Genomic DNA, 57,671 nt, shown 5'->3' on the forward strand with positions numbered 1-57,671 from the left:
CCTCTTCGTGTCTCCTGGTGCCTCTGACGCGCGCCTGAGGGCACCCCCGCGGCGCCCTCAGGCGGGCTTGCGGGTGTCCTTGTAGATACCGGCGGTCACCTTGGCGAAGGCTTCCAGGTCCACATCGGACGCGTCCTCGCTCTCACCGTCGACGTCCAGCACCATCGCGGCGTCCGTCTTCTCCGCCCAGGCGCAGGCCGGGGCGTAGAGCCGGTCGTAGATCTTGACGACCTCGCATTCGATGGCGGGGCCGTCCGCGCCGCCGGGCGTGAACTTCTTGCGCTTCTGCTCCACGCTCGGAGAGCTGTCGCCGCCCTTGAAGCCCTTGAACATCGAGTCCTGGACCTTCCCGGGATCGCTGATCTCGCCGTACATTCCGGAGAAGACCAGCCCCGAGTTCTCGTCGTCGGACTGGGTGTAGCGGGCCATGACGGAGGTCGCGCCCTTGGGCATGCTGTCCTGCACGGTCGTGCCCTCGTTCTTGAGGTCCGACGTGCCCTTGTCCAGCTTGTAGTTGCCCTCGTCGAGCTCCTTGGGGGTGACCAGCTTCATCGCCTCGGGCTTGTCCTCGCCACCGGTGAGCACCACGGCTCCGGTGACGACCGCAGCCGCCACCACGACCGCGGCGGCCGTAATGGCGATGATCTTGGTCTTGTTGCGGCCGCCGCCGGTTCCGGGAGCTCCGGTATAGGCGGGCTGGCCGTAGGGGCCCGGCTGCTGGGGGTAGCCGTAGCCCTGCTGGGGTGCCTGCGGCTGCTGGGGGTAGCCGTAGGACGGGGACTGGGCGTACGGGTTGGGCTCGCCCTGCGGCTGCTGCTGACCCCCGCCGTACGGATTGGGCTGACCGCCACCGAACGGTCCGGGCGGCGGACCGGGCGGCGGCGGTGGCTGGTTGTAGCTCATGGGTGCTGGGGATTCCCCTTTCCGGTTCGGTTACTTGATCTCGACGCGCGCGTCCTTGCGGACGTTGGCGGTGATGTCGGCGGCCTGGTCCAGGGTCAGACCCCGGCCGGACACCGCGGACGCCGTGTCGGAGACCACCACGTAGCCGACGGTGCTGTGGTCACCCCACATGCAGATCGGGATGGTGAACGACTTGGCCCCGCTGGTGGCGGACGACCCCGGGTTGAACTTGGCGTTCTGGCACTTCATCACGGCGTCGTCGAGCCCGCTGGGGGACTTCTCCTCCGGGCTGCCGACCAGTTCGGCCGTGGCGCCGCTGGACCCGGCGGACGGGTCGTCCGTGGCGGCCTTGGCCATCTTGTCGAAGGCGCCGTCGACGACCTTCGCGGGATCCTTCACCTCGCCCCAGACGCCCTTGAACTCCAGGGCCTTGAGGTCCATGCCCGAGCCCGACTTGTAGCGGGCGCCGGTGCCCTCCGGGTCGGTCACGCCGAAGGCGGCGAAGTCGCGCTTGTCGCTCTCGGACAGGGCGGAGCCCGAGTCCTGACCGGGCTCCTTCTGGTACTCCGAGGCAACCGTCTCGGGCGTCGTGAGCTTGTAGCGCTTGCCGTCGTCGGGGACCGAGCCGCCGACCTTGTCGCCGCCCTTGGCCTTGGATCCGCCCTTCTCGTCGTCACCGCCGCCCATGAGCACGATGCCGCCGATCACCGCGGCCACCACGACCACCGCGCCGATGGCGATGGCTATGCCCTTCTTCTTGTTGCCGCCCGGCTCTGGCTGGTACGGGCCCGGCCCGCCCGGCTGCCCGTAGGGCGGCTGCTGGCCGTACGGCTGCTGGGGCTGGCCGTACGGCGGGGCGGGCTGCTGGGGCTGCTGCGGGTAGCCGTAGCCCGCCTGCGGCTGGCCCTGCGGCTGCGCGTAGGGGTTCGGCGGCGGGGGCTGCTGCCCGTAGCCACCCTGCTGCGGGTAGCCGTAGCCGGGCTGGCCGGCGGCACCGCCCTGCCCGTAGGGACCCGGCTGCTGCGGCTGCTGGCCGTAGGGGCCCGGCTGGTTGTAGCTCATCTCAGTCCTTCGTTCGAACTCGGGTGTTGCTAGCTGTCCCGTGCGACGCGCGCGTCCTTGCGCACCTTGGCCGTCAGGTCGGCGGCGTCCTTCAAGGACATGCTGTCGCCCAGAACCGCGGCAGCCGGGTCCGCCATCACGGCCACGCCCAGGGTGTTCTCATCGCCCCAGACGCACGCGGGTGCCTCCATGGATCCCTGTTGCGATGTGAACTTCATCGACTGGCACTTCAGGACGTCCCCGTCGAAGTCCTTCGGGGTGAACTCCTGGGCCGAGCCGTTGGCCTCGGCGGTGCCGTTGTCCTGGAGGGTCTTGACGATGACCGCCAGGACGAGGTCGGCACCCCGCCGGGGGTCGGTCACCTCGCCCCAGACGCCGGTGAACTTCATCATCTTCTTGCCGGCCGTCTGGTAGTCGGCGGCCACCAGGTGCGGGTCCTTGACGACCGGGACGCTCCGGAGGTCCTTGCGGCCTGCCGCCGACAGATCGCTGTCGTCGGTGCCGGACCCCTGGCGCTGGTACTCCGCCGCGACCGTCTTGGGCGTCGTCAGCTTGTACGGACCGCTCTCGCCGCCGAGCAGCGCGAAGCCCCCCACCACCAGACCGCCCACGACCACCAGGGCGCCCACCGTGAGACCGATGGTCCGCCCCTTGCCGCGGCCACCGGACGCGGGAGCGGGTGGCGGTCCGCCGTAGTAGCCCGCCCCCTGCTGCGGCGCCCCCTGCTGCGGAGGCCCGCCGTAGGGCGTCTGGGGCGGTGCCGCGTACGGCCCCGGCGCGCCGTAGCCGCCCGGCTGTCCGTAGCCTCCCTGCGGGGGCTGGGCGTATCCGCCGGGCTGCTGGGCATACGGATTGGGCACAGGCGGCTGACCGGCGCCGTACGGCCCTGGCTGACCCCCATAGGGGCCGGGCTGCGGCGGCGGCTGCTGATAGCTCATCGTGCCTCTCTCCTTGATGCGCATGACAGGTGCGGAACATCCTTCCCGACGCGCTGCCGTGGCTCGGCGCCGGGGCCACAACGGGTTCGTAACGGACTGCCCCCGCCCTTTAGACTGCCGTCGTGACCGAGAACTCTTCGCAGCGCCCCGACGGGCCGAACAGCCACCCCGAACTGCCGACCCAGTACGCGCCGGCCGATGTAGAGGGGCAGTTGTACGAGCGCTGGGTAGAGCGAGGTTATTTCGAGGCCAGCGCGAAGAGCGACAAAGAGCCGTACACCGTCGTCATCCCGCCCCCGAACGTGACCGGATCGCTGCACCTCGGTCATGCCTTCGAGCACACCCTTATCGACGCGCTCACCCGGCGCAAGCGCATGCAGGGCTACGAGACGCTGTGGCAGCCCGGTATGGACCACGCCGGTATCGCCACGCAGAACGTGGTCGAGCGCGAACTGGCCAAGGAGGGCGTCTCCCGCCACGACCTGGGCCGGGAGGCGTTCGTCGAGCGGGTCTGGCGCTGGAAGGGCGAGTCCGGCGGGCAGATCTCCGGCCAGATGCGGCGCCTGGGCGACGGTGTCGCCTGGAACCGTGAGCGGTTCACGATGGACGAGGGCCTGTCCAAGTCCGTCCAGACCATCTTCAAGAAGCTCTACGACGATGAGCTGATCTACCGCGCCGAGCGCATCATCAACTGGTGCCCCCGCTGTCTCACGGCCATCTCCGACATCGAGGTCGAGTACGACGACGAGGACGGCGAGCTCGTCTCGATCCGCTATGGCGAGGGGGATACGTCGATCGTCGTCGCGACCACCCGCGCGGAGACGATGCTGGGCGACACCGCGGTCGCGGTCCACCCGGAGGACGAGCGCTACCGCCACCTGGTCGGTACCGAGATCGAACTGCCGCTCACCGGCCGTCGTATCCCGGTCGTCGCCGACGCCCACGTCGACCCGGAGTTCGGCACCGGCGCGGTCAAGGTCACCCCGGCCCACGACCCGAACGACTTCGAGATCGGCCAGCGCCACGGGCTGCCGAACCTCTCCGTCATGGACGAGCACGCGGTGATCACCGCCCACGGTCCCTTCCAGGGCCTGGACCGGCTGGAGGCCCGCAGCGCCATCGTCGGCGCGCTGCGCGCCGAGGGCCGCATCGTCGCCGAGAAGCGGCCGTACACCCACTCCGTCGGCCACTGCTCGCGCTGCAAGACCACCATCGAGCCGCGGCTGTCCATGCAGTGGTGGGTCAAGGTCGGTCCGCTCGCCAAGGCCGCGGGCGACGCGGTCCGCGACGGCCGGGTGAAGATCCACCCGGAGGACATGTCGAAGCGCTACTTCGACTGGGTCGACAATCTCCACGACTGGTGCATCTCGCGCCAGCTGTGGTGGGGCCACCGGATCCCGGTCTGGTACGGGCCGGAGGGCGAGGTCGTCTGCGTCGGACCGGACGAGGAGCCGCCGAGCGGCGCGGGCTGGCACCAGGACAACGACGTCCTGGACACCTGGTTCTCCTCCGGGCTGTGGCCGTTCTCCACGATGGGCTGGCCGGAGCGGACCGAGAGCCTGGAGAAGTTCTATCCGAACTCCGTCCTGGTCACCGGCTACGACATCCTCTTCTTCTGGGTCGCCCGGATGATGATGTTCGGCCTCTACGCGATGGACGGCACCCCGCCGTTCCACACCATCGCCCTGCACGGGATGGTCCGCGACCAGTTCGGCAAGAAGATGTCCAAGTCCTTCGGGAACGCGGTCAATCCGCTGGACTGGATGGACCAGTACGGCTCCGACGCGGTCCGCTTCACCCTGGCCCGCGGCGCCAACCCCGGTGTGGACGTCCCGATCGGCGAGGACTGGGTCCAGGCGTCCCGGAACTTCGCCAACAAGATCTGGAACGCGACCCGGTTCGCCCTGATGAACGGCGCCACGGTCGAGGGCGAACTCCCCGCCCCCGAGCGGCTCTCGGCCACCGACCGCTGGATCCTGTCCCGGCTGAACGAGGTCGTCGCCGAGGTCGACGCGTTCTACGAGGACTACCAGTTCGCCAAGCTCTCCGACGTCCTCTACCACTTCGCGTGGGACGAGGTCTTCGACTGGTACGTCGAGCTGTCCAAGACCACCTTCGCCAAGGGCGGTCCGGAGGCCGACGCCTCGCGCCGCGTCCTCGGTGAGGTCCTGGACGTCACCCTGCGGCTGCTGCACCCGGTCGTCCCGTTCGTCACCGAGAAGCTGTGGACCTCGCTGACCGGTCAGGAGTCGGTGGTCATCGCCGACTGGCCGAAGGACAGCGGCTTCCGGGACGAGGCGGCGGAGCGGGAGATCGAGAACCTCCAGCAGGTGGTCACCGAGGTCCGCCGGTTCCGTGCCGACCAGGGTCTCCAGCCCGGCCAGCGGGTCCCCGCGCGGCTCGACCTGTCCGGCACGCCGCTGGCGCCCCATGAGGACGCCATGCGGTCGCTGCTGCGTCTCCAGCCCGCCGGTGAGGAGTTCACCGCGACCGCCTCGCTGCCGGTCGCGGGCGCGACGGTGGCGCTGGACCTGTCCGGCGCGATCGACGTCGAGGCCGAGCGCAAGCGGCTGGCCAAGGACCTCGCCGCGGCCGAGAAGGACAAGGCGCAGACCACGGCGAAGCTGGCCAACGAGGGCTTCCTCGCCAAGGCGCCGGACCATGTGGTGGAGAAGATCCGCACCCGGCAGGCGACGGCCGAGGCCGATATCGCCCGCATCACCGCCCAGCTGGCGGCCCTGCCCAAGGGCTGATCCACCGCGTATCCACCAGCAGCGCCCCCGCCGTCCTACGGCGGGGGCGCTGACGCGTTCCGGCCCACTCCGGTCCGGGGCACACCGCTCCGGCACACCGATCTCACAGCGGATGCACAGGTATGCCCCATCGGGAACCACAACGGGCCTTCCGGGAGTCTTTCTCCGTGTACGTCCCGGAAGGAGATCTGGCCGAATGAACAAGCCCCTGCGGAACGCCTCGGTGTTCTCCCTGCTGCTGGTGCTGACCCTGATCGCCTGGGTCACCTACGTCCAGGTGGCGCGGGGCAGCAGCCTCCGGGACAACCCGCACAACAGCCGCAGGGCCATCTCCCGGTACGCCAGCCCCCTCGGTGACATCGTGGTCGGCGGCAAGCCGGTCACCGGCTCCCGGGCCACCGAGGGCAGTCTGCGCTACAAGCGCACCTACACCGACGGCGAGCTGTACGCGCCGGTCACCGGCTACGCCTCCCAGTCGTACGGCAGCAACCAGCTGGAAGCCCTGGAGCGCCCGGTCCTCGACGGCTCCGACAGCAGGCTGAAGAACCCCCTCCAGGCGGTCACCCGGGAGCGCTCCGAGCCCGGTGACGTGATCACCACGATCGACCCGGCCGCCCAGAAGGCCGCCTTCGAGGGGCTGGGGGACAAGACCGGCGCCGCCGTGGCGATCGATCCGGACACCGGCCGCGTCCTCGCCCTGGTGAGCACGCCCTCCTACGACCCCGGAACCTTCGCGGGCTCCTCCGCCGACGACCAGAAGGCATGGCAGGCGCTCCAGAAGGACGAGAACCAGCCGATGCTGAACCGGGCGCTGCGCCAGACGTACCCGCCGGGTTCGGCCTTCAAGCTGGTGGTGGCCGCCGCCGCGCTGGAGGACGGGCTGTACGACTCGGTGGACGTGCCGACCAAGAGCCCCGATCCGTATCTGCTGCCGGGCACCGCCACCCGGATGCGCAACGAGAACCCGTCCGCGCCCTGTGAGGACGCGACGATCCGTACCGCCCTCCAGTACTCGTGCAACACGGTCTTCGCGAAGATGGCCGTGGACCTGGGCCAGAAGAAGGTGGCGGCGCAGGCCGAGAAGCTGGGCTTCGGCGACTCCGAGCTGGACATCCCGGTGCGTGCCGCGAAGAGCGTCTATCCGGACGGGATGAACGACGCGCAGACCGGACTGAGCGGTATCGGCCAGTTCGACGTCACCGCGACCCCGCTCCAGATGGCCATGGTGACCTCGGCCATCGCCGGGGACGGCAAGCTGATGACGCCGCACCTGGTGGACCGTACGACCGACGGCGGCGCGTCCGCCCTGGACCGCACCGGGCCGGAGGAGTACGGCCGGGCGATGTCCGAGGACACCGCGGCCCAGCTGCGCTCGGCGATGCGGACCGTGGTGGACGAGGGCACCGGCACCAACGCCCGGATCCCCGGGACGGAGGTGGGCGGCAAGACCGGTACCGCGCAGCACGGGGAGAACAACAGCGGTAAGCCGTACGCGTGGTTCGTCAGTTACGCGGATGACGGCAAGGGGCACAAGGTGGCGGTGGCGGTGGTGGTCGAGGACAGCGACGCCGCGCGCGCCGACGTCTCCGGCGGGGGCCTGGCCGGTCCGATCGCCCGGTCGGTGATGCGGGCCACGCTGGACTGACGGTACGAGGCCCTGTCCTGTCGGTCTTCGTGGATCAGCCCGTCAGCGCGGCGAGGTGCGGTGCCAGGCGTCGCGGGCCCGCGAAGACCGGCAGGACAGGGTCTGGGCGCGCGAAGGACCCGCGGGTTCTGACTCGTAGACTGGACCGCGTGAGCGAGCGCCCCCAGAACGAAGCCGACGAACCGGACGAATTCGAAGAGATCGTCGAAGCCGAGACCGACCGTGATCCCGACCTGGCGGTGATCGAGGCAGGCAGCCGGACCCTGCGTACCCAGTCCGGGCCGCCGCAGGGTGACGGCATCCCGGCCCGGCCCACCGATCCCGAGGTGGACCGCGCGCTGCGCGAGGTGGAGGCGGAGCTGGCCGCGCGCTGGCCGGAGACCAAGCTGGACCCGTCGCTCGCGCGTGTCGAGGCGCTGATGGACATCCTCGGCTCCCCGCAGCGCGCCTACCCCTCGATCCACATCACCGGGACCAACGGCAAGACCAGTACCGCGCGCATGATCGAGTCGCTGCTGGGCGCCTTCGAGCTGCGCACCGGCCGCTACACCAGCCCGCATGTGCAGTCCATCACCGAGCGGATCAGCCTGGACGGCGCGCCCATCTCCGCCGAGCGGTTCATCGAGACATACCAGGACATCAAGCCGTATGTGGACATGGTGGACGGGCAGCAGGAGCACCGGCTGTCCTTCTTCGAGGTACTCACCGGGATGGCCTACGCGGCCTTCGCCGACGCGCCGGTGGACATCGCGGTCGTCGAGGTCGGCATGGGCGGCTCCTGGGACGCCACCAATGTGATCGACGCGGGGGTCTCGGTGATCATGCCGATCTCCCTGGACCACACCGCCCGGCTCGGCACCACGCCCGAGCAGATCGCCGTGGAGAAGTCCGGGATAGTCAAGCAGGACGCCACCGTGGTGCTGGCGCAGCAGCCGGTGGAGGCCGCGTCCGTGATCCTCAAGCGCGCGGTCGAGGTGGACGCCACGGTCGCCCGTGAGGGCATGGAGTTCGGAGTGCTCTCCCGCGAGGTGGCGGTCGGCGGTCAGCTGCTGACCCTGCGCGGCCTCGGCGGTGAGTACCCGGAGGTCTTCCTCCCGCTGTACGGCGCCCACCAGGCGCACAACGCCGCGGTGGCCCTGGCCGCCGTCGAGGCGTTCTTCGGCGTCGGCACCCAGCACGCCCGCACGCTCGACATGGACACCGTCCGCACCGCCTTCGCCTCGGTCACCTCGCCCGGCCGGATGGAGGTCGTCCGCCGCAGCCCCACCGTGGTGCTGGACGCCGCCCACAACCCGGCGGGCGCGCGCGCCGCGGCCGAGGCCGTCACCGAGGCGTTCGGCTTCAGCCGGCTGATCGGAGTGGTCGGGGCCAGCGACGACAAGGACGTGCGCGGGCTGCTGGAGGCGTTCGAGCCGGTTTTCGCCGAGGTCGTGGTGACCCGCAACTCCACCCATCGCGCGATGGACGCGGACGAGCTGGCGGCCATCGCGGTCGAGGTGTTCGGCGCCGACCGGGTGCAGGTCGAGCCCCGGCTGGACGACGCGCTGGAGCAGGCTGTCACCCTGGCGGAGGAAGAGAGCGAATACTCCGGCGCAGGGGTCCTGGTCACCGGATCCGTGATCACGGTCGGCGAGGCCCGGCTGCTTCTGGGAAAGGGCTGAAATGCGAACGCTGTGCGCCTCCACCCTGATCGGTGAGTTCTTCGTCATCGGCTTCGGGGGGCTGGTCGCGATGAAGACGGCCGATCTGTCGGCCGGAGTCGTCTGGACGGTCTGCGGTGTCGGCATGGCGCTGTGCGTGCTGCTGTGCGGGATGCTCAGCCGTCCCGGGGCGGTGCAGATCGGCTGGGCCCTCCAGCTGGGCCTGGTGCTGAGCGGGCTGGTCGTCCCCGTGATGTTCTTCCTCGGCGCGGTCTTCGCCGGGCTGTGGTGGGCCTCGGTCCACTTCGGCCGGAAGGTCGACGCGGCCAAGGCCCGGTACGCCGGAGCCGGTGCCACTCCGTCCGCTGACGCTGCGTAACGTGACCGCTGTTCACCCATGTAGCCTCTGCGGCACAGCTTCACCCGCATGCCATTTCTCAAAGGAGCCCGCACCGTGAGCCAGCGCACCCTCGTCCTTCTCAAGCCCGACGCCGTACGCCGCGGTCTGGTGGGCGAGGTCCTGGGGCGGATCGAGAAGAAGGCGGGCTGGCGGATCACCGCCCTGGAGCTGCGTGAGCTGGGCCGTGACCTTCTGGAGCAGCACTACGCCGAGCACGTCGGCAAGCCGTTCTACGAGCCGCTGGTGGAGTTCATGTCCTCCGGCCCGGTCGTGGCCCTGGTCGTCGAGGGCGAGCGCGTGATCGAGGGCGTACGGGCGCTGGCCGGTCCGACCGACCCGATCGCCGCCGCCCCGGGCTCCATCCGCGGGGATTTCGGCACCATCGTTCGGGAGAATCTCATCCACGCCTCGGACTCGGAGGAGTCCGCACAGCGGGAAATCAAGATTTTCTTTCCCGGTCTCGCCTGATTCCGGCCGGATCCCATCCGGCCTGGGCTAAATGATCATCAACTCGTCACACCCCTGCTGACCTGGGGGCGGCCGAATTCATCGGCCGCCCCTCCGCATATGCGGCCCGATCGGGGGAACGCATCTCCGCGACACGACGTCACCATTAGAGGGGGCGGGCTCGTGTTCTGCTGACAATGGCGGAGGACCCCCGCAGCGTGTTCGAGCGGGCGTGACTACGATGAAGCCTCCGCGCCTCGCAGCGCACCCATCCTGCCGAACCTCAAGCAAGCAATCGCTCCAGTAGGGAAGGCCTGACGTATCCTCATGGGGAACAATATGTCGTTCATCGGCCGTGACATGGCTGTCGACCTCGGCACCGCCAACACGCTGGTGTACGTCAGGGGCCGCGGGATCGTTCTCAACGAGCCGTCCGTCGTCGCCATCAACACCAACACCGGCGGAATTCTCGCCGTGGGCGCCGAGGCGAAGAAGATGATCGGCCGGACCCCTGGCAACATCGTCGCCGTGCGTCCGCTCAAGGACGGCGTCATCGCCGACTTCGAGATCACCGAGCGGATGCTGCGGTACTTCATCCTGAAGATCCACAAGCGCCGCTATCTCGCCCGGCCCCGTGTGGTGGTGTGTGTGCCGTCCGGTATCACCGGTGTGGAGCGCCGTGCCGTCATCGAGGCGTCCACCCAGGCGGGTGCCCGCCAGGTGCACATCATCGAGGAGCCCATGGCCGCCGCCATCGGTTCCGGTCTGCCGGTGCACGAGGCCACCGGCAACATGGTCGTGGACATCGGCGGCGGCACCACCGAGGTCGCCGTGATCTCGCTCGGCGGCATCGTCACCGCGCAGTCCATCCGGGTGGCGGGCGATGAGCTGGACAACGCGATCATCCAGCACATCAAGAAGGAGTACAGCCTCCTGCTCGGCGAGCGCACCGCCGAGAACATCAAGATCACCATCGGCTCCGCGTTCGAGAGCGACCAGGAGGAGCACACCGAGATCCGTGGCCGTGACCTGGTCAGCGGACTCCCCAAGACCGTCGTCATCTCCGCCGCCGAGGTCCGCAAGGCGATGGAGGAGCCGGTCAACTCGATCGTCGACGCGGTCAAGACGACCCTCGACAAGTGCCCCCCGGAGCTCTCCGGTGACGTGATGGACCGCGGCATCGTGCTCACCGGCGGTGGCGCCCTGCTGCGCGGCCTGGACGAGCGGCTGCGCCGTGAGACCGGGATGCCGATCCACATCGCCGAGGACCCGCTGGACTCCGTCGCGCTCGGCTCCGGCAAGTGCGTCGAGGAGTTCGAGGCGCTCCAGCAGGTGCTGGACGCCCAGCCCCGCAGATGACAACCCGGCGAATCCGCCGCACGGGTCGACAGCCGCTGGCTGTCCGTGCGGCGGATCGCTGATATACAGGCATAAGGCTCCTTAAGGACCGGCCGCAGAGCACATATCGCCGGGACCGGTCCGACTCCGACGAGGAAGGCACGTCGCCGCACGTGAGGGACACACGAGAGAGCCGGCTGCTCCTGGTGCTGCTGGTCGCCATCGCGTTCGCGCTGATCACGGTGGACATCCGCGGCGGCGAGGATTCACCCCTCGACGGCGCGCGCCAGGCCGCCGCTTCGGTTTTCGGCCCGGTGGAGGACGGCGTCGCGTCCGCCGTCGACCCGGTCGGCAACGCGGTGGCGGCCGTCCGGGACTCCGACGACCGGCACAACCGCATCAAGGCGCTGGAGCAGGAGAACGCCAAGCTCAAGGCGCGGCTCGGCAGCAACGACCGCAACCGCGCGCGGGTGGTCGAACTCGACAGGCTGCGGAAGGTCGCCAGCCGCGGCCAGTACGGCATCAAGGGCGCCGAGGTCATCGGTATCGGCGCCGCCCAGGGCTTCTCCTGGACCGTCACCATCGACATCGGCAGCGACGACGGCATCCGCCGCGATATGACCGTCCTCAACGGTGACGGACTGGTCGGCCGGGTCACCACCGTCGGCCCCTCCACCTCCACCGTGCTGCTCGCCATCGACCCGGACTTCACCGTCGGCACCCGGATGGAGAAGTCCGGTGAGCTCGGCTTCGCGGGCGGTCGCGGTGACCGCTCGCTCCACGTCCAGCTGTTGAACGGGAAGGCGAAGATCAAGAAGGGTGACCGCATGGTCACCTTCGGCTCCCAGGCGGACAAGCCCTTCGTGCCCGGCGTTCCGGTCGGCAAGGTCGTCCGGGTGGACCCCACCGGCGGCGACCTCACCCGCACCCTCCAGGTGCGCCCCTACGTGTCGTTCAGCAAGCTGGACATCGTCGGCGTCGTGGTCGAGCCGCCGCCCTCCAACCCGCGGGACACCGTGCTGCCGCCCAAGCCGGCCAAGCCCAAGCCGACTCCGACGGTCACCGTGACGGCGACCCCCTCCGGCAACGCCGACCGGCGGGGCAACACGGCCGCCGGGACCGACACGACGGGGAACGGCACGACCGGGAACGGCACCGCCGCCAACGGGGACAACGACGCCGCCAACAGCGACAACGGGGACTGACCGATGCTGCACCTCAACCGGATCCTCCTGTCGACCCTCCTCGTCCTCTTCGCCCTGCTCACCCAGATCTGCGTACTGGCCCGGCTGCAACTGCCCGGCGCCGTCCCGGATCTGCTGCTGCTCGTCGTCCTCGGTCTCGCCCTGGTCTACGGCCACACCGGTGGCGCCCTCATCGGCTTCGGCGCCGGGCTGCTGGCCGACCTCGCGCCGCCCGCCGACCACGCGGTCGGCCGCTACGCCCTGGTGCTGTGTGTCATCGGCTATCTGGCCGGGCTCGCCAAACCGGAGAGCGGCCAGCTCCGGTCGGCCACCGGCCCCATGCTGGTGGTCGTCGGGGCGGCCATCGGCGCCACCCTGCTGTACGCGGGAGTCGGCGAGCTCGTGGGTGATGACGCGGCCCGCCATGTGGGCCTGGGCAAGCTGCTGTTCACCGCGGCCCTCTACGACCTGCTGCTGGCCCCCTTCGCGGTACCACTGATCATGGCGCTCGCCCGGAAGGCCGAGAACGATCCGATGGCGGACAGCGCGGGCGGCCCCGGCGGTGACAGCGCGTCCCGCTGGATCAGCGCCGCGGGCGGGGTCCGCACCGCGCGGGCGGGCCGGATGAGCCGGCTGAAGCGCATCGGCCGCCCGGCCCGGATCGGCGGCCAGCGCGGCGGCGGTCTCCTCGCCAAGGCGGGCAAGGGCCGGACCGGACGTATCAAGGGGGTCAAGCGCCTGTGAGCAACATTCCCGAGACCGGGCGGACCCCGCGGGTCACCGTCCGGCTGGTCGCCATCCAGATCCTCGTCTTCTCCCTGCTGCTCACCCTCGGCGGACGGCTGTGGTACCTCCAGATCCGCAACGGCGACGAGTACACCAGGAAGGCCGCCAACAACCACGTCCAGCAGGTCGTCCACCCCGCGGTGCGCGGCTCGATACTGGACGCGCGGGGCGTGCCGCTGGCCGACAACGAGACCCGGCTCGTGGTCTCCGCCAGCCGGACCGCGCTCATGAAGGAGCCGGACGACGGCAAGGCCGTGCTCACCCGGCTCGCGGGCGTGCTGAAGATGAAGCCCGAGGACGTGCAGGACAAGGTCCGGCTGTGTGACGCCAAGACGCCGCAGCCGTGCTGGAACGGCTCCCCCTACCAGCCCATCCCGATCACCGACGAGGCCAGCCCGCAACAGGCCCTGCAGATCCGGGAGCGCGAGGAGGACTTCCCCGGGATCAGCGCCGAGCCCACCGCCGTGCGCCGGTACGCCGCGCCCGCCGGGTCCAACGCCGCGCAGGTCCTCGGCTATCTCTCCCCGGTCACCGACGAGCAGATCAAGAAGGCCGAGAAGACCAAGTCGCCGCTGCTCCGCTCGGACCAGGTGGGCAGCAACGGCCTGGAGCACCAGTACGACAGCCGGCTGCGCGGCAAGGCCGGGGTCACCCGCTACGAGGTCGACAACCTCGGCCGGGTGATCGGGCAGAAGGAGAGCCAGAAGGCCCGCCCCGGGGACAACGTCGTCACCAGCATCGACTCCCGCGTCCAGGCGGTCGCGGAGAAGGAGCTGGCGCAGGCGATGAAGGACGCCCGCAAGGTGCACGACCGGAACACCGGCATCAACTACAAGGCCGACTCCGGCGCGGTCGTGGTGATGGAGGCGAAGACGGGCCGGGTGGTGGCCATGGCCTCCAACCCGACCTACGACCCCAATGCCTGGGTCGGTGGTATCTCCGGCAAGGACTACAAGCAGCTCACCGGCAAGAACTCCAACTACCCGCTGCTGAACCGGGCCATCCAGGGCCAGGCGGCCCCCGGCTCGATCTTCAAGGTGATCCCGACGACCGCCGCGGTCAACGCCGGGTACGACTTCGACGGCCGCTTCCCCTGCACCAGCTCCTTCAGCATCGGCAACCAGGTCTTCAAGAACTTCGAGTCGGCCAACTACGGCTCCATCAACCTCGGCCGGGCCCTCGAGGTCTCCTGCGACACGGTCTTCTACAACCTCGCCTACGAGCAGTGGAAGAAGGACGGCGGCAACAAGCCCAAGAAGAAGCCCGCGGACTGGTTCTACAAGACCGCCCACCAGTTCGGCCTGGGCAAGGAGACCGGGATCGACCTGCCCAACGAGGTCACCGGCCGGGTCCCGGACCGCCAGTGGAAGAAGGACTACTGGAAGGCCAACAAGGACGGCTGGTGCAAGAGCGCCAAGAAGGACGGCGACTACGGCCAGCGGCTCTCCTACGAGAACTGCCTCGAGGGCATGAAGATGCGCGCCGGTGACTCGGTGAACTTCTCCATCGGCCAGGGTGACACCCTCGTCACGCCGATCCAGATGGCCACCGTCTACGCGGCCATCTCCAACGGCGGCACGCTGTACGACCCGAGCATCGGCAAGGCGATCATCAGCCCCGACGGCAAGAAGATCACCAAGATCAAGCCCACCCCGCACGGCAAGCTGCCGATGAACGCCGCCACCCGCGACAAGATCGACAGCGCGCTCGCCGGTGTGGCCACCCGGGGCACCGCCGCCTGGCGGTTCGGCGGCTGGCCGCAGGACAAGATCCCGATGCACGCCAAGACCGGTACCGCCGAGGTCTACGGCAAGCAGACCACCTCGTGGTTCGCGACGTACACCAAGGACTACTCGGTCGTCATGACGATCTCCCAGGGCGGTACCGGCTCCGGGGCCTCGGGCCCGGCCGTTCGCAAGATCTACAACGCCCTCTACGGCATCGGCGGCAAGGGCGGTATCGACAAGAAGAAGGCGCTGCTGCCCGAGCCGCAGGCCGATCTCCCCAAGATCGAGTCCGATGGCTCCATCGAGGCCCAGCCCCTGGGCAAGCAGTTCGCCGTCACGGCGAACGACCGGCGCAGGGGGGCACAGCGATGAGCGCGTCCACCCGCGACTACTCCGTCCGCCGCTTCACCCCGGAGCGCGGCACCTGGAGCAAGCTGACCGCCCGTGACTCGCTGGTGCGCCGGCTGGACTGGGTGCTGCTGGTCTGCGCGCTCGCACTGTCCGCCATCGGCGCGGCGCTGGTGTACTCCGCGACCCGCAACCGCACCGAGCTCAACCAGGGCGATCCGTACTACTTCCTGGTCCGGCACGCCCTCAACACCGGTATCGGGCTGCTGCTGGCCATCGGCACCATCTGGCTGGGCCACCGCACCCTGCGCGGGGCGGTGCCGATCCTCTACGGGCTCTCCGTGGTGCTGGTGCTGGCCGTGCTCACCCCGCTGGGCTCGACCGTCAACGGTGCCCACGCCTGGATCCAGGTCGGCGGCGGGTTCTCCCTCCAGCCCTCCGAGTTCGCCAAGATCACGATCATCCTGGGGATGGCCATACTGCTGGCGACCCGGGTGGACGCGGGCGACCGGGTGCACCCCGACCACCGCACCGTGGTCCAGTCCCTCGGGCTGGCCGCGCTGCCCATCGCCATCGTGCTGCTGATGCCGGACCTCGGTTCGGTGATGGTGATGGCGGTGATCGTGCTCGCCGTACTGCTGGCCTCCGGTGCCTCCAACCGGTGGGTCGCCGGGCTGATCCTCACCGCGGTGACGGGCGCGGTGCTCATCTGGCAGCTCGGCGTGCTGGACCAGTACCAGATCGACCGCTTCGCGGCCTTCGCCAACCCCGCCCTGGACCCGGCCGGTGTCGGCTACAACACCAACCAGGCGCGGATCGCGATCGGTTCGGGCGGGCTCACCGGCAAGGGGCTGTTCCACGGCACCCAGACCACCGGCCAGTTCGTGCCCGAGCAGCAGACCGACTTCGTCTTCACGGTGGCGGGGGAGGAGCTGGGCTTCCTCGGCGCGGGCCTGATCATCGTGCTGCTGGGGATCGTGCTGTGGCGGGCCTGCCGCATCGCCCGGGACACCAGTGAACTGTACGGGACGGTCGTCGCCGCCGGGATCATCGCCTGGTTCGCCTTCCAGGCGTTCGAGAACATCGGGATGACACTCGGCATCATGCCGGTGGCGGGACTGCCGCTGCCGTTCGTCTCCTACGGCGGCTCCTCGATGTTCGCCGTCTGGATCGCGGTCGGGCTGCTCCAGTCCATCCGGGTGCAGCGGCCGGTTTCCGCCTGACACCGTCGTCAGTCGCTCCGGGGGCTCCGGGGGGCTCCCCGCACCGGCCCCGGAGCGACTAAATTCGGTTCATGGTGGACACGATGCGGGAGATCGAGCGCAAGTACGAGGCGAACGGGACCACCAAGGACGGCGGACTGCCGGACCTGACCGGCGTCGACGCGGTCGCGGGTATGACGGACCGCGGTGTGGTCACGCTGGACGCCACCTACTACGACACCCCCGGCCGCAGACTGGCGGCCGACGGTGTCACCCTGCGCCGCCGCACCGGCGGCGGCGACGAGGGCTGGCACCTCAAACTGCCCGTGGGCGAGGACACCCGGGACGAGGTCCGCGCCCCGCTCTCGGACACCCTGCCCGGTACGCTCGCCGCGCTGGTCCGCTCCCGGGTCCGTGCCACCGAGCTGGTACCCCTGGTCCACCTGCTGTCCGAACGGGACGTCAAGCACCTGGTGGACGCCGACGGCGCGCTGCTCGCCGAGATCTCCGCCGACCGTGTCACGGCCCGGCGGCTGGCGCCGGAGACCGGTGAGCCGGTCCGCTGGACCGAGTACGAGGTGGAGCTGGCCGAGGGCGGGGACCCGGCGCTGCTGGACGCGCTGGAGCCGCGGCTGACCGCGGCGGGGCTGCGCCGCTCGGCGGCGCCCTCCAAGCTGGCGCGGGCGCTGGCCGAGACCGATCCGGCGCGGTCCGCGCAGGGGCCCGCCCTGAAGAAGTCCGCCCTGAAGAAGTCCGCGAAGAAATCGGCGAAGAAGTCGGCGAAGAAGGCGGCCGGGGACACCGCGGGCGATGTCGTCCTCGCCTACGTACGCCGCCAGATCACCGCCATCGTGGCCCTCGACCCCGCCGTACGCCTGGACACCCCCGACTCCGTCCACCGCATGCGCGTCGCCACCCGCAGGCTGCGCTCCGTCTTCCGCTCCTACCGGAAGGTGCTGGACCGCGCCGTCACCGACCCCATCGGCGCCGAGCTGAAGTGGCTCGCCGCCGAACTGGGCGTCGACCGCGACCGCGAGGTGCTCACCGCGCGGCTGGCGGAACGGCTCGCGGAGGTCCCGGTCGAGCTGCGGCTCGGCCCGGTCGCCGCCCGGCTGCGGATCTGGTCCGGGGCGCGCCGCCAGGGCTCGCGCGGCCGGCTGCTGGAGGTCCTGGACGGTGAGCGCCACCTCGCGCTCCTCGACCGGCTCGACGGGCTGCTCGCCGACCCGCCGCTGCGCCCGGCCGCCGCCCGCCCCGCCGCGGAGGTGATCCTCGAAGCGGTGCTGCGCGACTACGGGCGGCTCGCCGAACGCGTCGAGGCGGCCCTGCACGCCCCCGCGGGCCATGAGCGCGACCTCACCCTCCACGAGGCGCGCAAGGCCGCCAAACGGGCCCGCTACGCCGCCGAGGCGGCCCGTCCCGCCCTGGGCAAGCCCGCCAAGCGGTTCAAGAAGCTGATGACCGGGGTGCAGGAGCTGCTCGGCGACCACCAGGACGGTGTGGTGGCCCGGGAGGCGCTGCGCGAGCTGGGCGTCCAGTCCCACGCGGCGGGGGAGAGCGCCTTCACCTACGGGCTGCTGTACGGCCGCGAGGAGGCCCTGGCCGCAGCCCGCGAGCGTGAGCTGCCGGAGCTGTGGGCCGAGGTCTCCCGCCCCGCGCACCGGGCGGCGCTGCGGCGCTGACCGGCCCGGGGGCGGCTCCGCCGCGGTGTGGCGAGAGGGTGCCCGCGGGACCGGTACGCTTGAGGGTCACCCCTGTCAGCTCACGAAGGTATCTCCCACACGATGTCTGTCGAGTCGGTCTTCCCACAGCTCGAGGCCCTGCTCCCGCACGTGCAGAAGCCGATCCAGTACGTAGGCGGGGAGCTCAACTCCACGGTCAAGCCGTGGGACGACTGTGACGTCCGCTGGGCGCTCATGTACCCCGACGCCTACGAGGTCGGTCTGCCCAACCAGGGCGTCATGATCCTCTACGAGGTCCTCAACGAGCGCGAGGGCGTGCTCGCCGAGCGCACCTACAGCGTCTGGCCGGACCTCGAGGAGCTGATGCGCAAGCACGAGGTGCCGCAGTTCACCGTGGACGCGCACCGCCCGGTCGCGGCCTTCGATCTGTTCGGCGTCTCGTTCTCCACCGAGCTGGGCTACACCAACCTGCTCACCGCGCTCGACCTGGCCGGGATCCCGCTGGACGCCGCCGACCGCACCGAGGACCACCCCATCGTGGTCACGGGCGGTCACGCCGCGTTCAACCCCGAGCCGATCGCGGACTTCATCGACTGCGCGGTGATCGGCGACGGTGAGCAGGCCGTGCTGGAGATGACCGAGATCACCCGGGCGTGGAAGGCCGAGGGCCGCCCCGGTGGCCGCGAGGAGCTGCTCTTCCGGCTCGCCCGCACCGGCGGGGTCTACGTACCGCGGTTCTACGACGTGGAGTACCTGGCCGACGGCCGGATCTCCCGGGTGGTGCCCAACCGTTCGGGCGTGCCGTGGCGGGTCTCCAAGCACACCGTGATGGACCTCGACGAGTGGCCGTACCCCAAGCAGCCCCTGGTGCCGCTGGCCGAGACGGTCCACGAGCGGATGTCGGTGGAGATCTTCCGCGGGTGCACCCGCGGCTGCCGCTTCTGCCAGGCGGGCATGATCACCCGCCCGGTGCGCGAGCGCTCCATCACCGGTATCGGCGAGATGGTCGAGAAGGGGCTGAAGAACACCGGCTTCGAGGAGGTCGGCCTGCTGTCGCTGTCCTCCGCCGACCACACCGAGATCGGCGATGTCGCCAAGGGGCTGGCGGACCGGTACGAAGAGGACAAGATCGGTCTGTCCCTGCCCTCGACCCGGGTGGACGCGTTCAACATCGACCTGGCCAATGAGCTGACCCGCAACGGGCGCCGGTCGGGCCTGACCTTCGCCCCCGAGGGCGGTTCGGAGCGCATCCGCAAGGTCATCAACAAGATGGTCTCCGAAGAGGACCTCATCCGGACCGTCTCCACCGCGTACGGCAACGGCTGGCGCCAGGTGAAGCTGTACTTCATGTGCGGTCTGCCCACCGAGACCGACGACGATGTCCTCCAGATCGCCGACATGGCGACGAAGGTCATCGCCAAGGGCCGTGAGGTGTCCGGCAAGAACGACATCCGCTGCACCGTCTCGATCGGCGGTTTCGTCCCCAAGCCGCACACCCCGTTCCAGTGGGCGCCGCAGCTCAGCGCCGAGGAGACGGACGCGCGGCTGGAGAAGCTGCGCGACCGGATCCGCGGCGACAAGAAGTACGGCCGCTCCATCGGCTTCCGCTACCACGACGGCAAGCCGGGCATCGTCGAGGGCCTGCTCTCCCGCGGCGACCGCCGGGTGGGCGCCGTGATCCGTGCCGTCTACGAGGACGGCGGCCGTTTCGACGGCTGGCGCGAACACTTCTCCTACGACCGCTGGATGGCGTGCGCCGAGCGGACCCTGCCCGACTTCGGGCTGGACGTCGCCTGGTACACCACCCGCGAGCGCTCCTACGAGGAGGTCCTGCCCTGGGACCACCTGGACTCCGGGCTCGACAAGGACTGGCTCTGGGAGGACTGGCAGGACTCGCTCGACGAGACCGAGGTCGAGGACTGCCGCTGGACCCCCTGCTTCGACTGCGGCGTCTGCCCGCAGATGCAGACCGAGATCCAGATCGGCCCCACGGGCCGCAAGCTGCTGCCGCTGTCGGTCGTGAAGTAGCCGAACCGTCGACGGACAGCCCACAAAGTAGGCTGGAAGGTGCCGGGCCGAGCTGGTCCGGCACGGAAAAGCCAGGAACACAAGGAGACACTCCCCTGGGCAAGCGACAGCCCGAAGGCCCGCCGCCCGCACCGGCGGTGCAGCGCATCCGTTTGCGCTACACCAAGCGCGGCCGCCTCCGGTTCACCAGCCACCGCGACTTCCAGCGCGCCTTCGAGCGGGCGCTGCGCCGCGCCGAGGTGCCCATGGCGTACTCGGCGGGTTTCACCCCGCACCCCAAGGTGTCGTACGCCAATGCCGCACCCACCGGCACCGGCAGTGAGGCCGAGTACCTGGAGATCCAGCTCACCGAGGCGCGTGACCCCGACACGCTGCGCGCCCTCCTCAACGAGTCGCTGCCCCCCGGCCTGGACGTCATCGACGCCGTCGAGGCCAGGACTTCCGGTCTGGCGGACCGGCTGGAGGCGTCCGTATGGGAGATCCGGCTGGACCGGGTCGCCCCCGCGGACGCCGAACGGGCCGTCACCGCCTTCCTCGCGGCCGACACGGTCGAGGTGGAGCGCCGCACCAAAAACGGGTTGCGGACCTTCGACGCGCGTGCCGCCGTGGTCCGGCTGGAAGCGACCGGCGCCCCGGCCGATAGGCCGGTGGACGGTGGCTGTGCGATACTGCGGCTGGTGGTACGGCATCTGACACCTGCCGTACGACCCGACGACGTCCTGTCCGGTCTCCGCGCTACGGCCGACCTGGCGCCGCCGGTCCCCGCAGCGGTGACCAGGCTGGCGCAGGGGCTGCTCGATGAGGAGTCCGGCACGGTGACCGACCCGCTCGCGCCCGATCGCGAGGCAGTCACGGCCGCCCCACCCACGGCCGCCGAGCTGACCGCCGCGATGGCGCCGGAAGGTTCCGCGTAAGGACCGCCGTCGATGCGCCGCCGATGCACTTGGGAGCCACCCGGGTCCGGCTGGCGCACTGACCAGGAGACTTTCGCCGGTCCCGGCCATGTCCGGTCCCGGCGAGCGAGACGACAGCTCCCGTGCGGCGCCCACGCCCCGGACGGCGGCACCCGCGCACCGCGCGGCTGCGGCCGGAAGCAGGCGCGGCGCCCGGGAGCGTGACGGGAGAACCGCCCGCATGCTCGAGCCGATTGAGCCGATCGAACCTGTCCAGCCTGTGCAGCCCCTGGGACAGAGCGCGCCCCGCGTCGGCGCCGCTCCCGGGGACGTCCAGGACAGCACCCCCAGCGACACCCTGCCGCCACGCCGCCGCCGCGCGGCGTCCCGGCCCGCCGGACCTCCGGCGGGCGTGGTGGGCGACGCCGAGACCGTCACCCCCGCCGTGCCGGCCATACCGGCCGAGGAGATCGCCGCGGTGACCGCCTCCGAGCCGGCCGCCGCCGCGTCCGACGCCCCGCCGCCCGCGCGTTCCCGCCGCCGTGCCACCCGTAAGGCCACGGCCCCGGCCGGAGCGCCCGAGGCCGCCGAAACGGTCGTTCCCGCCGACGCCGGACGGGGTGACGAGCCCGCCGCGGAGCCGGTGGCCGAGCCGGTCACCGAGGCCGCGCCGCCCGCCCGCAGTCGCCGCCGCGCCACCCGCAAGGCCACGGCCCCGGCCGGAGCACCGCAGAGCGCCGAGACCGCCGAGACCGTCGTGGCCGCCGATGAGCAGCCCGCCGAGGCCACGGCCGACACCCCCGCCGAGCCCGCCGCCGAGTCCGCGCCGCCCGCACGATCGCGTCGCCGTGCCACCCGTAAGGCGGCCGCTCCGGCGGGCGCTCCGCGGTCGGCCGACGAGGACGCGTCGGCTACGGCGGCCGCTGGCGGCAGTGGTGAGGAGGCCACCGCCCCAGCCGCAGTCGCAGCCGACGCCCCGGCCGAACCGGCCGAGGAGGCGCCGCGCGCCCGCAGCCGCCGTCGCGCCACCCGCAAGGTGACCGCCCCGGCCGGTGCGCCGGAGGCGGCCGAGCCGGAGACGGCCGCGGCCGCCCCGGAGCCGGAGCCCGGGGAGACGGAGGAGGCCGCCGAGGCCGAGACCGTGTCCGCCGCTCCCGCACGCACCCGTCGCCGCGCCACCCGTAAGGCCGCGGCCGCCGCCGGTGCGCCGGAAGCCGCCGGGACGCCCGCCGCGCAGGAGGGCGAGGAGACCCAGGAGACCCCCGCCGCCGAGGAGGCGCCGCGCGGCCGTACCCGCCGCCGGGCGACCCGTGCGGCCGCCGCCGAGACCGCTTCCGCCGACGCCCCCGCGGCGTCCGAGGGTGCCGGGGCGGAGCCCGAGCAGGAGCCCGCGCCGCGCCGCCGCCGGGCCGCGCGCCCGCCGACGGCCGTCTTCCAGGCGCCGGTCTTCACCGAGCCGGTGTTCCAGACCCCGGAGAGCGCCGCCGCCGAGGCCGCGGCCGCCCAGGGCGGAGAGACCGCCGAGACCGAGGCCAAGGCCGAGGAGGAGCAGCCCGCGGCCGAGGCCGCGGCGCCCACCCGCCGCCGTCGCCGCCGTCGTGGTGAGCCCGCCGAGGAGCGCGCGGAGGCCGAGGAGACCACCGCGCCCGCCGAGGCCGCCGAATCCGCCGAACCGTCCGAGGCCGAGGCCGAGGCCGAGGAGCAGCACGACGAGGGCGAGCAGGGCGACGAGGAGTCGGGTGACCGCCCGGCCCGCCGCCGTCGCCGTGGCGGCCGTCGCCGCCGCCGTGGTGAGGCCGCCGACGCCGAGGGCGGCGAGGGCCGCGCCGAGGGCGAGGAGCGCGACGAGGACGAGTCCGCCGCCGAGGCCGAGGGCGACGGGGAGTCCGGTGGCCGGTCCGACGAGGGTGCCGGAGCCGACGAGGGTGGTTCCAGCAGCCGCCGTCGCCGTCGCCGTCGCCGCCGCAGCGGGGACAGCGACGTCGAGTCGGGCGGCGACGACCCGGAGCGCACCGTCGTCAAGGTCCGCGAGCCCCGCAAGAAGGACGCCGAGTCCGGCACCAGCGCCGACGAGGTGCAGTCCATCAAGGGCTCCACCCGTCTGGAGGCCAAGAAGCAGCGTCGCCGCGAGGGGCGCGAGCAGGGCCGCCGCCGGGTGCCGATCATCACCGAGGCCGAGTTCCTGGCCCGCCGCGAGGCGGTCGAGCGGGTCATGGTGGTGCGGCAGAGCGGTGAGCGCACCCAGATCGGGGTGCTGGAGGACAACGTCCTCGTCGAGCACTTCGTCAACAAGGAGCAGTCCAGCAGCTACGTCGGCAACGTCTACCTGGGCAAGGTCCAGAACGTGCTGCCGTCGATGGAGGCCGCCTTCGTCGACATCGGCAAGGGCCGCAACGCGGTGCTGTACGCGGGCGAGGTGAACTTCGAGGCGCTGGGCATGGCCAACGGGCCGCGCCGGATCGAGACCGCCCTGAAGTCCGGGCAGTCGGTGCTGGTCCAGGTCACCAAGGACCCGATCGGTCACAAGGGCGCCCGGCTCACCAGCCAGGTCTCGCTGCCCGGCCGCTATCTGGTGTACGTGCCCGAGGGCTCGATGACCGGTATCAGCCGCAAGCTGCCCGACACCGAGCGGGCCCGGCTGAAGCAGATCCTGAAGAAGATCGTTCCCGAGGACGCGGGCGTGATCGTCCGCACCGCCGCGGAGGGCGCCAGCGAGGATGAGCTCGCCCGCGACGTCCAGCGCCTCCAGGCGCAGTGGGAGGAGATCCAGAAGAAGGCGAAGAGCGGCAACGCCCCGTCGCTGCTCTACGGTGAGCCGGACATGACCGTCCGGGTCGTCCGCGACATCTTCAACGAGGACTTCTCCAAGGTCATCGTGAGCGGTGACGAGGCCTGGGACACCATCCACGGCTATGTCTCGCACGTGGCGCCCGACCTCGCCGACCGGCTCCAGAAGTGGACCTCGGACGTCGATGTCTTCGCCACCTACCGGATCGACGAGCAGCTGATGAAGGCGCTGGACCGCAAGGTCTGGCTGCCCAGCGGCGGTTCGCTGGTGATCGACCGGACCGAGGCCATGATCGTGGTCGACGTCAACACCGGCAAGTTCACCGGCCAGGGCGGCAACCTGGAGGAGACGGTCACCAGGAACAACCTGGAGGCGGCCGAGGAGATCGTGCGCCAGCTGCGGCTGCGCGACCTCGGCGGCATCATCGTGATCGACTTCATCGACATGGTGCTGGAGTCCAACCGGGACCTGGTGCTGCGCAGGCTGCTGGAGTGCCTGGGCCGGGACCGCACCAAGCACCAGGTGGCGGAGGTCACCTCGCTGGGTCTGGTCCAGATGACCCGTAAGCGGGTCGGCCAGGGGCTGCTGGAGTCCTTCTCCGAGTCCTGTGTGCACTGCAACGGCCGCGGCGTGATCCTCCACATGGACCAGCCCACCTCGGCCGGTGGCGGTGGCGGCAAGCGCAAGAAGAAGAAGTCCGGGGGCGGCCAGCAGGCGCCCGAGCAGGACCGGGCCGCCGTCGAGCCGGAGACCGAGCCCGAGGGCGAGACGGTCGTCGAGGCGGCCGAGGAGGTCGCGGCCGAGGCCGCGGCGCCCACGGCGCTGCCGGAGCCGGTCTTCGCGGCCGACGAGGAGCTGTACAGCAGCGCCGCCGAGGCCGAGGCCGCCGCCACCCGTGGCCGTACCCGCCGCCGGGCGACCCGGAAGGCGTCCGCCCCGGCGGGTGCCCCGAAGGCCGCCGCGCAGCAGGAGGCTGTCGTGGTCGTCGGCGCGGACGAGCACAAGGAAGCGCCCCAGGCCGGGAAGCCGGAGAAGAAGGCGCGGAGGTCCGGCAAGGCGTCGGAGCAGGCCGCCGAGGCCACGGCCGAGGTGCCCGCTCCTGCCGCCCCGGAGACCCCCGAGGTCCCCGAGGCTCCCCAGGCCGCTCCCGCGCCGCGTGCGCGTCGCCGGGTGACCCGGAAGGTGTCCGCCCCGGCGGGCTCGCCGGCGGGTGCCGAGGACGCCGCCGTGGTGGTCGTGGGCGCGCCCGCGGCCGACTCGGCGCCGGAGCCCGAGCCGGTGGTCGAGGCGGCGGAGGCCGCCGAGGCCGCGCCGGCCGACGGCGAGGCCGCGGCCCCGGCCAAGAAGACGGCGCGCAAGACCGCCGCCAAGAAGGCCCCGGCGAAGAAGGCGGCCGCCAAGAAGACCGTGGCGAAGAAGACGGCCGCCAAGAAGACGACGGCCAAGAAGACCACGGTGAAGAAGACCACGGCCAAGAAGTCGGCGTCGAAGAAGACCGCGGCGGCGGAGCAGCAGTCGCCGCAGGCGGTCTCGGCCGCCGCCGACGACTGACGGCCGCCGTCCCACGGCCCCGGAGGGGCGCCTCCTCACCCGAGCAGGCGCCCCTCCGGGCTCTGGTAGCCTTGACCCTCGGCGTCTCTACGCCAACCCCTGAGCAGATCCCTCCCGCTCCGTCGGGAGAGGCCGCTCGGCCGAAGATGAATCACAAGCGGCGGTCGCCGCGGGGAATCACTCGGTTGTCATGACCCGTGGAGGGTCATGTGGAGCGGCTGGCATCAGAGGTCCCGTCTACGAACGAGAGAGTGAGAACCGCGTGTACGCGATCGTGCGCACCGGCGGCCGCCAGCAGAAGGTGGCCGTGGGCGATGTCATCGAGGTCGACCGGATGTCCGACAGCAAGGTCGGCGACAGTGTCGAGCTCTCGACTCTGCTCGTCGTCGACGGCGAGGCCGTCACCAGCGACCCCTGGGTGCTGGCCGGCGTGAAGGTCCACGCCGAGGTCGTAGACCACCACAAGGGTGCCAAGATCGACATCCTGAAGTACAAGAACAAGACCGGTTACCGCAAGCGGATCGGCCACCGCCAGCTGCACACCGCGCTGAAGATCACCGGCATCGACTCGGCTGCGAAGTAAGGGACTGAGGAGACATGGCACACAAGAAGGGCGCATCGTCCACTCGGAACGGTCGCGACTCCAATGCCCAGCGGCTCGGCGTCAAGCGCTTCGGCGGCCAGACCGTCAACGCGGGTGAGATCCTGGTCCGTCAGCGCGGCACGCACTTCCACCCGGGCTCGGGCGTCGGCCGCGGCGGCGACGACACGCTGTTCGCGCTGGCCGCCGGTGCGGTGCAGTTCGGCACCCACCGTGGCCGCAAGGTCGTGAACATCGTTCCGGTCGCTGAGTAATCAGCTCCGGCGCGACACGCACACCTTTCCGAGGGCGGACCGCTCTTTCCCGTGACGGGGAAGCGGGTCCGCCCTCGGCGCGTTGACCACCACAGAACACGTACCGAACACCTCTGGAGGCATCCGTCATGACCACCTTCGTGGACCGCGTCGAGCTGAATGTCGCCGCGGGTAACGGAGGCCACGGCTGCGCCTCCGTACACCGTGAGAAGTTCAAGCCGCTGGGCGGCCCGGACGGCGGCAACGGCGGCCGCGGCGGCGATGTGATCCTGGTCGTCGACCAGTCGGTCACCACGCTGCTCGACTACCACCACAGCCCGCACCGCAAGGCCACCAACGGCAAGCCCGGCGAGGGCGGCAACCGCTCCGGCAAGGACGGTACGGACCTGGTGCTGCCGGTGCCGGACGGCACCGTCGTGCTCGACAAGAAGGGCAACGTCCTCGCCGACCTCATCGGCCAGGGCACCACCTTCATCGCCGCCCAGGGCGGCCGCGGCGGCCTCGGCAACGCGGCCCTCGCCTCGGCCCGCCGCAAGGCCCCCGGCTTCGCGTTGCTGGGTGAGCCCGGCCAGGCCGGCGATATCGTCCTGGAGCTCAAGACCGTCGCGGACGTGGCCCTCGTCGGCTATCCCAGCGCGGGCAAGTCGTCGCTGATCTCGGTGCTCTCGGCCGCCAAGCCGAAGATCGCCGACTATCCCTTCACCACCCTGGTGCCCAACCTCGGCGTGGTCACGGCCGGTTCGACCGTGTACACCATCGCGGACGTCCCCGGGCTGATCCCCGGCGCCAGCCAGGGCAAGGGCCTGGGCCTCGAGTTTCTGCGCCACGTCGAGCGGTGCTCGGTCCTGGTGCACGTCCTGGACACCGCCGCGCTGGAGTCCGAGCGCGACCCGGTGACCGACCTCGACGTCATCGAGGCGGAGCTCGCGCAGTACGGCGGTCTGGACGACCGGCCGCGCATCGTGGTGCTCAACAAGGTCGACGTGCCCGACGGCAAGGACCTCGCCGACATCATCCGTCCGGATCTGGAGGCCCGCGGCTACCAGGTCTTCGACGTCTCGGCGGTGGCCCACCTCGGCCTCAAGGAGCTGTCGTTCGCCCTGGCGAAGATCGTCGCCGACGCGCGCGCGGCCAAGCCCCAGCAGGAGGCCACCCGGATCGTCATCCGGCCCAAGGCCGTGGACGACGCGGGCTTCACGGTCGTCGCCGAGGACGGCTCCTACCGGGTGCTGGGCGAGAAGCCCGAACGCTGGGTCCACCAGACCGACTTCAACAACGACGAGGCCGTCGGCTACCTCGCCGACCGGCTGAACCGCCTCGGTGTCGAGGAGGAGCTGATGAAGGCCGGTGCCCGCGCGGGCGACGAGGTCATCATCGGCCCCGAGGACAACGCGGTCGTCTTCGACTGGGAGCCGACCATGAGCGCGGGCGCGGAGATGCTGGGCCGCCGCGGTGAGGACCACCGCTTCGAGGCCCCGCGTCCGGCCGCGCAGCGTCGCCGGGATCGCGAGGCGGAGCGGGACGAGGCGCAGGAGGAGTTCGACTCCTTCGACCCGTTCTAGCATCGCCGCGGTCCGGGAAGGGCTGACGGATATGAGAAGGGCCCGGGAGGAAGCTCCCGGGCCCTTCTGGTGTCCTCGTGCGGATCAGACCGTCGCCGTCTCCTCGGGCTCCGGTGAGCCGGGCTCCAGCTCCATCTCCTCGGCCGCGTCACGGGCCTCGCGCTGCGAGGGGATCTCGTCCGCCAGCCGGGTGGCCATCCGGGCCCGGCGCCGGTCGGCCTCGGCGCACAGGTCCAGCGACGCCTGGTTGAAGCGCACCAGCGACGGCGGGTCGGACGGACCGAGCAGATGCACCTTCAGCTCGGCGCGGGCGGCCGCGAGGGTGTCCTGCTCCGGGTTCCGTACCGCGTCCAGCAGCTCCGCGACGCCCGAGGCGTCCGGGGTGAGGATCGCGGCGGCGCGCACGGTCGGGAAGCCCGCCCGGAACTCCTCCTCCGACATCCCGCTGGTGTTCGCCACGGCGTACGGCTTCTCGCTCGTCAGGTAGTCGGAGACCACGCTGGAGACATCGCTGATCAGCACGTCGGCCTGGTTGAAGCAGGTGAAGATCGCCGGACGCGGGCCGGTGACGACCTGGTGCTCCCAGTCCGGCAGCGAGGCCCAGTAGGCGCTCTCCCAGGCGGCGGTGGCCGCGGCGACGCCCGCCGCGCGGTTGTCCTCCGGGGCGCCCTGGATCTTCATCCGCTCGATCTCGTCCGCGCTGGGACGGAAGGAGGTGCTGGTGAGCCGGTTGAGCTCATCGGCCCGCCGGGTCAGCTCGGCGGCGGCCTCCGCGCCGGGCCGGTCACCGTCGCGGCGGGTGTTCGCCTCGGCGATCATCGCCTTGATGCGCTCGTTGGCGCTGCCCGCGCGGGGGTCGACGGAGCCGGTCATCGGGTGCGGCTTGTACAGCAGCCGGACCTTGGGGTCGGCCAGCAGCGCGCGGACGATGTTCTCGCCCGCGAGCACCACCGAGGTGTTGCCGGGGTTGCCGTCCCAGCCCTCCCAGGTCGGCGCGTAGAGCACGGTGGTGAACTCGCCCGTGGGCGCGCCCACGTGGGGGCGGATGGGCGCGAGCTGCGGACGGCCGACCTCGACCACGTCCTTGTCCTCGACGCCGATGTCGGCGAGCTGGTAGCGCTCGCGCGCGGCCGGGCCCGCGACCCACACCTCGTCGTACGCCTTGGCGTACGGGTTGCAGCTGGAGAGCTTGTCGCTCTCGCCGTGGTTGGTGAACGCGTGCTTGATCGAGGGGATGCGCAGCACCTGGGAGGTCTTGCCGGAGTTCGCCGGGTGCAGCAGCACCTTGAGCGTCGAGTGCTCCAGCCGCATCAGGTGCGCGACCTTGGGGAGGCAGACGATCGGCACATCGGTGGCGTCGATCTTCTGCACCATGAACCGCTCACGGAGCACGATGATCGGGTTGCCGTCGAGCGCGGCGAGCGTGGAGAGCCACATGTTCGCCTGGTAGGCGGAGGAGTTGCCGCCGGAGAAGTACATGCCCACGGTCGGCTGGTACTCGGCCAGCCAGTTGTCCAGCCACTCCAGGGCCTTGGCCTCGCCGGCCACGCGCTTGCGCGGCAGCAGCCAGGTGCCCAGGTGCACGGTGCCGGCGAGGGCGATCAGCAGCGCGACCGCCAGACCGGCACCACCCCACCAGCCGTTCTTCGTGGCGGCGGTGACCAGCAGACCGGCGGTGACCGGAACGGCCAGCCGCAGCAGCCGGCGGCCGTGCTGGCGCGAGAACAGCCGCGGCGGGGCGTCGCTCAGCCGCAGCGCGGACGCGTCGATGTTGCGCGTCACGAAGGGGAGCTGCCGGGAGCGGCGGACCAGTATGGCCACCGCCTGGCACGCGAAGTGCAGCACGTAGAAGGCGAGCAGCGCCACGGTGAGCGGCGCCTGCTCGTGCAGCGGGTTTATGCCCTCGATCCGCAGCAGTCCGACCATGATGAGCATGTCGCGGAACAGCTGGCGCACCGTGACGTCGAAGCGGACCTTGCCCAGCAGCGACAGCAGACCCGGCTGCTTGTGCTGGAGGAAGAGATCGAGTGCGAGACCACACGCCGAGGAGACGATGAGGAGAGGTACGTTCGGAAGCACGGCGCCGACGAGCTGTGTGGTGAAGAACACCACCATCGCGAGCAACGCCGTCAGCTGTACGACCCGGCGTGGGGCGAATCCGGCAGAGGGCACGGGGAGGGCTCCTGGCAGGAGGGCAACGGACGGATAAGGGGGACCCCTGACCGTATGCCGACGTCCGGCCCGGTAGCAATCCGCGCAGGTGCCAACCGCCCCGAACCGGGTCCAAACGATCACCGGGGAGGCGGTGCGGGGCGCGTCCGGGGGCTGGAACGCGCAGGCGGGCAAGGGCGCGCCTGCCGTAGATTGCCCCCTTGTCATGATGAGTGTGCAGGGCATGCGTTCTGTGGGGCGTACGGTGCGTGACCGCCGCGTCCGGACGTGTGACGAGGCCGGGGACGGAGCAGGGGAGCGGAGTGACTGAGCAGGACGGGTCGGCGGTACGGGACGAGGTGGCCGCCGCCCGCAGGATCGTGGTCAAGGTCGGCTCGTCCTCCCTCACCACCGCGGCGGGGGGTCTGGACGCGGACCGGGTCGACGCATTGGTCGACGTGGTCGCGAAGGTTCTGCAGGGGGCCGGGGGCGAGCCGGGGACGCCAGGGGAGGGCAAGGAGATAGTCCTCGTCTCGTCGGGCGCCATCGCGGCCGGGCTGGCCCCGCTGGGCCTGGACCGCCGCCCCCGCGACCTGGCCCGCCAGCAGGCCGCCGCCAGTGTCGGACAGGGCCTCCTGGTGGCCCGCTACACGGCGTCCTTCGCCCGTTACGGGCGGCGGGTCGGCCAGGTGCTGCTCACCACGGACGACACCAGCCGCCGCGCCCACTACCGGAACGCCACCCGCACCCTGGACCAGCTGCTGGCCATGGGCGCGCTGCCGATCGTCAACGAGAACGACACGGTGGCCACGGACGAGATCCGGTTCGGCGACAACGACCGGCTGGCGGCCCTGGTGGCCCATCTGGTGCGGGCCGATCTGCTGGTGCTGCTCTCCGATGTGGACGGCCTCTACGACGGCGATCCCCGGAGCCCCGGCACCTCCCGGATCGACGAGGTCCGGGGGCCGAAGGACCTGGACGGGGTGTCGATCGGCAGCGCGGGCCGCTCCGGGGTCGGCACCGGCGGCATGGTCACCAAGGTCGAGGCGGCCCGGATCGCGGCCGCGGCGGGCGTACCGGTGGTGCTCACCTCCGCCAGCCGGGCCGGTGACGCCCTGCTCGGCCGTCGCACCGGCACCTACTTCCACCGCACCGGCCGCCGCTCGGCCAACCGGCTGCTGTGGCTCGCGCACGCCTCCGCGCCGCGCGGCGCGCTCACCCTGGACGACGGGGCGGTACGGGCGGTGGTGGAGCGCCGCACCTCGCTGCTCCCGGCGGGCATCGCGTCGGTGGAGGGGGACTTCACCGCGGGGGACCCGGTGGAGCTGCGGGACGCCGAGGGGCGCGCGGTCGCCCGGGGGCTGGTCAACTTCGACGCCAAGGAGATCCCCCGGCTGCTCGGCCGGTCCACCCGTGAGCTGGCCCGTGAGCTCGGACCGGCCTATGAGCGGGAGGTCGTGCACCGCGACGACCTCGTGGTGCTCGACCGCTGATCCCCGCCCGTGCCCGGGCCCCGGCCCGGCGGGCGCGCGGCTGTTCTCCCGGCGCCCGCGCACCGGCTCCCCGCGCCGCGCGCGGGCGGGCGGGGGCGCGGGCGGTGGAGGGAAAGTGGGGAGGAATTCGCGACAACTCCGCGTCATTCCTTGGAGACCTTGTGCAAAAAGGCCCCGCGGCACCCCCGCGGCTGGTCAACTTTGTTCCACGGGGCCGCGAGGGCAGCGGGCCCGTGGTGGGCCGCGGCGGCCCCGGAGCGTAAGCGGAAGCCGCGGACCATCGCCACACCGCCACTAGTGCTCCGCCCGCGGACGAGCGGAGCAGCGAGCTACAGGAGGCCGCCGGTGAGACGAGGGCGCCCGGGGGCGTCGCCCAGAGGGGCGGCGGAGCGCACCCTGACCAGTGTCGGAACGGGCGATACCGGTACCTCGGCCGTGGAGGCCGGGACCGGGGAGACCGCGGCGCGGGCCGCCGGGCGCGTGGAGAGCTCCCGGCTGTGGCACATCACCCTCAGCGTCTCGGGCGTCGAGGCGCCGCTGCGGGAGGTCCGCCGGGCCCTGGAGCAGCTGGCCCATGACCACCCCTTCCTGCTGACCAGCCGCTACGCCAACGATCACGCCGAGATCCGGTACTGGGAAGAGGCCCGTGATCTGCATGACGCGGCGGCGGTCGCGCTGCGGCTGTGGGGTGAGCACCGCTCCACGGCCAACCTCCCGCCGTGGGAGATCGTGGGACTCGAGGTCATCGACCGTGACACGTATCACCAGCGGATCGCGGAGGGCTACGGTCCGCCACCCGCCTCCCCGGTGGGTGTGCACCCGTTCTGAGGACGGATGTGCGCCCCCGGAATGTGAGAACACCATCTCGAAGAGCGGAACAGAGGGCAGATCGGGCGCGCGGGCTCAGTAGGCTGCGTGCATGACCAGCGCACCCACGTCGCCGCTCACCGACCCCTGGCCGAAGTCTCCGGTCCTCCAGGCCGCCTACCGGGCCCGTGCCGCGGCCGCCGATCTCGCCCCGCTGCCGCGCGCCGTCAAGGACGACGCGCTGCTCGCGATGGCCGACGCGCTCGAGGTGCGCACCAAGGAGATCATCGAGGCGAACGCGACCGATGTGGAGCGGGCCCGTGCGGCGGGCACCAGCGAGTCCATCGTCGACCGGCTGACCCTCACCCCCGAGCGGGTGCGCGCCATCGCCTCGGACGTCCGGGACGTGGTGGCGCTGCCGGACCCGGTCGGCGAGGTGGTGCGCGGTTCGACGCTGCCCAACGGGATCGACCTGCGCCAGGTGCGGGTACCGCTCGGTGTCGTCGGCATCATCTACGAGGCCCGGCCCAATGTGACGGTGGACGCGGCCGCGCTGTGCCTGAAGTCGGGCAACGCCGTACTGCTGCGCGGCTCTTCGTCCGCGTACCACTCCAACAGCGCGCTGGTGAAGGTCCTGCGGGACGCCGTCGGCGGCGCCGGACTGCCCGCGGACGCCGTGCAGTTGGTGCCCGGTGAGAGCCGGGAGTCGGTCCGTGAGCTGATGCGGGCCCGCGGTCTGGTGGACGTGCTGATCCCGCGCGGCGGCGCCTCCCTGATCCGCACCACCGTCGAGGAGTCGACGGTGCCGGTCATCGAGACCGGTACCGGCAACTGCCATGTGTACGTGGACGCCCAGGCGGACCTCGACATGGCGGTCGACATCCTGGTGAACTCCAAGGCCCAGCGGCCGAGCGTGTGCAACGCGGCCGAGACACTGCTGGTGCACCAGGACATCGCCGGTGAGTTCCTGCCCCGTGCCCTGGACGCGCTGGCCGACGCCGGGGTCACCGTGCACGCCGACGAGCGCGTGCTGGCGCTGGCCGAGGGCGCCAAGGCCACCGTGGTCCCGGCGGTGATGGACGACTGGGAGACCGAGTACCTGTCGTACGACATCGCGGCGGCCGTGGTGGACTCCCTGGAGGCCGCGGTGGCCCACATCCGGCTGTGGTCCTCCGGCCACACCGAGGCCATCGTGACGACGTCCCAGGCGGCCGCCCGGCGGTTCACCCAACTGGTGGACTCGACCACGGTCGCCGTCAACGCCTCGACGCGTTTCACCGATGGCGGTCAGTTCGGCTTCGGTGCGGAGATCGGTATCTCCACCCAGAAGCTGCACGCCCGCGGTCCCATGGGTCTGCCCGAGCTGACCTCGACCAAGTACATCGTCACCGGCGACGGACACACCCGCTGACTCACCCGTTCGGGGGATACCCGACGGCGGGTTCCCCTGGGGTGGATCTTCCCCCGAATACCATTTCGCCCTGCCCAAATTGACCCGTCCGGTCTACTCTGAACGGGTGCCGGACGACGTGGGGGGCACGCCGTTCCCGAACGGCGACGAGCCCGACGACCGCGGCCACGGAGAGGCGAACGACGAGTTCGCCGCCGTGGTCTTCGACGAGGACTTCGTACGGTCGGCCCTGATCCATGAACCGACCGCGGTGGAACGGATGCTGGCGGCCGCCGAGGCCCGTGCCGAGGCCGAGGCGTCCCGGCGGCGCCCCGCCGGGGTGCCCTCCGAGGACGAGCCGTTCGAGGACGGTTACGGGCCGGACGGCGAGGCCGGATACGGCTACGACCCCGATGACACCGACCCTGACGGCCGTTTCGGCTACGACCGGGACCCCGATGGCCTCTACGGCCCGTACGGCCCCTACGGGCGGTACGGCGACGCCGGGCGGCCCTATCGCGGCCATGCCCGCTGGCAGCGCCCCGTGGCCTGGCTGCTGGCCGTCCTGATGGGCGTCGGGGTGGTGGCCCTGGCCTTCACCGCCGTCTTCCGGGGCGCTTCGGGGAACCGCCAGGACCCGTCCCCGCCGCCGGCCACCAGCGGGGTCGACGGCAGTCCCACCGGACCGCCGCGGCTGGAACCCTCTCCGCCCTCCCCGGCCGAGTCCGAGACGCCCCCCGCCTCCAGCGTCCGCCGCTCGCCCTGAGCGCCCCCGCTCCGGGGCCCGCCCGGACCCCGCGCCGAGGCCCCTCTAGCACGTCGCGCGGTATGCGGCGTTTCCTCCCGGAGCCGTCCGAAGTTGTGGAGTACGGCCGCGTTTACCGGTGCCCCCCGCGACCTACTCTTGAGGTATGACCGGGCGTGGAGACCCTCCCGAGGGGACACCCGACGGCGTCCCGGGAGGTGGTGAGGACGAGTACCGCTCCGTCGTATTCGACGAGTCGTTCGTTCGTGCTGCCCGGCTCCAGGAGTTCTCGGCCCGGGAGCGCATGGGCGAGCACGCGCGGGCGGTGCGCAGTCGTCATGCCTGGGCCAGGGCCGGGGCGTCCCGGCAGGCCGTCGTCCTCATCCTGCTGATCGCCCTCGCTTTCGCCGCGGCCGTCTACATGGGGGTGCGCCACCCCTACCAGGCCCCGCCGCCGCAGACCGTGGAACCGCTGCGCAGCAGTGTGGTGCCGCTGGCGCCGCGCGGTGAGGTGCCCGGCGGGGCGCCGGAGAAGCTCTTCCGCGACAGCCCGGCCGCCGAGTTCCGCACCGGCGCCCAGGGGGTCACGCTGCCCGGGGCCCGGCGTACCCGCAGCTTCACCGAGAGCCAGGTGATGGCGGCGCTCACCACGGCCAAGGAGTACGTGGTCACCTCGGCCCTCGACCCCCGTGTGCTCACCGGCGGCCCGGTGCGCATGGTGCGGCTGCTGCTGGACCCGGCCCAGCAGCACCAGTTCGATCAGAGCTTCGAGCATCCGGTGGACGACGGGCGCCATGCCGCCACCGGCTGGCTCACCCGCTTCAACCCGGCCGAGGTCACCCTGGCCGACAGCCCGGTGCGGGTGCGGGGCACGCTCAGCGTCGTCGAGCGCAGCCCCGCCACCCTGGAGATCACCGCCGACCACGTCTTCGTCTACGCGGTGCAGCGGGCCCATGAGCGCGGCACGGACCATGCCGCGCTGTTCACCGTGCGGCGCGAGTCGCGGTTCCGCTTCGACCGCGAGGATCTGCGCGACCACCATCTGGAGCTGGTGCAGAGCGCCGTGCTGGCGGGCCCGCAGTCGTGTGCGGCCAACGCCTCCGGCTATCTGCGGCCGCTGCTCGCCGGACAGAGCGCCAGGGGCGACGTCCCGGACGGCACCGACCCGTACGCACCGGGCCGGACGCCCGTCTCGCTCTGCGGCGCCCTGACGCCTGGCTCTCAGCCCCGGACGGGCGGCGGCTCGTAGGCGGGCACGTGAGTTCCGCGAGGGGCCCGCTACGGCATGGCTCAGCCCTTGCGCGGGGTATCGGGTCCGTCCTCCGGCCCGTCCTCGCGGTCCGTGCCGTCCCCGCCGGAGCCGCCCTCCCGGTCCGGCCCCTGGGGCGTCTCCCCGCCGGGACGGCCACCGCCGCTGAACCGGTCCCGCAGCTTGCTGCCCAGGTCCCCGGCGCCGCCCGCCACGTCCCGCACGAACGACATCAGCGGGTCCTTGCTGGTGCGCACCGACTCCGCGTAGTGGTTGGCGGACTCGCGGAACGATTCGCCGACCGAGGTGTCCTTGTCCTCGTCGCGCCGCGGGTAGTGCCCGTCCATGAGCCGCTGGTAGTCACGGCCGGCGGCCCACTTCTTGAGCTCGGCGGCCCGCACCGTGGTGAACGGGTGGCTGCGCGGCAGCATGTTGAGGATCTTGAGGACGGAGTCGCGCAGGTCCCCGCTCGACTCGTACTCCTCCGCCTGCTCCAGGAACGCGTCCACGTTCATCTCGTGCAGGTGGTGACCGCCCGCGAGCTTCATCAGCCCGCGCATCGACGCCTGGAGGTCCTGGCCCACCAGCAGCCCGGCCCGGTCCGCCGACAGCTCCGATTTGCGGAACCATTCGCGCAGCGCCGTCACCAGGGCCAGCACCGCCACGTTGCCCAGCGGGATCCAGGCCACCTTCAGCGCGAGACTGGTGAGGAAGAGCAGTATCGTCCGGTAGACCGAGTGGCCGGAGAGCGCGTGGCCCACCTCATGGCCGATGACCGCCCGCATCTCCTCCTCGTCGAGGAGCTCCACCAGCCCGGTGGTCAGCACGATGATCGGCTCGTCCATACCGATGCACATCGCGTTCGGCTGCGGGTTCTGGGTGATGTACATCGCCGGGACCTTCTCCAGGTCCAGGATGTAACAGGCGTCCCGCAGCATGTCGTTGAGGTGCGCGAACTGCCGGTCGCTCACCCGGACCGAGTCCGACAGGTACAGCAGCCGCAGACTGCGCTCGGGCAGCAGCCCGCTCAGCGCCTTGAACGCGGTGTCGAAGCCGGTCAGCTTGCGCAGGGCGACCAGCGCCGAGCGGTCCGCGGGGTGCTCGTACGCCCGTGACGAGATGCCCGGGAACCGCCGCCGGCTGCGACCCGGCGCCCGCTCCTGTCCGCCGCCCTGTCCAAAGGTGCTGCTGTCGCCCATGTGGCCCCCTCGTAGCCGATACCGCGCCGGGCCGCCTCGGTCCTGCCCCTACCCCCGGCGGACCCCAGCCTAGGCCCTGACCGGCGGGGCGTTAGCGTGGAGACATGCCCGATATGACTGGCCTCACCGAAGTGCTCGCCGCCAACTCCAAGGACGCCGGACCGGGTGCGCTGCTGCGCACCATCATCGTCGTCGGTGTGGTGGGAGCGGTCCTGCTCGCCTGGTTCCTGCTGCGCGGCTACGGCAAGCAGGACTGACCCCGAGCCCAACCCCCGACCGGGTACGGGACGGAGGGGCGGCGCGGAGAGCGGGGCCGAACACGGCTCGCATACGATGTGGCCGACGTGATTCGACGCCTAGACCCCGATAGGTAGTGCCCCGCGATGAGCGCTTACAGCACCGCACACACCCTGGCCACCCTTGCCGCCGAGGGTGGCGAGCACCACACCGACACCCACGCGAGCATCAGCCCGTACGTGACCGGTGGTGGCGCGCTGCTCATCCTGCTGCTGCTGCTGTGGATCACCACCCGCTTCAACCGGGACCGCTGACCGGGGCCGTGGACCCTGCGGGCCCCGGCCGCGGACCGGGCCCAGTAGGGTCTGCACGCATGGAAGAGCAGAAGGTGCCCGGCAAGCGGCGGCTCGGTGTGATGGGCGGGACGTTCGACCCGATCCACCACGGACACCTGGTCGCGGCGAGTGAGGTGGCGTCGCAGTTCCACCTCGACGAGGTGGTGTTCGTGCCCACCGGGCAGCCGTGGCAGAAGAGCCACAAGATGGTCTCCCCGGCCGAGGACCGCTATCTGATGACGGTCATCGCGACCGCCTCCAACCCGCAGTTCTCGGTCAGCCGCATCGACATCGACCGCGGCGGGCCGACGTACACCACCGACACCCTCCGGGACCTCAGGGCGTCCAACGGTGACGCGGACCTGTTCTTCATCACCGGCGCGGACGCGCTCGCCCAGATCCTCACCTGGCGCGACGCCGAAGAGCTGTTCTCGCTCGCCCACTTCATCGGAGTGACCCGGCCGGGGCACATACTGGCCGACCCGGGTCTGCCGGAGGGCGGGGTGTCCCTGGTCGAGGTGCCCGCGCTGGCCATCTCCTCCTCGGACTGCCGCTCGCGCGTCGCGCACGGCGAACCCGTCTGGTACCTGGTGCCGGACGGCGTGGTGCGCTACATCGACAAGCGCGAGCTGTACCGGCACGACTGCTGATAGGGGTACGCCCGGTGAATGACGGACAGGACCCGTACGACCCGTACGCGCAGGATCCGTACGCCCCGGAGCCGCAGATCTACGGCTATGACGCCTATGGGCGTCCGGTCTACCAGCCGCAGGCCGGGCAGCAGAGCTATGACCCGCAGCAGGGTTACGACCCGCAGCGGAGCCATGAGCCGGGGCAGGGGTACGACCCGTACGGGCAGGCGCCGCCCCAGGGCGGACAGCAGGGGCAGGGCGGCTACGGCTACGACCCTTACGTCCAGCAGCAGCACGCCCAGCAGCACGCCCAGGCGGCGCATCCGCAGGCGCAGCAGCCGCAGACCCAGCAGCAGCCCCAGGCGCAGCCGTACGACCCGTACACCGCTCCGCAGCAGTACCCGTACGACACCCAGCAGCAGGGCTACGGCTATGACTACGCCGCCCCCACCGTCCCGCCGCAGCGCGAGGCCCACCCGTATGAGGAGCTGAGCCCCGAGGCGCTGCGGGAGGAGCAGCGGTCCGGGCCCGCCGTGGACGAGCCGGAGCCCGCCCGCGGGCCGGGCGCTGCGGGGGCATCCGGCCCGGCGGGGGCGAAGGGCGACCCCGACGAGGACTACCGGACCGAGCAGTTCTCCTTCGTCGAGGAGGAGGACGAGGAAACCGACGACGTCATCGACTGGCTGAAGTTCGCCGAGACCCGCACCGAGCGGCGGGACGAGCGCAAGCGCAAGGGCCGCAACCGCATGGTCGCCCTGATCGTGGTGCTGGTCCTGGCCGCCACCGGCGGGGTCGGCTACCTCTGGGCCGCGGGCAAGCTGCCGGGACTGTCCGGCGGGACGTCCGACGAGACGGCGGGCGGTCCGCAGCAGCGCGATGTGATCGTGGTCCACCTGCGCGAGACCAAGGGCGGCCGCAGCTCCACCGCGCTGCTGGTGGACAACGAGACCACGGGCAAGGGCACCACCGTCCTGCTGCCCAACGCGCTGTCCGTCTCCACCGAGGAGGGCGGCTCCACCACGCTGGGCAAGTCGGTCACCGACGAGGGTTCGGACTCCACCCGGGAGTCCCTGAGCACCCTGCTGGGCTCGCGGATCCAGGGCACCTGGCGGCTGGACACCCCGTACCTGGAGAACCTGGTCGAGCTGGTCGGCGGGATCACCGTGACCACCGACGCGGTCGTGCCGGACCGGCAGAAGGGCGCCGCTCCGCTGGTGAAGAAGGGCCCGGAGCAGCCCCTGGGCGGCCAGGGCGCCGTGGCCTACGCCACGTACCGGGCGCCGGGCGAGCCCCAGACCAAGCAGCTGGCCCGGTTCGGACAGGTCATGCACGCGGCGCTGAAGAAGCTGTCCAGCGATGAGAAGGGCGCGACCAGCACCGTGGAGTCGCTGGCGCAGATCCCCGATCCGTCGCTGTCGGAAGCGCAGCTCGGCGCCTCACTGGCCCGGCTGGCCGGACAGGCCAAGGGTGGCGACTACGACACCGCGATGCTGCCGGTGCGCCAGGACGGCACGCTCAGCGCGCGGTCCACCGACCACGTGGTCAAGGACGTCCTCGGCGGCGCGGTCAAGAACACCGGGGGCGACGCCCCCCGGGTCAGTGTGACCAACGCGGGCGGCACCGCGGACGCGGCCGGATCGGCCCGGGTGACACTGGTCAACGGCGGTTTCACGGTCGTCTCCGCGACCGAGGGCGGTGGCACCCCGCAGTCGGTCTCGCGGGTCACCTACGTCCGGGCCGCCCAGGCGGCCCAGGCCAAGGAGGTCGCCAAGACCCTGGGCCTGCCCGCGAGCGCGGTGCGCAAGGGCAAGGGCGCGGCCAACGCGGACATCACCGTCGTCCTCGGCCGGGACTACCGGGGCGGCGGGAGCTGAGCGCCCCGACCCCTCCGCCGGACCACCGCGGCGGCCGCCTCCGGGCGGCCGCCGTGCCGTGTGCGGGGCGCTCGCCGGTCCTGGCACCGTCCTGGCACGACGGGGCGGCGGCGGGGCGTGAGACCCTTGGGGTGCCAGACCCTCGGGGTACGAAGACGACCGAAAGCCAGCCTGTGACCGCCACGGACCGCTCCATCGAGCTCATCAACGCCGCCGCCCAGGCGGCCGCCGACAAGCTCGCGCACGACATCATCGCGTACGACGTCAGCGACGTCCTCTCGATCACCGACGCCTTCCTGCTGGCCTCGGCGCCCAACGACCGGCAGGTGAAGTCGATCGTCGACGAGATCGAGGAGCGGCTGAACAAGGAGCTCGGCGCCAAGCCGGTGCGCCGGGAGGGCGACCGCGAGGCCCGCTGGGTGCTGCTGGACTACGTGGACGTCGTGGTGCACGTCCAGCACAGCGAGGAGCGCGTCTTCTACGCCCTGGAGCGGCTGTGGAAGGACTGCCCGCAGCTGGAGCTCCCGGAAGACGCCGTCGCCACCCGCGGCAAGGCGGAGGAGTACGCGCAGGCCCACGGCGACGGCGGCCCCGCTGGCGGTGAGCTCAGCTGAACGGCACCACCGGTGGCCGGGGGCGCCGTGTCGTCCTGTGGCGGCACGGCCAGACGGCCTGGAACATCGAGCGCCGCTTCCAGGGCTCCCTGGACATCGAGCTGACCGAGACCGGGGTCGCGCAGGCACGCCGCGCGGCCCGGCTGCTGGCCGCGCTGAAGCCGGACGCGATCGTCGCCTCCGACCTCAAGCGGGCCGCGGCCACCGCCGCCGAGCTGGCGGCGGTCACCGGTCTGTCGGTCTCCCACGACGCGGCGCTCCGGGAGACCTACGCCGGACAGTGGCAGGGGCTCACCCACGACGAGATCATGGCGCGCTTCGGTACCGAGTACGCCGCGTGGAAGCGCGGTGAGCCCATCCGCCGCGGTGGCGGCGAACTGGAGACCGAGGTCGCCGACCGGGCCGCCCCGGTGGTCCTGGAGAGCGCCGACAAGCTGCCCGACGGCGGCACGCTCGTGGTGGTCAGCCACGGCGGCACCATCCGCACCACCATCGGCCGGCTGCTCGGTCTGGAACCCCGGACCTGGGAGGCGCTGGGCGGTCTGTCCAACTGCTGCTGGTCGGTGCTGGGCGAGGGGGTGCGCGGCTGGCGGCTGCTGGAGCACAACGCCGGATCGCTGCCCGAGCCGGTGCTCGGCGACGACGACTGAGCGGATTTCCTTTTCCGGCTGGTCACCGGCTATGCTCCTACTCGTTCGAGGCGCTCCGGCGCAGAGAACAGCGGGGCTATAGCTCAGTTGGTAGAGCGCCTGCATGGCATGCAGGAGGTCAGGAGTTCAATTCTCCTTAGCTCCACAGCACCGCACCGGTCCCGTCCCCTTCCGAGGGGGCGGGACCGCTGCTTTTCCCGGCCCGTCACACATGGTCGGCGGACCGGCCCCGCTCGTCGCGTGCCGCCCGCATCGCGGAGAGCGGGCGGACATGGGCGGAGCAGCCGATCAGCGGGTCGTGGATGCCCCGCAGCCGCTCCAGGAAGAGCCGGCTCTCCTCACCGTCCGGGGTGTAGACCACGACCCGGTTCTCCGGCGCCCCGTTGATCTGCATCGACGTGGAGATCAGCCGTATCGCGCCGACCGAGGCGTGTTGCACCACCTTGATCCGTGAACCGGGCGGGGCGACGTCCCCGGTGCGCCAGAGCCGGGCGAAGTGATCGCTGGCGGCCAGCAGCCGGGTGAGGAACTCCTCCCACGCGGGCTCGCCCACATGCCGTCCGTACGCACCGCGCAGCGTGCCCACGATGACCGGCAGCTCCTGGTCCAGGTTGTGCAGCGCGACGCAGCAGCGCTGGTTGACGAAGAGCTGCCACAGCACGTTCCGCTCGGACGGTGCGGTCAGCAGCATCGACGGAAACAGGTGCTGGTAACCGGCGTTGTACGCCAGGATGTCGTAGCGGGTGTTGTAGACCACGGCCGGGAGCGGATCGAGCGCGTCCAGGATGCCCTGCACCTCGGGGCCGACGGTGCCCGCGTCCCGCGCGCGGTCCGGGACGTACGGGACCTCGGCCAGGTGGTACAGGTGCTCGCGCTCGGTCGGGTCGAGCCGCAGGGTGCGCGCGACCGCGTCCAGCACCTGCACGCTCGCGTTGATCGGGCGGCCCTGCTCCAGCCAGGTGTACCAGGTGACACCGACCCCGGAGAGCTGGGCGACCTCCTCCCGGCGCAGCCCGGGGGTGCGGCGGCGCAGCCCGGGCGCCATCCCCACGTCCGCCGGGGTCACCCGGGCCCGGCGGCTGCGCAGGAACGCGGCCAGCTCGGGCCGCCGCCGCTGCTGGACGGTCTGCCGGTGCCCCGCGGTGTGCACGCTCATCGTCGATCCCCCTGTCCCCGTGGCGGCGCCCTCCCCCGTGGCGGACGCCCCCGTGACGGCTCCCGCGCGAGGGGCCGCCGGTCCTCCATGCTCCCGGTGGCGGCCGGAGACTTCCAGGTGCTGCCACTACCAGCATCGGCGGGCTCTCGTTACCGGTACCGGCGGGCCCGCACGCTCGGCTCATGACGCACACCCCGATCACCCCCCTCCCCGCCGAGGACTCCGCACCCAGTGAAGACCGGCCCACTGACATTCCCGCCGTCCCCGCCGCCCGGCGGGCCCCGCGCCCCGGCTGGCTGCTCGCGATCGTGCTGACCGGCCAGCTCATGGCCGTGCTCGACGTCTTCATCGTCAATGTCGCGGCACCGACCGTGCGCACCGATCTGCACGCCTCCGACGCCGGACTCCAGCTCGTCATCGCCGGGTACACCATCGCCTACGCCGTACTACTGATCACCGGAGCCCGGCTCGGCGCTCTCTTCGGCCATCGGCGGATGTTCCTGTCCGGGCTCGCCGGGTTCACCGCCGCCTCATTGGCCTGCGGTCTGGCCGATGGCACCGGACAGCTGATCGCCTTCCGGTTCATCCAGGGCGCGGCGTCGGCCATGATGCTGCCGCAGGTGCTCACCCTCATCCAGCGGACGTACACGGGCGGTTCGCGGGCCCGGGCGCTCGGCATGTACTCCGCGGTGCTCGCCTCGGGGGCCGCCGCCGGACTGGTCGTGGGCGGTGTGCTCGTCGAGGCCGACCTGATGGGCACCGGCTGGCGTCCGGTCTTCCTGGTGAACGTGCCGATCGGGCTGCTGCTCCTCGTCCTCGGGCCGCGGCTGATGGGCCCGCCGGAGGAGGCGCGCGGCCAGGCCGGCGGGCTCCGCGGCGGGCTGGACCTGCCGGGTCTGGTGCTGCTGGCCGCGGCGGTCCTGCTGTTCACGGTGCCCATGGTGCTCGGACCGGAGCGGGACTGGCCGCTGTGGGGCTGGGTCATGCTGGGCCTGAGCGTGGTCCTGACGGCGCTGTTCGCCGGATACGAGGCGCGGCTGGCCCGGCGCGGCGGCAGGCCGCTGATCGCCCCGCGGGTGCTGCGGGCGCCCGGGATGGTGGTCGCGGTGGTCCGCATCATGCTGGGGATGGCGGCCAACGGCGGCTTCCTGTTCGCCACCACCCTGCACGTCCAGGGCGGGCTCGGCTACAGCGCGATGCGGGCCGGGCTGACCTTCGTGCCCTCGGCTGCGGCGTTCGGCACGCTGGCGCTCAACTGGCAGAAGCTGCCCGTGCGCTGGCAGCCCGCCCTGGTACCGGGGGGATTCGCGCTGGCGGCCGTGTCGTTCACCGGACTCGGTCTGGTGCTGCGCGACGGGGGCGACGGCGGCCTCTGGCTCTACCTCGTGCTGGCGGGTACCGGAGCGGGTCTCTCGCTCGCCTATGGACCCGTGCTGACGCGGACGTTGGCGACCGTGCGGCAGCAGGACGCGGCGGACGCCAGCGGCGTTCTGGTGACGGCGGCTCAACTCGGAATGCTGAGCGGAATCGCGGTCTTCGGCACGGTCTTCCTGACCGCGGCGGAGGGCGCGGCGCCCGGAGCGCGCGCCTCGGCCGACGCCCTGTGGGTGACCTGCGTCGCATTGGCCGCGACGGCGGCATGCGGAACGCTGCTCGGTCTGGCGAGGCGTGTGAGGCATCTCCGCTGACCTGGGCGTCGTCCCGTGGCAGAATCGGACGGCCGGAGGGGGCAGGGGCCGACAGTCCGATGGGGAGGGCAGGTGGGATGCCGACCAGCATCCTCGACGCGATCGAGGACCTGTCCGACACGGATCGGCCGGGCATCGCCTGCCCGTCCTGCGGCTCCGGCAAAGTGGCTCAGGTCCTCGGCGACAACGGCGGTGTTTCCTACGTGTGTACGGCCTGCGGGCACAGCTGGAGCTGAGTGACATGGGAGCACACAGCCGGAAATGTGACTGGTGCGGCAGCGGCACGCCGATCGTCCGCGACATGGAGCCGCTCAACTCCGACTACCAGTACTGGTGCGCGGAGTGCGCACGGGCGCTGATCATCAAGGGCGATCCCATCGAGACCTACCGGGAGCTCGAGGGTGAGCCGATCTACGGCCGGCTCCTCGACGAGCACTGCACGCTGAAGCGTTTCTACTCGTTCGCGACGGCGTGACCGGGCCCGCTCCGGCCCCCGCGGCAATCGATTTGGCGGAAGGCCGGGGCGTCCGTGTAATGTAGGCGATGCCGCCGAGGGGAACCGGGCGGAGCAAGACCTGGGGCTATAGCTCAGTTGGTAGAGCGCCTGCATGGCATGCAGGAGGTCAGGAGTTCAATTCTCCTTAGCTCCACAGTGACCGGAGACGGACTGTCCGATATGGATGGTCCGTCTCTTTTGTCTGTCGCGATTCCCTCACTGCGAGCCATTGCCCCCCTGCGGTAACCTGACTCCATGCGTGCCGTACGCCTTCTGCTTAGCGGGCCGCGCTGATCCAGGGCCGACCGAGAACTGCTCCGGTCGGCATCGGCGCGGCGTCCCCTCCTGTGCGAGGGGTCTTTTTGTTTCGAAGGGCCAGAGGGAGCCGTTCCCTACCGCAGGCAGAGACGACCGATGGAGCTTTGAGGATCATGAGCGAGACCACTGCCGCGGCCGAGGTGGCCGCGCCGCACCGCTATACGGCCGCCCTGGCCGCTGACATCGAAGCCCGCTGGCAGGACTTCTGGGACGCGAACGGCACGTATGACGCGCCCAACCCGAGCGGTGACCTGGCCGGTGACACCGAGGCCGCCGCCCGGCCCAAGAAGTTCGTCATGGACATGTTCCCGTACCCGTCGGGTGCCGGACTGCACGTCGGACATCCGCTGGGCTACATCGCCACCGATGTCTACGCCCGCTACCACCGCATGACGGGCCACAACGTCCTGCACACCCTGGGCTTCGACGCCTTCGGCCTGCCCGCCGAGCAGTACGCGGTGCAGACCGGCACCCACCCCCGGGTGAGCACCGAGGCCAACATCGAGAACATGCGGCGCCAGCTGCGCCGGCTGGGCCTGGGCCACGACCCGCGCCGCTCCTTCGCGACGATCGAGCCGGACTACTACCGCTGGACCCAGTGGATCTTCCTGCAGATCTTCAACTCCTGGTACGACCAGGAGGCGCGGACCGCCCGCCCCATCGCCACCCTGGTCGAGCAGTTCGCCTCCGGTGAGCGCCCGACGCCCGACGGCCGCCCCTGGGCCGAGCTGACCGAGGCCGAGCGCGCCGACGTCCTGGGCGGCTACCGCCTGGCCTACGCCTCGGACGCGCCCGTCAACTGGTGCCCCGGGCTGGGCACCGTGCTGGCCAACGAGGAGGTCACCGCGGAGGGCCGTTCCGAGCGCGGCAACTTCCCCGTCTTCAAGGCCAAGCTGCGCCAGTGGAACATGCGCATCACCGCCTACGCCGACCGGCTGCTGTCGGACCTGGATCCGCTGGACTGGCCCGAGGCCATCAAGCTGCAGCAGCGCAACTGGATCGGGCGCAGTGAGGGTGCCCGGGTGGACTTCCCGGTGGCCGACCGCCCCGAGGCGAAGATCACCGTCTTCACCACCCGCCAGGACACCCTGTTCGGCGCCACCTACATGGTGCTGGCCCCCGAGCACGGCCTGGTGGACGAGATCGTCCCGGCCGCCTGGCCCGAGGGCACCCACGAGGTGTGGACCGGCGGGCACGCCACCCCGGCCGAGGCCGTCGCCGCGTACCGGAAACAGGCCGCTGCCAAGTCCGATGTGGAGCGGCAGGCCGAGGCCAAGGACAAGACCGGTGTCTTCACCGGCGCGTTCGCGGTCAACCCGGTCAGCGGCGAGCCGGTGCCGGTCTTCATCGCGGACTATGTGCTGATGGGCTACGGCACCGGCGCGATCATGGCCGTTCCGGCCCATGACAGCCGTGACTTCGCCTTTGCCCGCGCCTTCGAGCTGCCCATGCGCTGTGTGGTCGAGCCGTCGGACGACCGCGGCACCGACCCGTCCGCCTGGGACGACGCCTTCGCCTCGTACGACGCGAAGATCGTCAACTCGGCGGGGGAGTCCGTCTCGCTGGACGGTCTGGGTGTCGTCGAGGCCAAGGCCCGTATCACCGAGTGGCTGGAGGCCCGCGGTATCGGTGAGGGCACCGTCAACTTCCGGCTGCGCGACTGGCTGTTCAGCCGTCAGCGCTATTGGGGCGAGCCCTTCCCGATCGTCTACGACGAGGACGGCATCGCCCATCCGCTGCCCGAGTCGATGCTGCCGCTGGAGCTGCCCGAGGTCGACGACTACGCGCCGCGCACCTTCGACCCGGACGACGCCGACACCTCCCCGGAGACCCCGCTGTCCCGGAACGAGGACTGGGTCCACGTGGTGCTGGACCTGGGCGACGGCCGTGGCCCCCGCCCGTACCGCCGCGAGACCAACACCATGCCCAACTGGGCCGGTTCCTGCTGGTACGAGCTGCGCTACCTGGACCCGCGCAACGAGGACCGGCTGGTCGACCCGGACATCGAGCGTTACTGGATGGGCCCGCGCGAGGGACAGCCGACCGGCGGAGTCGACCTGTACGTCGGCGGCGCCGAGCACGCCGTACTGCACCTGCTGTACGCGCGCTTCTGGTCCAAGGTGCTGTTCGACCTGGGCCACGTCTCCTCGGCCGAGCCGTTCCACAAGCTGTTCAACCAGGGCATGATCCAGGCGTATGTCTACCGGGACAGCCGGGGCATCGCCGTTCCGGCCGCCGAGGTCGAGGAGCGCGACGGCGCCTACTGGTACCAGGGCGAGAAGGTCACCCGGCTGCTGGGCAAGATGGGCAAGTCCCTGAAGAACGCCGTCACGCCGGACGAGATCTGCGCCGAGTACGGGGCCGACACCCTGCGGCTGTACGAGATGGCGATGGGCCCGCTGGACGTCTCGCGCCCCTGGGACACCCGCGCGGTCGTCGGCCAGTACCGGCTGCTGCAGCGGCTGTGGCGCAATGTCGTGGACGAGAACACCGGCGAGGCCGTCGTCGTCGACGCGGAGCCCGACGAGGCGACGCTGCGCGCCCTGCACAAGGCGATCGACGGGGTCCGGCAGGACATGGTGGGGCTGCGGTTCAACACCGCCATCGCCAAGATCACCGAGCTGAACAACCACGTCACCAAGGTGCGCGAGGTGCCGCGCCAGGTGGCCGAGGGCCTGGTGCTGCTGATCGCCCCGCTGGCTCCGCACATCGCCGAGGAGCTGTGGCGCAAGCTGGGCCGCACCACCTCGGTCGTCCACGAGCCCTTCCCGGCCGCCGACCCGGCCTATGTGGTGGACGAGACGGTGACCTGCGTCGTGCAGATCAAGGGCAAGGTCAAGGCACGGCTGGAGGTCTCCCCCTCGGTCACGGAGGACGAGCTGGAGAAGCTGGCCCTGGGTGACCCGGCGGTGGTGACGGCGCTGGACGGCGCGGACATCCGCAAGGTGATCGTGCGCGCGCCGAAGCTGGTCAACATCGTTCCGGCCTGATCCGGCACCTCCCCGTACGGGCGGGCCGGGGGTTCCTCAGGAACCCCCCGCCCGGTCCGTTTAGGGTGGAGGGACGAGTGCCGTTGCCGCGTGCCGCCGCCGTGACCGACGCCAAGGAGCGCACATGGAAGCGATCTGGATCCTGCTGGTGCTGTTCCTCGTCTGTGCCGGGGTGGGTGTCTACGCCACCGCGCGGGCGGTCAAGGCGGCCAAGCGGGGCATCGACCGCACGGTGCACCAGGCCCGGCGGTCGGTGGAGGACACCCGGCTGCGGGCCCGCCAGTTCGCCCAGCCGGGCACCGCCGGTGAGCTGGCCGAGCTGCGGCTGGCCCTGCGTTCCTCGATGCACGCCACCGAGCAGGCGCTGACCGCCTCGGCGGAGCAAGACCGCTCGCTCTCGGAGTCGTTGGGGCTGTTCCGGCGGCTCTCCGAGCACGGGCGGGAACTGGAGGAGGACCTGAAGCGGCTGGAGCGCGACCCCGACAAGGCCAGGGTCACCTCGCTGCTGCCCGAGCTGCGTGACCGCACCCAGCGGATCACCCACTCCGCGGACTCGCTGCGCTGGGCTGCGCGGGACCGTGCCCTGGAGTTCGCCCGGGACGATCTGGACGCGCTGGGACGCGAGATCGACGTGGAGACGGGGGCGCTGCGGCACTGGACGTCGGAGTCGGAGGAGCCGTCAGCGTCCGCGTCCGGGGCTCCCTCGGCGGCTGCTTCCCCGTCCGCGTCCTCGGGGCGGAGTGCCTCCGAGGGGGCTGCCGGGCGGGCACCTGCCCAGGAGCCGCCGTCGATCGGTACGACGCCCCGCGCGGAGGGTTACGCCTGGCAGAAGCCGTGGCGGAAATCCGCCCGTCCGGAGAACACGGCCTGACGCGGTACGGACCGCGGGCGGTAGCGGGCAGTGCCGACCCGGGTGGGCCGGACACGGCCCTGACCGATACGGTCAGTGATCGTCCGGCGGGGTCGCGCTGTCGGCCCGGCGCGTCCCCCGATAACCTCCCTGTCATGTCCCGCCATGTCGCGATCGTGACCGATTCAACGGCGTACCTGCCGAAGGAGGCGATGGAGCGGCACCGCATCACCGCCGTTCCGCTGACGGTGGTGCTCGGAGACCGGGCCCTGGAGGAGGGCACCGAGATCTCGGCGCGTTCCCTCGCGCAGGCCCTCCAGAAGCGCAGGCCGGTGACCACCTCCCGGCCCAGCCCCGAGATGTTCGCGGCGGCCTACCGTGCCGCCGCCGAGGAGGGGGCGACGGGCATCGTCTCCCTCCATCTGTCCGCCGAGATCTCCGGTACCCACGACGCGGCGGTGCTCGCCGCCCAGGACGCCCCGGTGCCGGTGCGGGTCGTGGACAGCGGCATGGTCGCGATGGCGCTGGGCTTCTGCGCGCTGGCGGCGGCCGAGGCGGCCGAGGGCGGTGGCTCGCTGGACGACGCCGTGGCGGCGGCTCAGAAGCGGGCCGACGGCACGGCCGCCTACTTCTACGTGGACACCCTCGACTACCTGCGGCGTGGCGGCCGCATCGGGACGGCGCAGGCGCTGCTCGGCTCCGCACTGGCCGTCAAACCGCTGCTCCAGCTCGATGAGGGGCGGATCGAACTGCGGGAGAAGGTGCGCACCGCCTCGAAGGCCATCGCGCGGCTGGAGGAGCTGGTGGTGGAGCGGGCCGGGCAGAGCCCGGTGGACATCGCGGTGCAGCACCTGGCGGCGGGGGAGCGGGCGGCGGGGCTCGCGGAGCGGCTGCGGGAGCGGGTGCCGGGGCTGGTGGAGCTGTATGTGGGGGAGGTGGGCGCGGTGATCGGCGCCCACACGGGGCCGGGGCTGCTGGGCGCGATCGTCTCGCCGCGATAGGAGCGGCGGCCGTGGCGGGAGCGGCGGCCGAAGCGGGAGCCGCGGCCGAAGCGGGAGCTCGTTCACCCGTCGGGGTGGTCGGGATATCCACAACCGCCGGGTTGTCCCCGGGATATGGGGCGTCCCGGCGGGTTCGGCCGGATGTGCCTACCGTCGGGAGGCATGAGGTCATCGTCACAGACAGTAATCATCGGTGCGGAGCGCGGTCGCCATCGTGGGCGCGGTGCGGGCCGCTTGCGCGGCCGGGGCGCCCGGCCCGGGACATGCGCGGGTGTGGCGTCGCCCTTGCCTGCGCTCGCACTCCCACCCGGACCCGCGTCCGTACCTCCGCGGGCGCCCGTGACCTCGCCTTCGGCACGGGCCGCGGCGCTGCTGGCCGGGCCGGGGGCGCCGGTGCGGACCGCGGGCCCGCCCGGCGGCGGGCGGGAGGGGCAGCACGGGGCGCGTGCGCTCGGCAGCCGGGACGGACCGGCAGGGGCCGAGGGGGCCGGCGGCGCTGACGGACCGGAGGGGGCCGACGTCACGGGGGCCGATGAGGTCGGGGTCGGTGAGGCCGGAGCCGGGTCCGGCCGAGTGACCTTGGGGCGGGGGCAGCGGTTCCGGCTCATGGTGCGGGAGCGGCTGCCCACCTGGCTCCAGGTGCGCTGCGGTATGCGGCTCAGAACCCTCGCGGCGCTCACGGTCGCCCTCCTGGTGGCGGTGGCCTTCGCGGTGCACCACTTCTGGACCGGCCGTCCGCAGACCGTGCGGGCTCCGGAACCGGAGCCGCCGCGCGCCGCGCCCGCGGGGTCCGTTCCCACCCCCGGCGGGCGGCCCTCCGACGGGCGGGCCGGGCCGGGCGCGGGGCGTTCGGTCGTGGTCGATGTGACCGGCAAGGTCCGCCGCCCGGGGCTGCGCACGCTGCCGACGGGCGCGCGGGTGGACGACGCGCTGGCGGCGGCGGGCGGGGTGCGGCCGGGTGCGGACACCAGCGGGCTGAACCGGGCCCGCCCGCTGGTCGACGGTGAACAGATCGTGGTCGGCGCCCGGGCGGGACAGGCCCCGGGCGGCGGCCCGCCCGCGGCCGGGAGCGCGGGAGCGGGCGGCGCACCGGGCAGTGGCAGCGGCGCCGCGGGGGCTCCCGGGTCCACGGGCGGACCGGGGGCGCCCGGCACCCCGGTCAGCCTCAATTCCGCGACCCCCGAGCAGCTCGACACCCTGCCGGGCGTCGGTCCGGTGCTGGCGCGGCACATCATCGACTACCGCACCCAGCACGGCGGTTTCCGCAGCGTCGACGAACTCCGCGAGGTCAACGGCATCGGTGAGCGCCGGTTCGCCGATCTGCGTCCGCTGGTCACCCCATGACGACTCAGCCCACCCGGGCCCGCGCGGCGGTGCATGCCGCGGCGGCCTCACCGCGCGGCGCGTCCGAGCCCCGCCAGGAGGGACCGCCGGACCTCCGCCTGGTGCCACCCGCCCTCACGGCATGGGCCGCCGCGGGCATCGCCCTGGGCACACCGGGCCGGACCGTCGCCGTGGGCTGCGCCGTGGCCTGCCTCGTGGCGGGCGTGCTGCTGCTCCGGACCCGCCGCCGCGCGCCCCGCCCCGGTTCCGGGGGGCGGGCCGCCAACTCCCGGGGGCGCGGGGCCGGGTGGCACGGGCGTGCGGCGGGCGCGGCGGCCGCGGCACTGCTGTGCGGTGCCGCGGCGGGGGCGGTCGCCGCACTGCACGCGGCCGAGGTGCGGCACGGCCCGGTCCCGGAGCTGGCCCGGGAGTACGCGGGAGTCACCGCCGAGGTGGAGATCACCGCCGATCCCCGGCTCACCCGCCCCCGGGTGCGGGGTGCCGCGCTCGCGCCCGTGGCGGTGGTGGTCGAGGCGGAGGTCGGCCGGATCACCGGACCCGACGGCACCACGACCGCCACCCGCGCTCCGGTGCTGATGACGGTCCGGGCGGGCGCCGAGCGGGAACGGGCGCGCTGGCTCGCGCTGCTGCCCTCGACCCGGCTGCGGGTGCACGGCCGACTGGCGCCGCCGCTGCGCGACGGGGACCGGGTCGCGGCCGTGGTGCGGGTCGACGGCGGCGGGCCGCCGCGGGTGACCGGTGCCCCGAGCGCACTCCAGAAGCGGGCGGGACGGCTGCGCGAGGGGCTGCGGAGCGCCACGGACGGGCTCTCCGCGGACGCGCGGGCGCTGCTGCCGGGGCTGGTCGTGGGGGACACCTCCCGGGTGCCGCCCGATCTCGACGAGGCGTTCCGGGCCACGGATCTGCTGCATCTGATGGCGGTCTCCGGCAGCAATCTGACGCTCGTCCTGGCCCTGCTGACCGGACCGCCCCGGCTGGCCGCACGGGCCGAGCGGCGGGGGCTGGCGGCCGCCCTCGGGCTGCGGCTGAGGACGACAGCCGTGCTCGGCGGCGCGCTCACCCTGGGCTTCGTGATCGTGTGCCGCCCCGAGCCCAGTGTGCTGCGCGCGGCGGTGTGCGGGCTGATCACCCTGCTCGCCCTGGGCACCGGACGGCGCAGATCACTGCTGCCCGCCCTGTCCGCCGCCGTTCTGGCGCTGGTGCTCTACGACCCCTGGCTGGCCCGGAGTTACGGTTTCGCGCTCTCCGTCCTGGCCACCGGCGCGCTGCTCACCTTCGCGCCGGGGTGGTCCGCGGCGCTGCGCCGGCGTGGTGTGCCGCCGCGCTGGGCGGAGGTGCTGGCGGCGGCCGCGGCCGCCCAGGCGGTGTGCGCCCCGGTCGTGGTGGTGCTCGCCGAGCGGGTGAGCCTGGTGGGGGTCCCCTGCAATCTGCTGGCCGAGGCGGCGGTCGGCCCGGCCACCGTCCTGGGGTTCGCCGCGCTCGCCGTGGCCCCGCTGGCCCCGCCGCTCGCCGGATGGATCGCCCACCCGGCCGGATGGCCCGCGGAGTGGATCGCCGAGGTGGCCCGGCGGGGCGCGGCCCTGCCCGGCGCGGAGCTGGACTGGCCGGGCGGCTGGACCGGCGCGCTGCTGCTGGCCCTGGCCACGGTGGCCACCGTCCTGGTGGGCCGCCGGGTGCTGCGCCGCGGATGGCTGTGCGCGGTGTGCGTGCTGGTCCTGCTGCTGGCCATCGTCCGCCCGGCGCCGCTGGCCCGGGTCATCACCGGCTGGCCACCGCCTGGTTGGCGGATGGTGGCCTGTGATGTCGGGCAGGGGGACGCACTGGTCCTGGCGGCCGGGCCGGGGACGGCGGTCGTGGTGGACACCGGCCCCGAGCCCCGGGCCGTGGACCGCTGTCTGCGCTCCCTGGGTATCGTCCGGATCCCCCTGCTGGTCCTCACCCACTTCCACGCCGACCATGTGGCCGGTCTGACCGGCGCGCTGCGCGGGCGCGGGGTGGGCGCCATCCAGACCACGAGTCTGGCGGAGCCGCCCGGCCAGGCCGGGTCCGTACGGCGCCGCGCGCGGGAAGCGCAGGTTCCGGTGGTCGTGGCGGAGCCGGGGGAGCGCCGCCGGATCGGATCGCTGTCCTGGGAGGTCCTGTGGCCCGCGCCGCCGTCCCCGGCAGTACCCCCGGGCGCACCCGCCGTACCGCCGACGGAGGGGGCGAACGACGCGAGCGTCACCCTGCTGGTGCGCACCGCGGGGCTGACCCTCCTGCTGCTCGGCGATCTCGAACCACCCGCCCAGCGCGCCCTGCTCGCGGCCCACCCCGAACTGCCCCGGGTCGATGTGGTCAAGGTCGCCCACCATGGCTCCGCCTACCAGGACCCCCGGCTGATGGACCGCCTCCGTCCGCGCCTCGCGCTGATCTCCTGCGGTGCGGACAATCCGTACGGACACCCGTCCCCGCGTACCGTGGCGGCCCTGCGCGCCCGGGGCGCGGCGGTGCTGCGGACCGACACCGACGGTCCGGTCGCCGTGACCGGCCCCGCGCTCCGCGCGGTGCTCAGACGGCCCACACGCCGTCGCGCATCAGGTGCCGGGCCGGAAGTTCGGCCTCCTCGTACCAGACCTGCACCTCGGTGGGCGCCACCCGGTAGTAGGCGTAGGAAGGTCCGTTCCCCGGGCGCCGGGGATCCCACCGCGAGGTGGCCGCGAAGGCATCGGCGGTGGCGGCCGGCACCTCGTCCAGGCCGAACACCTCCACCGTGCCCGCGATCAGCACCACATCCCGGGTGTCGGCCAGGGAGAGCCGGGCCCGGCCGACCTCGCTCAGATTGCGGCCGGTGGGATTGGTCCGGCGGGTGGAGAGCCAGACCGCTTCGCCGTCCCACAGGAACGACAGCGGCACCAGACAGGGCACCCCGTGTGCGTCGGCGGAGGCCACCCAGATGTCCGCCTCCCGCGCCAGCCGCTCCAGCAGGTCCTTCTTGCGCCGCCGCTGATCGCGCACCGCCACCGAACCATCCGCCATGATCCGCTCCGCCCCTCTCGTCCGCTGCTCCCGCGCGCACGCTATCCGCGCGGCGCTGCCCGGCGCTTCGGGCGCGCGACGTAGGGCCGGGGGCGTACGACGGCGCCCAGGGCGGCAGGGAGCCAGGGCGTCAGGGCATGTCAGGACGCCGGGAGCGTGTCCGCGGTTCTCCGGGCCAGGGACAGGGCCTCGCCGACGGCCGCCGGGATGTCGGTCACCGGGTAGAGCGCGTGCCGGACGGTGCGGTCCGCCCCGGAAACCACCAGGATCAGCCGTTTGAGGCGGAGTTGCTGCGCCGCGCGGAAGGAGGGGAGCCGCAGCGCGGCGGCGAACCGCAGTTCGCCGTCGGACAGCAGCGGGAACGGCACCTTCTCGGCGGCGGCGAAGGCGGCCTGTTCATCGGGGCGCTGGGTGCTCACCCCCCGGACCGCCGCGCCCGCCGCGCGGAAGGACTCCCAGGCATCGCGGAACAGCCGGTTCTCCAGGGTGCAGCCCACCGCCCCGGGGATGTCCGCCCAGTTGTCCGGCAGCGGTGAGGGCATTCCGGTCGCGGGATAGGTGAACAGCACCGTGACCGGGCTGTCTTCGGCGACCACGTCATGGGTGGAGCCGTCGGAGCCGGTGAGCGTGAGGCCGGGCGGTACGGCGCCGCCCACCAGCTCGCGGACCCGGGCCGTCTCCGCGCTGCCGTCCTCGGCGGTCGCGGTCAGGGTGCCGTCGCCGAACAGCCAGCGGTCGGCCCAGTCCTGCATACCGATCAACACGGGGAGGAACGCCCGCCCCCGCTCGGTCAGTTCGTAGGTGTGACGGACCGGCCGGTCCTGGTAGGGACGGCGTTCCAGCACCGTGTGGTCGACCAGTGCCTTGAGCCGTTCGGTCAGCACCTTGCGGGAGATGGCCAGCTCCCGGGCCAGCTCGTCGAAACGGGTGTGCCCGCGCGCGATCTCACGCAGGACGAGCAGGCTCCACCAGTCGCCGAGCACACCCGCGGTCCGGGCGATGCCGCAGACATCGTCGAGGTCTCGCTTCCTTGTCATCGCCGCCCATAGTAAGTTCCTCTTCGAAACCATGTACGTTCCGAAAGGAAACTCACTGATGTCGCTGGCTCGGTGGACCGAGGTCGACGCCTACTTCAACGCCCTGCTCACCCCTGCCGACCCGGCCCTGGACGCGGCGCTCGACCTCAGCGCGGCGGCCGGTCTGCCGCCGCACCAGGTGGCCCCCAACCAGGGCAAGCTGCTGCATCTGCTGACGAGGATCCGGGGCGCGCGCCGAGTGCTCGAGATCGGCACCCTCGGCGGCTACAGCACCATCTGGCTGGCCACCGCCCTGCCCGCGGACGGCCGGCTGGTCTCCCTGGAAACCGACCCCCGGTGCGCCGAGGTCGCACGCGCCAACGTGGCGCAGGCAGGGCTCGCGGACGTCGTGGACATCCGCACCGGACCGGCGCTGGACTCCCTGGCGCGGCTGGCCGAGGACGGCGAGGACCCCTTCGACGTGGTCTTCATCGACGCCGACAAGCCGAACAACCCCGGCTACCTCCAGTGGGCGCTGCGGCTGACCCGCCCCGGCAGCCTGATCATCGGCGACAACGTGGTGCGGGACGGCGCGGTGACCGACCCCACCAGCACCGACCCCAAGGTCCAGGGCGTCCGGCGGTTCACCGAGCTGATGGCCCGGGAGCCGCGGCTGACGGCCACCGCGGTGCAGACGGTCGGCGAGAAGGGGTACGACGGATTCACCCTGGCCCTGGTCACCGGCTGAGATCACGGCTGGGGGCACCGGGCCCCCGGGCCGCCCGGCGGCCGCGCCGCGCGCCCCATGCCGGACAATGTCCCGGTGATCGAAGAAGGACTGAACGGCGCCCGGCACATCCTGGTGCTGCCTGACCGCGACGCGGCCGAAGAGGTCGCCGAGGCGCTTCCCCGGCGCTTCCGCGTCGCCCACGAGCCCCAGTTGGTCCGGGACGCGCTCGCCGGGGAGGACGACGCCGAGGACGCCCAGTGGCTGGTGGTGGTCGAGGACCCGGCCGGGGAACTGGACCCGGCGGCGCTGGAGGCGTTCGCCGAGGAGCACGAGGGCTGGCTCGAGGCCGAATAGCGGCCCGCGCCCCCTCGGCGAGCCCGGCCACCGCCCCCCGGACCGCCCGGCCGGCCGGCGGGGGATGTCGGTGGTCCGTGGGATGCTGGACCGCGATGGCCAGGAAGACGACGACCGACGATCCGCTCGCCCCCGTGACCCTCGCCGTGGGGCAGGAGGACCTGCTGCTCGACCGCGCCGTGCAGCAGGTCGTGGCGGCCGCCCGCGCGGCCGACGCGGACACCGATGTGCGCGATCTCGCCCCCGACGCGCTCCAGCCCGGCACCCTCGCCGAGCTCACCAGCCCCTCGCTCTTCGCCGAGCGCAAGGTGGTCGTGGTGCGGAACGCACAGGATCTGTCGGCCGACACCATCAAGGACGTGAAGGGCTATCTCGGCGCCCCCGCCGAGGAGATCACCCTCGTCCTGCTGCACGCGGGCGGGGCCAAGGGCAAGGGGCTGCTCGACGCGGCCCGCAAGGCCGGGGCGCGCGAGGTCGCCTGCCCCAAGATGACCAAGCCCGCCGACCGACTGGCGTTCGTGCGTTCGGAGTTCCGCGGTACGGGGCGGTCCGCCACCCCGGAGGCGTGCCAGTCGCTGGTCGATGCCATCGGCAGTGATCTGCGCGAGCTGGCCAGCGCGGTGTCGCAGCTGGCCGCCGATGTCGAGGGCACCATCGACGAGGCCGTCGTCGCCCGCTACTACACGGGCCGCGCCGAGGCGTCCAGCTTCACCGTCGCCGACCGGGCCGTCGAAGGGCGGGCGGCCGAGGCGCTGGAGGCGCTGCGCTGGGCGGTGGCCACCGGGGTGGCCCCGGTGCTGATCACCAGCGCCCTGGCCCAGGGCGTCCGCGCCATCGGCAAGCTGGCCTCGGCCCCGCGCGGCGCGCGGCCCGGCGATCTCGCCCGGGAGCTCGGTATGCCCCCATGGAAGATCGACCGCGTGCGGCAGCAGATGCGGGGCTGGTCGGCGGACGGGGTGGCGGTCGCGCTCCGCGCGGTCGCCGAGGCGGACGCGGGGGTCAAGGGCGGCGGGGACGATCCGGAGTACGCCCTGGAGAAGGCCGTCGTGGCCATCGCCCGCGCCGCCCGTTCGGGCCGCTCCTAGGGACGGGCCTCCCGGATCAGTCCCGCATCTTCTCGAGCGTGGCCTTGGCGCTCTTCTTCAGCATGTCGGTGGCCTCGTCGCTCGTCTTGGCCCTGGAGTCGGACGAGCTGGAGATGTACTCCGACCACGTGGACTGATAGGTGACCCAGCCGTCGCGGACCGCGAGGATCACATACGCCCCGGTGGTGCTGGAGCTGGACCGGTTGGTCTGCGTCACCACGTAGGCCTCGTCGCCCAGGCCGCCGACCGCCTTGACCTCGTAGCTGTAGCTGGAGGACTTCTGGTCCTCGTAGGCCCGGTAGGTGGCCTCGAACTCCGGCGCCGGATTGGTCTTCTTGTGCCGCGACGCCGTGGTGTAGAGCCACACCGAGGAGTAGTCGCTGCTGGAGGCGGTGTCGGGCTTGAAGTCGATGTTGCAGGTCATCGAGTCCAGGGCCGGGTCCTGGGAGCTGCTGTGCGTCGGGTTGGACGTGCTGGAGCTGCTGGCGTCCTTCTTGTCGTACCCCTCGGTCTCGAAGGT

Annotated in this window: 47 protein-coding genes, 2 tRNA genes and 1 pseudogene (1 of these 50 cut by a window edge); 41 read left to right on the forward strand and 9 right to left on the reverse strand. The window is 72.1% G+C overall.

Features of this window, described 5'->3' with window-relative positions:
- Window positions 1–57: 57 nt before the first annotated feature.
- Genes AC07FT_RS16275 through AC07FT_RS16285 form a run of 3 tightly spaced genes read right to left on the reverse strand, consistent with a single transcriptional unit; the run spans window position 58 to window position 2,903 of the window.
- Complete coding sequence (locus AC07FT_RS16275; protein ID WP_479176760.1) at window positions 58–903, reverse strand: hypothetical protein; 846 nt, start codon at window positions 901–903, stop codon at window positions 58–60.
- Between the two features lie 30 nt (window positions 904–933).
- The gene (locus AC07FT_RS16280) at window positions 934–1,965 is read right to left on the reverse strand and encodes a hypothetical protein (protein ID WP_471205457.1); all 1,032 of its coding nucleotides are present in this window, start codon (window positions 1,963–1,965) and stop codon (window positions 934–936) included.
- A 29-nt stretch (window positions 1,966–1,994) separates the two neighbouring features.
- Window positions 1,995–2,903: a hypothetical protein gene (locus tag AC07FT_RS16285; RefSeq protein WP_479176761.1), complete on the reverse strand. Its 909-nt coding sequence runs from the start codon at window positions 2,901–2,903 to the stop codon at window positions 1,995–1,997.
- Window positions 2,904–3,025: 122 nt separating this feature from the next.
- On the opposite strand from AC07FT_RS16285, the gene AC07FT_RS16290 reads away from it, so the two are divergent.
- From AC07FT_RS16290 to obgE, 17 genes are all read left to right on the forward strand, one after another.
- Entirely contained in the window at window positions 3,026–5,656 is a 2,631-nt protein-coding gene (locus AC07FT_RS16290; RefSeq protein ID WP_479176762.1) for a valine--tRNA ligase, read from the forward strand.
- A gap of 196 nt (window positions 5,657–5,852) precedes the next feature.
- Window positions 5,853–7,301, forward strand: a complete 1,449-nt coding sequence (locus AC07FT_RS16295; protein WP_479176763.1) for a peptidoglycan D,D-transpeptidase FtsI family protein — start codon at window positions 5,853–5,855, stop codon at window positions 7,299–7,301.
- Between the two features lie 149 nt (window positions 7,302–7,450).
- Window positions 7,451–8,962 carry a bifunctional tetrahydrofolate synthase/dihydrofolate synthase gene (folC, locus tag AC07FT_RS16300; RefSeq protein WP_479176764.1) on the forward strand — a complete coding sequence of 504 codons (1,512 nt, stop codon included), beginning with the start codon at window positions 7,451–7,453 and terminating at the stop codon, window positions 8,960–8,962.
- A 1-nt stretch (window position 8,963) separates the two neighbouring features.
- On the forward strand, window positions 8,964–9,320 hold the full coding sequence (locus AC07FT_RS16305) for a DUF4233 domain-containing protein (RefSeq protein WP_471205449.1): 357 nt from the start codon (window positions 8,964–8,966) through the stop codon (window positions 9,318–9,320).
- 75 nt (window positions 9,321–9,395) lie between these two features.
- Window positions 9,396–9,809, forward strand: a complete 414-nt coding sequence (ndk, locus tag AC07FT_RS16310; protein ID WP_471205447.1) for a nucleoside-diphosphate kinase — start codon at window positions 9,396–9,398, stop codon at window positions 9,807–9,809.
- 318 nt (window positions 9,810–10,127) lie between these two features.
- Window positions 10,128–11,147: a rod shape-determining protein gene (locus AC07FT_RS16315; protein WP_060944038.1), complete on the forward strand. Its 1,020-nt coding sequence runs from the start codon at window positions 10,128–10,130 to the stop codon at window positions 11,145–11,147.
- Between the two features lie 152 nt (window positions 11,148–11,299).
- Window positions 11,300–12,331 carry a rod shape-determining protein MreC gene (mreC, locus tag AC07FT_RS16320; RefSeq protein ID WP_479176765.1) on the forward strand — a complete coding sequence of 344 codons (1,032 nt, stop codon included), beginning with the start codon at window positions 11,300–11,302 and terminating at the stop codon, window positions 12,329–12,331.
- 6 nt (window positions 12,332–12,337) lie between these two features.
- Window positions 12,338–13,054: a rod shape-determining protein MreD gene (gene mreD, locus AC07FT_RS16325; RefSeq protein WP_471205537.1), complete on the forward strand. Its 717-nt coding sequence runs from the start codon at window positions 12,338–12,340 to the stop codon at window positions 13,052–13,054.
- A complete protein-coding gene (mrdA, locus tag AC07FT_RS16330) occupies window positions 13,051–15,195 on the forward strand; it encodes a penicillin-binding protein 2 (protein WP_479176766.1) in 2,145 nt (714 codons plus the stop codon). Before mreD ends, mrdA begins: the two co-directional genes overlap by 4 nt.
- Window positions 15,192–16,394, forward strand: a complete 1,203-nt coding sequence (rodA, locus tag AC07FT_RS16335; RefSeq protein WP_254740452.1) for a rod shape-determining protein RodA — start codon at window positions 15,192–15,194, stop codon at window positions 16,392–16,394. The genes mrdA and rodA overlap by 4 nt, the downstream gene beginning before the upstream one ends.
- Window positions 16,395–16,465: 71 nt before the next feature.
- Complete coding sequence (locus tag AC07FT_RS16340) at window positions 16,466–18,055, forward strand: CYTH and CHAD domain-containing protein (RefSeq protein ID WP_479176767.1); 1,590 nt, start codon at window positions 16,466–16,468, stop codon at window positions 18,053–18,055.
- 102 nt (window positions 18,056–18,157) lie between these two features.
- Entirely contained in the window at window positions 18,158–20,083 is a 1,926-nt protein-coding gene (locus AC07FT_RS16345; protein ID WP_479176768.1) for a TIGR03960 family B12-binding radical SAM protein, read from the forward strand.
- Between the two features lie 137 nt (window positions 20,084–20,220).
- Entirely contained in the window at window positions 20,221–20,997 is a 777-nt protein-coding gene (locus tag AC07FT_RS16350) for a TIGR03936 family radical SAM-associated protein (RefSeq protein ID WP_479176769.1), read from the forward strand.
- 220 nt (window positions 20,998–21,217) lie between these two features.
- Window positions 21,218–25,315: an Rne/Rng family ribonuclease gene (locus AC07FT_RS16355; protein WP_479176770.1), complete on the forward strand. Its 4,098-nt coding sequence runs from the start codon at window positions 21,218–21,220 to the stop codon at window positions 25,313–25,315.
- Window positions 25,316–25,577: 262 nt separating this feature from the next.
- A complete protein-coding gene (rplU, locus tag AC07FT_RS16360; protein WP_431771017.1) occupies window positions 25,578–25,898 on the forward strand; it encodes a 50S ribosomal protein L21 in 321 nt (106 codons plus the stop codon).
- 14 nt (window positions 25,899–25,912) lie between these two features.
- On the forward strand, window positions 25,913–26,170 hold the full coding sequence (gene rpmA / locus AC07FT_RS16365) for a 50S ribosomal protein L27 (protein WP_471205433.1): 258 nt from the start codon (window positions 25,913–25,915) through the stop codon (window positions 26,168–26,170).
- Between the two features lie 128 nt (window positions 26,171–26,298).
- On the forward strand, window positions 26,299–27,732 hold the full coding sequence (obgE, locus tag AC07FT_RS16370; protein WP_479176771.1) for a GTPase ObgE: 1,434 nt from the start codon (window positions 26,299–26,301) through the stop codon (window positions 27,730–27,732).
- 84 nt (window positions 27,733–27,816) lie between these two features.
- Here obgE and AC07FT_RS16375 read toward each other — a convergent pair whose 3' ends face one another.
- Window positions 27,817–29,904 (reverse strand): hypothetical protein, encoded by a 2,088-nt coding sequence (locus tag AC07FT_RS16375; RefSeq protein WP_471205430.1) that lies wholly within the window; start codon window positions 29,902–29,904, stop codon window positions 27,817–27,819.
- A 302-nt stretch (window positions 29,905–30,206) separates the two neighbouring features.
- Between AC07FT_RS16375 and proB the strand changes: the two genes are divergently transcribed.
- The 5 genes from proB (at window position 30,207) to AC07FT_RS16400 (ending at window position 35,567) form a co-directional block, all read left to right on the forward strand.
- Entirely contained in the window at window positions 30,207–31,376 is a 1,170-nt protein-coding gene (gene proB, locus AC07FT_RS16380; RefSeq protein ID WP_479176772.1) for a glutamate 5-kinase, read from the forward strand.
- A gap of 345 nt (window positions 31,377–31,721) precedes the next feature.
- Window positions 31,722–32,204, forward strand: coding sequence for a hypothetical protein (locus tag AC07FT_RS16385; protein ID WP_432039194.1), 483 nt, complete (start codon window positions 31,722–31,724; stop codon window positions 32,202–32,204).
- Between the two features lie 91 nt (window positions 32,205–32,295).
- The gene (locus tag AC07FT_RS16390) at window positions 32,296–33,594 is read left to right on the forward strand and encodes a glutamate-5-semialdehyde dehydrogenase (protein WP_431771013.1); all 1,299 of its coding nucleotides are present in this window, start codon (window positions 32,296–32,298) and stop codon (window positions 33,592–33,594) included.
- A gap of 106 nt (window positions 33,595–33,700) precedes the next feature.
- Window positions 33,701–34,339 (forward strand): SCO2584 family spore wall biosynthesis protein, encoded by a 639-nt coding sequence (locus AC07FT_RS16395; RefSeq protein ID WP_479176773.1) that lies wholly within the window; start codon window positions 33,701–33,703, stop codon window positions 34,337–34,339.
- 145 nt (window positions 34,340–34,484) lie between these two features.
- A complete protein-coding gene (locus AC07FT_RS16400) occupies window positions 34,485–35,567 on the forward strand; it encodes an SCO2583 family membrane protein (protein ID WP_479176774.1) in 1,083 nt (360 codons plus the stop codon).
- A gap of 41 nt (window positions 35,568–35,608) precedes the next feature.
- On the opposite strand, the gene AC07FT_RS16405 is transcribed toward AC07FT_RS16400, so the two are convergent.
- Window positions 35,609–36,766, reverse strand: a complete 1,158-nt coding sequence (locus AC07FT_RS16405) for a M48 family metallopeptidase (protein ID WP_479176775.1) — start codon at window positions 36,764–36,766, stop codon at window positions 35,609–35,611.
- A 104-nt stretch (window positions 36,767–36,870) separates the two neighbouring features.
- Here AC07FT_RS16405 and AC07FT_RS16410 point away from each other — a divergent pair, with 104 nt between their 5' ends.
- From AC07FT_RS16410 to AC07FT_RS16440, 7 genes are all read left to right on the forward strand, one after another.
- On the forward strand, window positions 36,871–37,023 hold the full coding sequence (locus AC07FT_RS16410) for a hypothetical protein (protein WP_254740428.1): 153 nt from the start codon (window positions 36,871–36,873) through the stop codon (window positions 37,021–37,023).
- A 126-nt stretch (window positions 37,024–37,149) separates the two neighbouring features.
- Window positions 37,150–37,317, forward strand: a complete 168-nt coding sequence (locus AC07FT_RS16415; protein WP_254740426.1) for a hypothetical protein — start codon at window positions 37,150–37,152, stop codon at window positions 37,315–37,317.
- A gap of 59 nt (window positions 37,318–37,376) precedes the next feature.
- Window positions 37,377–37,988: a nicotinate-nucleotide adenylyltransferase gene (nadD, locus tag AC07FT_RS16420; protein WP_471205419.1), complete on the forward strand. Its 612-nt coding sequence runs from the start codon at window positions 37,377–37,379 to the stop codon at window positions 37,986–37,988.
- Between the two features lie 14 nt (window positions 37,989–38,002).
- On the forward strand, window positions 38,003–39,844 hold the full coding sequence (locus AC07FT_RS16425) for an LCP family protein (RefSeq protein ID WP_479176776.1): 1,842 nt from the start codon (window positions 38,003–38,005) through the stop codon (window positions 39,842–39,844).
- Between the two features lie 173 nt (window positions 39,845–40,017).
- Window positions 40,018–40,458, forward strand: coding sequence for a ribosome silencing factor (rsfS, locus tag AC07FT_RS16430; RefSeq protein WP_254740422.1), 441 nt, complete (start codon window positions 40,018–40,020; stop codon window positions 40,456–40,458).
- On the forward strand, window positions 40,455–41,108 hold the full coding sequence (locus tag AC07FT_RS16435; protein ID WP_471205535.1) for a histidine phosphatase family protein: 654 nt from the start codon (window positions 40,455–40,457) through the stop codon (window positions 41,106–41,108). Before rsfS ends, AC07FT_RS16435 begins: the two co-directional genes overlap by 4 nt.
- 72 nt (window positions 41,109–41,180) lie before the next feature.
- Window positions 41,181–41,253, forward strand: a tRNA-Ala gene (locus tag AC07FT_RS16440).
- A gap of 60 nt (window positions 41,254–41,313) precedes the next feature.
- Here the strand turns inward: AC07FT_RS16440 and AC07FT_RS16445 are convergent.
- Window positions 41,314–42,264: a helix-turn-helix transcriptional regulator gene (locus AC07FT_RS16445; protein WP_479176777.1), complete on the reverse strand. Its 951-nt coding sequence runs from the start codon at window positions 42,262–42,264 to the stop codon at window positions 41,314–41,316.
- A 182-nt stretch (window positions 42,265–42,446) separates the two neighbouring features.
- Between AC07FT_RS16445 and AC07FT_RS16450 the strand changes: the two genes are divergently transcribed.
- The 9 genes and pseudogenes from AC07FT_RS16450 to AC07FT_RS16490 form a co-directional block, all read left to right on the forward strand.
- The gene (locus AC07FT_RS16450; protein WP_479176778.1) at window positions 42,447–43,952 is read left to right on the forward strand and encodes an MFS transporter; all 1,506 of its coding nucleotides are present in this window, start codon (window positions 42,447–42,449) and stop codon (window positions 43,950–43,952) included.
- A gap of 77 nt (window positions 43,953–44,029) precedes the next feature.
- Window positions 44,030–44,188 (forward strand): hypothetical protein, encoded by a 159-nt coding sequence (locus AC07FT_RS16455; protein ID WP_254740416.1) that lies wholly within the window; start codon window positions 44,030–44,032, stop codon window positions 44,186–44,188.
- Between the two features lie 5 nt (window positions 44,189–44,193).
- Window positions 44,194–44,427 carry a hypothetical protein gene (locus AC07FT_RS16460; RefSeq protein WP_176183008.1) on the forward strand — a complete coding sequence of 78 codons (234 nt, stop codon included), beginning with the start codon at window positions 44,194–44,196 and terminating at the stop codon, window positions 44,425–44,427.
- Between the two features lie 102 nt (window positions 44,428–44,529).
- Window positions 44,530–44,602 (forward strand) — tRNA-Ala (locus AC07FT_RS16465).
- A gap of 277 nt (window positions 44,603–44,879) precedes the next feature.
- Window positions 44,880–47,756, forward strand: a complete 2,877-nt coding sequence (gene leuS / locus AC07FT_RS16470; RefSeq protein WP_479176779.1) for a leucine--tRNA ligase — start codon at window positions 44,880–44,882, stop codon at window positions 47,754–47,756.
- A gap of 124 nt (window positions 47,757–47,880) precedes the next feature.
- Window positions 47,881–48,627, forward strand: a complete 747-nt coding sequence (locus AC07FT_RS16475; protein ID WP_479176780.1) for a hypothetical protein — start codon at window positions 47,881–47,883, stop codon at window positions 48,625–48,627.
- 134 nt (window positions 48,628–48,761) lie between these two features.
- On the forward strand, window positions 48,762–49,607 hold the full coding sequence (locus tag AC07FT_RS16480) for a DegV family protein (RefSeq protein WP_431771005.1): 846 nt from the start codon (window positions 48,762–48,764) through the stop codon (window positions 49,605–49,607).
- A gap of 339 nt (window positions 49,608–49,946) precedes the next feature.
- A complete protein-coding gene (locus AC07FT_RS16485) occupies window positions 49,947–50,951 on the forward strand; it encodes a ComEA family DNA-binding protein (protein ID WP_479176781.1) in 1,005 nt (334 codons plus the stop codon).
- Window positions 50,948–53,503 (forward strand): annotated as a pseudogene (locus AC07FT_RS16490) (ComEC/Rec2 family competence protein); the annotation flags it as partial. The gene AC07FT_RS16485 and the pseudogene AC07FT_RS16490, both read left to right, overlap by 4 nt.
- Here AC07FT_RS16490 and AC07FT_RS16495 read toward each other — a convergent pair.
- Together AC07FT_RS16495 and AC07FT_RS16500 are read right to left on the reverse strand one after the other, a co-directional pair.
- Complete coding sequence (locus AC07FT_RS16495) at window positions 53,499–53,966, reverse strand: pyridoxamine 5'-phosphate oxidase family protein (protein WP_479176805.1); 468 nt, start codon at window positions 53,964–53,966, stop codon at window positions 53,499–53,501. The pseudogene AC07FT_RS16490 and the gene AC07FT_RS16495 overlap by 5 nt on opposite strands.
- A 140-nt stretch (window positions 53,967–54,106) precedes the next feature.
- Complete coding sequence (locus AC07FT_RS16500) at window positions 54,107–55,003, reverse strand: winged helix-turn-helix transcriptional regulator (RefSeq protein WP_471204501.1); 897 nt, start codon at window positions 55,001–55,003, stop codon at window positions 54,107–54,109.
- Between the two features lie 58 nt (window positions 55,004–55,061).
- Here AC07FT_RS16500 and AC07FT_RS16505 point away from each other — a divergent pair, with 58 nt between their 5' ends.
- From AC07FT_RS16505 to holA, 3 genes are all read left to right on the forward strand, one after another.
- Window positions 55,062–55,730, forward strand: a complete 669-nt coding sequence (locus AC07FT_RS16505; protein ID WP_471204499.1) for an O-methyltransferase — start codon at window positions 55,062–55,064, stop codon at window positions 55,728–55,730.
- A 57-nt stretch (window positions 55,731–55,787) separates the two neighbouring features.
- Entirely contained in the window at window positions 55,788–56,066 is a 279-nt protein-coding gene (locus AC07FT_RS16510; protein ID WP_471204497.1) for a hypothetical protein, read from the forward strand.
- A gap of 95 nt (window positions 56,067–56,161) precedes the next feature.
- Complete coding sequence (gene holA, locus AC07FT_RS16515) at window positions 56,162–57,151, forward strand: DNA polymerase III subunit delta (RefSeq protein ID WP_471204495.1); 990 nt, start codon at window positions 56,162–56,164, stop codon at window positions 57,149–57,151.
- A gap of 16 nt (window positions 57,152–57,167) precedes the next feature.
- On the opposite strand, the gene AC07FT_RS16520 is transcribed toward holA, so the two are convergent.
- Window positions 57,168–57,671, reverse strand: the 3' portion of a protein-coding gene (locus AC07FT_RS16520; RefSeq protein ID WP_479176782.1) for a hypothetical protein. Its footprint extends 396 nt past the window's final position; 504 of the gene's 900 nt are visible here — the last part of the coding sequence; its start codon lies off the right edge, out of view; the stop codon is at window positions 57,168–57,170.

The organism is Streptomyces sp. NPDC045899, from assembly GCF_056431485.1.

Bases quoted from the DNA above. Each gene is read 5' to 3' on its own strand.
- AC07FT_RS16275 (WP_479176760.1), bottom strand. From the start codon at position 903: ATGAGCTACAACCAGCCACCGCCGCCGCCCGGTCCGCCGCCCGGACCG.
- AC07FT_RS16280 (WP_471205457.1), bottom strand. From the start codon at position 1,965: ATGAGCTACAACCAGCCGGGCCCCTACGGCCAGCAGCCGCAGCAGCCG.
- AC07FT_RS16285 (WP_479176761.1), bottom strand. From the start codon at position 2,903: ATGAGCTATCAGCAGCCGCCGCCGCAGCCCGGCCCCTATGGGGGTCAG.
- AC07FT_RS16295 (WP_479176763.1), top strand. From the start codon at position 5,853: ATGAACAAGCCCCTGCGGAACGCCTCGGTGTTCTCCCTGCTGCTGGTG.
- AC07FT_RS16305 (WP_471205449.1), top strand. From the start codon at position 8,964: ATGCGAACGCTGTGCGCCTCCACCCTGATCGGTGAGTTCTTCGTCATC.
- AC07FT_RS16315 (WP_060944038.1), top strand. From the start codon at position 10,128: ATGTCGTTCATCGGCCGTGACATGGCTGTCGACCTCGGCACCGCCAAC.
- rodA (WP_254740452.1), top strand. From the start codon at position 15,192: ATGAGCGCGTCCACCCGCGACTACTCCGTCCGCCGCTTCACCCCGGAG.
- AC07FT_RS16340 (WP_479176767.1), top strand. From the start codon at position 16,466: ATGGTGGACACGATGCGGGAGATCGAGCGCAAGTACGAGGCGAACGGG.
- AC07FT_RS16345 (WP_479176768.1), top strand. From the start codon at position 18,158: ATGTCTGTCGAGTCGGTCTTCCCACAGCTCGAGGCCCTGCTCCCGCAC.
- AC07FT_RS16355 (WP_479176770.1), top strand. From the start codon at position 21,218: ATGCTCGAGCCGATTGAGCCGATCGAACCTGTCCAGCCTGTGCAGCCC.
- rpmA (WP_471205433.1), top strand. From the start codon at position 25,913: ATGGCACACAAGAAGGGCGCATCGTCCACTCGGAACGGTCGCGACTCC.
- obgE (WP_479176771.1), top strand. From the start codon at position 26,299: ATGACCACCTTCGTGGACCGCGTCGAGCTGAATGTCGCCGCGGGTAAC.
- AC07FT_RS16390 (WP_431771013.1), top strand. From the start codon at position 32,296: ATGACCAGCGCACCCACGTCGCCGCTCACCGACCCCTGGCCGAAGTCT.
- AC07FT_RS16400 (WP_479176774.1), top strand. From the start codon at position 34,485: ATGACCGGGCGTGGAGACCCTCCCGAGGGGACACCCGACGGCGTCCCG.
- AC07FT_RS16405 (WP_479176775.1), bottom strand. From the start codon at position 36,766: ATGGGCGACAGCAGCACCTTTGGACAGGGCGGCGGACAGGAGCGGGCG.
- AC07FT_RS16410 (WP_254740428.1), top strand. From the start codon at position 36,871: ATGCCCGATATGACTGGCCTCACCGAAGTGCTCGCCGCCAACTCCAAG.
- AC07FT_RS16415 (WP_254740426.1), top strand. From the start codon at position 37,150: ATGAGCGCTTACAGCACCGCACACACCCTGGCCACCCTTGCCGCCGAG.
- nadD (WP_471205419.1), top strand. From the start codon at position 37,377: ATGGAAGAGCAGAAGGTGCCCGGCAAGCGGCGGCTCGGTGTGATGGGC.
- AC07FT_RS16445 (WP_479176777.1), bottom strand. From the start codon at position 42,264: ATGAGCGTGCACACCGCGGGGCACCGGCAGACCGTCCAGCAGCGGCGG.
- AC07FT_RS16450 (WP_479176778.1), top strand. From the start codon at position 42,447: ATGACGCACACCCCGATCACCCCCCTCCCCGCCGAGGACTCCGCACCC.
- AC07FT_RS16455 (WP_254740416.1), top strand. From the start codon at position 44,030: ATGCCGACCAGCATCCTCGACGCGATCGAGGACCTGTCCGACACGGAT.
- AC07FT_RS16460 (WP_176183008.1), top strand. From the start codon at position 44,194: ATGGGAGCACACAGCCGGAAATGTGACTGGTGCGGCAGCGGCACGCCG.
- leuS (WP_479176779.1), top strand. From the start codon at position 44,880: ATGAGCGAGACCACTGCCGCGGCCGAGGTGGCCGCGCCGCACCGCTAT.
- AC07FT_RS16475 (WP_479176780.1), top strand. From the start codon at position 47,881: ATGGAAGCGATCTGGATCCTGCTGGTGCTGTTCCTCGTCTGTGCCGGG.
- AC07FT_RS16480 (WP_431771005.1), top strand. From the start codon at position 48,762: ATGTCCCGCCATGTCGCGATCGTGACCGATTCAACGGCGTACCTGCCG.
- AC07FT_RS16495 (WP_479176805.1), bottom strand. From the start codon at position 53,966: ATGGCGGATGGTTCGGTGGCGGTGCGCGATCAGCGGCGGCGCAAGAAG.
- AC07FT_RS16500 (WP_471204501.1), bottom strand. From the start codon at position 55,003: ATGACAAGGAAGCGAGACCTCGACGATGTCTGCGGCATCGCCCGGACC.
- AC07FT_RS16505 (WP_471204499.1), top strand. From the start codon at position 55,062: ATGTCGCTGGCTCGGTGGACCGAGGTCGACGCCTACTTCAACGCCCTG.
- AC07FT_RS16510 (WP_471204497.1), top strand. From the start codon at position 55,788: ATGCCGGACAATGTCCCGGTGATCGAAGAAGGACTGAACGGCGCCCGG.
- holA (WP_471204495.1), top strand. From the start codon at position 56,162: ATGGCCAGGAAGACGACGACCGACGATCCGCTCGCCCCCGTGACCCTC.